Raw genomic sequence first — 55,242 nt, forward strand, 5'->3', positions numbered from 1 at the left:
AATTCCTGATCCGGGCGCTGCGGCAATGGCGCGTCCAGCTGCCGCGACATATTTCCTTACGCATTGCTCTACCGGCGCAACGCGTGTTACAGCAGCGAATGACGCAGCCGGACGCGCGGCTGCGCGAGCCGGAACGCAGCGACTATATCGGTGGCCACGGTTTGAAGCAGTTCCCGCTCGACGGCCAGACGTTGGTGCTCGACTATCGCGCCGCGCCGGCGGATGAGGCGGCGCTGCTGTTGACCGCTGCGCGGCGGCAGGAGCTGCAGCAGTGGCTGCATTGTCTGCGTCAGGCTGGCCTGCATCCGCAAGCGGTCGATATCACCCCCTGTGCGCTGCGCATGATGGCGACGGCGGCAGGCGTGCCGGCCGCTGCGGGGCTGATGCACCGTCTCGAACGAGAATGGCTGTGGGTGGCGCCGGCCGACGGCGCGTTCGCTTTTGGTCTGGCGCCGGGCGACGATGACGCGCAGGCGCTGCGGGCGCTGCAAGCCCAGATGCCGCTGGGCGACGATCGGCCGGTCTATGCCGGCGGCGTGCTGGCGGGAGCCTTGCCCGCCGGTTGCCTTGGTTGGTCGCCGCTCAGCGCCTTCACGCAGCTGCGTCCGCCGTTGCCTGCGCATCCTTCGGCGTTCGCGTTGGCCGGTGGTCTGGCGCTGCGCGAGGAGGATCGCTGATGTATCAGGTCAACTTTCTGCCCTGGCGCCAGCGCCGCGAGCGGCGGCGCGGCTATTTCTGGCTGGGCGTGCTGCTGTTGCAGGTAGCGGCGCTGCTGTTGGCACTGTTCCTGATCGCCGGCCAGATGCGGCATCAACAGGCGCAGCGGCAGGCGCGGCTGGCGATGCTGGGTGAAGATTTGGCGGCATTGACGTTGCTCGTCCGCCAGCAGCAGCAAGAGCGGGCGCAGCGAGCGTTGCACAGTGTCCGCACCGAACGGCAGGCGAGCAACGCCCAACATAACCGGCGTTATTTGCAGCTGCTGCAGCAATTGTCCTCCAGCGTTCCTCCCCCGCTGTGGCTCACGGCGCTGGACAGCGATGCGGCGAACGGCCTGCGGCTGCGTGGATTGAGCCGCTCTCCTGCGGCCATCACGCAGTTCGAACGACGGCTGGCGGGGATGCCTGCGTTGCCACGGCTGCGTTTGGCTGAGGTGGCGCAACGCGAAGACGGCCTGTACTCCTTTCACCTGGCGGCGCGCTGGGGGCGTGATGGATAGCCGTTTGTCATCCGGGCTGCGCTTCTGGCTGAGCTTGCCGGGTTGGCTATTGCTGGTGGCACAAGGGCTGGGCATTGGCGCGTTGGCGCTGTTGGGCGGTGGCTGGATGCTGCAAGACGAATGGCGTCAGCGGGAAAGCGCGGCGGAGCGGCAACAGCGCCTGTTGCAACAGATCGCTATGGTGCAACGCCAACTGGACGAGGTGCCGCAAACCACTATCCCTGCGGCGCCGCTTGCGCCGATCGCCACCGGCGATCTGGCGAGCGTGCTGCAACGAGCGGGGGGCGCCCTGTTGCGCTGGCAGCGGCAGGAAAAACCGCCGCGGCAAACGCTGAGCTTGCGCATTGACTACGCCGGTTTGCTGGTGCTGCTGGAGGCGCTGCCCGCCGATTTGCGCCTCCAGCAGCTGAGCGTGGAGACACCGCCGCAGGGCATGACGGCGCGGTTGGTTTTACAGGATACCGCCGAGGAGCAGGCCGATGAGTAAAAAACCTGGCCGTTGGTGGTGGCTGCTATGGCCGTGGGCCTTATGCGCTGAGCCGCGCGATCCGTTTGCGCCGCCTCCGCTGCCTGCTTGTGCCCAAACGGAGGCATCGCCGGCGGGCTGGCGACTGAAAGGCGTCATCGGGCACCCGGCGCTGCGCTATGGCTGGGTGGTGACGCCGGCGGGGCAATGGCTACGCCTGCGGCCGCAGCAGCGGGTGCTGGCCGAGCGCTGGCAGGTGACGCAGGTGCAGGCGCGCAGCCTGACGTTAACGGCGCTGGTGGCCGAACCGGATTGCCCGGCGAGCCAGGGCGACATCTCGCTCATGATGGACAACAACAAGGATGGCAAACCATGAAAGGACGCGCTGGATTGGGCGTGGCGCTGTGGTGCCTGGCGCTCGGCGCCGCGCAGGCGCAGGATAAACAGCGGGTTTCCCTGGAGTTTCAGGATGCGCCGGTGACGGTCATCCTGCAGGCGCTGGCGGATTATCGGCAGATGAACCTGATCGCCGCGCCCGGCGTGAGCGGCAACCTGACGCTGCGGCTGGAGAATGTGCCCTGGCCTCAGGCGCTGGCGCTGACTCTGCGTATGGGCAAGCTGACGATGACGCGGGAGGGGAGCGTGATGCTGATCGCCCCGGAGCCGGACGCGCAGGAAAAAAAACAGCAGCGAGAAGCGCTGGCGCAGCGGCAACCGCTGCACAGCCTGACCCTGACGTTACAAAACGGCGATGCGGCGGAGATTGCCGAAAGCCTCAATGCCCAACGCGGCACCTTGCTCAGCGAGCGTGGCAGCGTGCTGGCGGATAAGCGCACCAATACGCTGCTGCTGCGCGACACCGCGCCAATCCTGGCGCAGTTGAAAAAACGGGTGACGGAAATGGACGCACCGCTGGCACAGGTGCAGCTGGCGGCGCATATCGTGACCATCAACAGCGAAAGCCTGCGTGAACTCGGCGTGCGTTGGGGATTGGCGCCCGACGACAGGCCGACGCGGCCGCTGCGGCCGGGCAATCTCGGCGTCAACCTGCCGCTGGAGCGCAGCGCGGTGAACGCCGGTTTCCACCTGGCGCGCATCAGCGGGCGTTTGCTGAGCCTCGAGCTGACGGCGCTGGAGCAGGAGAATCAGGTGGAGATCATCGCCAGCCCGCGCCTGCTGACGGCGCATCTGCAAACCGCCAGTATCAAACAGGGAACCGAGATCCCTTACGAAGTGTCGAGCGGCGCCAGCGGTGCGACCGCGATCGAGTTCAAAGAGGCGGTGCTGGGCATGGAGGTGACGCCCAAGGTGTTGCCGGACGGACGCATCACGCTGACGCTGCACATCAGCCAAAATATGCCGGGGCGCGCCATCAGCCGGGGCGCGGGGGAAGCGCTGACCATCGATAAACAGGAGATTAAGACGCAGATCACGGTGAAAAACGGCGAAACCCTGGTGCTCGGCGGTATTTTTCAACGGCATAGTGGCAAGACGGCGGACAGGGTGCCGGGATTGGGCGATGTACCACTGCTGGGGGGCTTGTTCCGGCAAAGCGGCGCGCAACAGAAAAAACGCGAGCTGGTGATCTTCATTACGCCGACCCTGATTAAGGGATAAGCGGCTGCCTGTCGGCCGGGCGGCAAATCTCCTAAAGTTGATGAGCAGATACACTTTTTTATCCCCTTGGGGGGATCTGCGTTTGACGCTGCGGCCGATTTAGCTTACAAGGGTTACCGAATTGAGCACCGAGGTTTTTTGTTAGCGTCAAGACGCCGTTAAAAACATATGGTTTCCCTCCCGCGGCGTGGATTGCGATTTATTCGGTTGCCAAACTACCAAGAGTGTTGAGATAATTTTTCGTCTGATCTCGCACTATCGCTCATGAGGTTTCAGTTTAGGTCCCGCCGCTGATTTGATTGGCGGGGCGGGTTAACATTAACGAATTGTCTTAGTAATACCGAAAAACATGGCAGAGAAACGCAATATCTTTCTGGTTGGGCCTATGGGTGCCGGCAAAAGCACTATTGGCCGTCAGTTAGCTCAGCAACTCAATATGGAGTTCTTCGACTCCGATCAAGAAATTGAGCGACGTACCGGAGCTGACGTGGGCTGGGTATTCGACGTGGAAGGGGAAGAAGGTTTCCGCGATCGTGAAGAAAAAGTCATTAATGAACTGACGGAAAAACAAGGGATTGTGTTGGCGACCGGCGGCGGTTCGGTGAAGTCGCGCGAAACGCGCAACCGTCTGTCCGCGCGCGGCGTGGTGGTCTATCTGGAAACCACGATCGAGAAGCAGCTGGCTCGTACCCAGCGTGATAAAAAACGCCCGCTGCTGCAGGTTGATTCTCCGCCGCGCGAAGTGCTGGAAGCCTTGGCGAAAGAGCGCAATCCGTTGTATGAAGAGATTGCCGATGTCACCATCCGCACCGACGATCAGAGCGCTAAAGTGGTTGCCAACCAGATCATCAACATGCTGGAAAGCAACTGATTGCCGATTTTCGCGTTCGCCGTCGGCCAATGCGGAAAACTGATTTGTGTTCCCCGCTGTTGCGGGGATCAACCACCGCCGCACCATACAGAGAACTGAGCGCGACATGGAGAGAATTACTGTAACGCTTGGGGAGCGCAGCTACCCGATTACCATCGCCGCCGGATTGTTTAACGATCCGGCTTCTTTTATGCCGTTGAAGGCGGGTGAGCAAGCGATGTTGGTCACCAACCAGACCCTGGCGCCGCTTTATCTGGAGCGTGTCCGGCAGGTGCTGGAGCAGGGGGGCGTCGTGGTGGATCAGGTGATCCTTCCCGATGGTGAGCAGTACAAATCTCTGGCGGTGTTGGAGCAGGTGTTTTCGGCGCTGCTTGAAAAACCGCACGGGCGCGATACCACGCTGATCGCCCTCGGCGGGGGCGTGGTCGGCGATCTGACCGGCTTCGCCGCCGCGTGCTACCAACGCGGCGTGCGCTTTATTCAGGTTCCCACCACGCTGTTGTCGCAGGTGGACTCCTCCGTAGGCGGCAAAACCGCCGTCAACCACCCGCTCGGCAAAAATATGATCGGCGCTTTCTATCAACCCGCTTCGGTGGTGGTTGATCTGGATTGCCTGAAAACGTTGCCGACGCGTGAACTCTCTTCCGGCCTGGCTGAAGTCATCAAATACGGGATCATCCTCGATCGCGAGTTCTTCGTCTGGTTGGAAAACAACATCGATGCGCTGATGGCGCTGGATATGCAGGCGTTGGCGTACTGTATCCGCCGCTGCTGCGAGCTGAAGGCCGAGGTCGTGGCCGCCGACGAACGCGAAAGCGGCCTGCGCGCCTTGCTGAATCTGGGCCATACTTACGGCCACGCCATCGAAGCCGAAATGGGCTACGGCGTATGGCTGCACGGCGAAGCGGTGGCTGCGGGCATGGTGATGGCGGCGGAAACCGCGCGCCGTCTCGGCCAGTTCTCGGTTGAAGATATCGAACGCATCAAAGCGCTGCTGCTGCGCGCCGGCTTGCCGGTCTGCGGGCCGCAGGAAATGACGCCGGAATCCTATCTGCCGCACATGCTTCGCGACAAGAAAGTGCTGGCGGGTGAATTGCGTCTGGTGCTGCCGACCGCGATAGGTGCGGCGGAAGTGCGCGGCGGCGTAGGGCATGAGCTGGTGTTGGCGTCGATCGCCGCCTGCCTGCCTGAGCAGCAGCGTAATTAAATCGGACTAAGTAACAGTGGCTTAGCCGCCATTTGCATCTATATTAATACAGTGAGCAGAGCACGACGGGTGTCGCTTTGCCATCATCGGGTTAATCTGCCCGTGCCACGGTAGGTCTACGGTGGTGGGCTTTTGCCTCTAGTTGGAGGGTTTCAGATGGACGAGTTTAAACCGGAAGACGATCTCAGACCTGATAGCAGCGATCGTCGTCCTACGCGTTCGCGCAAGCCGGCCGCCGCGCCGCGCTTCGCCGTTTCGCGCCAGCATTTGATGATCGGCATCGGCATTTTGGTGCTGTTGCTGCTGATTATCGGCATCGGTTCCGCCTTGAAGGCGCCGACCAAGCATGAAGCGGCTCAGGATAGCGGCGCGCAAAACGGCGCGGCCCGCGATATCAACCTGTCCGGTTCTTCGTCGCTGACCACCGCCAATAACGGCGTGCCGGGCGGCACCACGGATACCCATGACAACAACGGCGTGAGCGCGACTCAGCCGCAGCAACCGCAGAACGTCAGCGTTCCGCCGATCTCCGGCACGCCGACCGAAGCGCAAACTCAGCCTCAGCAGGGCGGTGCGCAGCAGCGCGTCGATCTGCCTGGCAACATGGCGGATGCGCTGTCGCAGCAGCAAGGGCAGGTGGATGCCGCGACCCAGGGCATGACCGGCGCAGCCTCGACGCTGCCGACCGCACCGGCGACGGTGATGAGCGGCGCCGCGGCGCGCGAAACGACTCGCCCTGTGCAGGGCACCGCGCAGCAACAGCATAAAACGCCGGCGAAAACCGCCGCCAAGCCGAGCGCGACGCAGCATAAATCACCGACCACGGTGTATACGCCGCCTGCCAAGCCGTCTTCTACCGCGAAAGCGGGAGCGGTCGCCAGCAGCGGCAGTTCGCTGCAGTCTGCGCCAGGCAGCCACTATACCTTGCAGCTGAGCAGCGCTTCGCGTTCCGATACGCTGAACGCCTACGCCAAACAGCAGAAGCTGCAGAACTACCTGGTGTACGCCACCAAGCGTGACGGCAAACCGTGGTACGTGCTGGTAAGCGGCAACTATGCGTCTTCCGCAGAAGCGAAGCGCGCCATTGCTTCGTTGCCGGCGGATGTGCAGGCGAAAAAACCGTGGGTCCGACCTGTACACCAAGTGCAGCAAGATCTTAAAAAATAAATCATTTAAATTTGTGCGCTGATGTGCTGTCTGAAACAGAGTACAATCCGCCGCTCTGAATTGTATAAGTAGCTAATTGACGGCATGAAGAAAAACCGCGCTTTTTTAAAATGGGCTGGTGGAAAATACCCGCTGGTAGATGAGATTCGTCGCCATCTGCCGGCGGGAGACTGCTTAATCGAGCCCTTCGTGGGTGCGGGATCCGTCTTTCTGAATACGGATTACGACGCCTACATTCTCGCCGACATCAATAGCGATCTTATCAACCTGTATAACATCGTTAAGCTGCGCACGGATGACTTCGTGCGCGATGCCCGCACGCTTTTCGCCGATGAATTCAATAACTCGGATCAGTTTTACCTGCTGCGAGAAGAGTTCAATACTAGCACCGAGCCTTACCGCCGGGCGCTGCTGTTCCTGTACCTGAACCGCCACTGCTATAACGGCCTGTGCCGCTATAACCTGCGCGGCGAGTTCAACGTGCCGTTTGGCCGGTACAAGAAACCGTACTTCCCGGAAGAAGAGCTCTACTGGTTTGCCGAAAAATCGCGCAATGCCACTTTTGTCTGCGAGCATTACCGCGATACCATGGCGAAGGCCGTGGCCGGCGCCGTGGTGTATTGCGATCCGCCTTATGCGCCGCTGTCGGCGACGGCGAATTTCACCGCCTACCACACCAACAGCTTCAGCATCGCCGATCAGCAGAGCCTGGCGCATCTGGCGCACCAGCTCTCGGTAGAGAGCCAGGTACCGGTATTGATCTCCAATCACGATACCGAGCTGACGCGCGACTGGTACCAGCATGCCGCGCTGTATGTGGTGAAAGCGCGCCGCACGATCAGCCGCAACATTCTCGGCCGCAGCAAAGTGAACGAGCTTTTGGCGCTGTATCGCTAAGCCGGGGGCACCCCGGCGCATAACAACTCGACCCTACGTTTGGAGAAGCGGATGAAAAAGTTTTTGATTGCCCCGTCCATTCTGTCGGCAGATTTTGCCCGGTTAGGTGAAGATACCGCCAACGTGCTGGCCGCAGGCGGCGACGTGGTGCACTTCGACGTGATGGACAACCACTACGTGCCCAATCTGACCATCGGCCCGATGGTGTGCGAAGCGCTGCGCAACTACGGCATTACCGCACCGATTGACGTGCACCTGATGGTCAAGCCGGTGGATCGCATCGTGCCTGATTTCGCCAAGGCCGGCGCGTCTTATATCTCTTTCCACCCCGAAGCTTCCGAGCATGTCGATCGCACCATTCAGCTGATCAAAGAGCACGGCTGTAAAGCCGGCCTGGTGTTCAACCCGGCCACGCCGCTGAGCTACCTCGATTACGTGATGGATAAAATCGACGTGATCCTGCTGATGTCGGTTAACCCGGGCTTCGGCGGCCAGTCGTTCATTCACGGCACACTGGACAAGCTGCGCCAGGTGCGCAAGCTGATTGACGACAGCGGCCGCGATATCCGCCTGGAAGTCGACGGCGGGGTGAAGGTGGACAACATCGCCGAAATCGCCGCCGCGGGCGCCGATATGTTCGTCGCCGGTTCCGCCATCTTTGGCCAGCCGGACTACCGCAAGGTGATCGACGAGATGCGCAGCGAGCTGGCGAAGGTTACCCATGGCTGATTTCGGCGCGATCCGCGCATTGGCCTTCGATCTGGACGGCACGCTGGTCGACAGCGCGCCGGGTCTGGCAGCCGCCATCGATATGGCGCTGGAAGAGACGGGCCTGCCGCAAGCGGGTGAAGAACGGGTCGGCACCTGGATCGGCAACGGCGCCGACGTGCTGGTGCAACGCGCGCTGCGCTGGGCGGAAGCGGAAGGCACGCCGGAGCAGTGCAGCCGGCTGCGTGAACGCTTCGACCATTTCTACGCGCAGACCGTCGACAGCGGCAGCCGCCTGTTCCCGCAGGTGCAAGAGACGCTGGCCCGGCTGGCCGCGCACGGTTACCCGATGGCATTGGTGACCAACAAGCCGACGCCGTTCGTGGCACCGCTGCTGGCGGCGCTGGGCATTGGCGACTATTTCTCGCTGGTGATCGGCGGCGACGACGTGACGGAAAAGAAACCGCACCCGGCGCCGCTGTACCTGGTGCTCGGCAAGCTTGGGCTGCGGGCGCATGAACTGCTGTTCGTCGGCGACTCCCGCAACGATATTCAAGCCGCGCAGGGTGCCGGTTGTCCGAGCGTCGGCTTTACCTACGGTTATAACTACGGCGAATCGATCGCCCTGAGCCACCCCGATCGGGTGTTGGAGCGCTTCGCCGATTTGTTGCCCGCTCTTGGGCTGTCATCTTTAGAGAATCAGGAAATTTAAACATGAGTAAGCCCATCGTATTTAGCGGCGCGCAGCCGTCCGGCGAACTGACCATCGGCAACTACATGGGTGCGCTGCGTCAGTGGGTGCAGATGCAGGACGACTACGACTGCATCTACTGCATCGTCGATCTGCATGCCATCACCGTGCGCCAGGACGCCGAGAAGCTGCGCAAGGCCACGCTGGATACGCTGGCGCTGTACCTGGCCTGCGGTATCGATCCGGAAAAAAGCACCATCTTCGTGCAGTCGCACGTGCCTGAGCACACGCAGCTGAGCTGGGTGCTGAACTGTTACACCTATTTCGGCGAACTGAGCCGCATGACGCAGTTCAAGGACAAATCCGCGCGCTACGCGGAGAACATCAACGCCGGGCTGTTCAGCTATCCGGTGCTGATGGCGGCCGATATCCTGCTGTATCAAACCAATCAGGTGCCGGTGGGCGAAGACCAGAAACAGCACCTGGAACTGAGCCGCGACGTAGGCCAGCGTTTTAACGCGCTGTACGGCGACGTGTTCAAAGTGCCGGAGCCGTTCATTCCTAAATCCGGCGCGCGCGTCATGTCGCTGCAGGAGCCGACCAAGAAGATGTCCAAGTCGGACGACAACCGCAACAACGTGATCGGCCTGCTGGAAGATCCGAAAGCGGTGACCAAGAAGATCAAACGCGCAATGACCGACTCGGAAGAGCCGCCTGTCGTGCGTTACGACGTGGTCAACAAGGCGGGCGTCTCCAACCTGCTGGATATCCTCGCCGGCGTGACCGGCAAGAGCATCGCGCAGCTGGAAGCCGAGTTCGAGGGCCAGATGTACGGCCACCTGAAAGGCGCGGTGGCGGAAGCCGTCTCCGGCATGCTGGGTGAGCTGCAGGAGCGCTACCATCGCTTCCGCAACGACGAAGCCTATCTGCAGCAGGTGATGCGCGACGGCGCCGCCAAGGCCCGCGCGCGCGCGCAGGAAACCCTGGCGAAGGTCTATCAGGCCGTCGGTTTCGTACCGCCGCAGGCGTAACGCCGGCGCGAATAGAAAAAGCGGCCAAAGGCCGCTTTTTTTACGTCGGTATCACGCCATTTGCGCCAGGCCGGCGGGCGGTTCCTCGCTGGCGAACCAATTGAGCTTGCTGCGCAGGCTGACCACGCTGCCGACGATGATCAGGCTGGGGCTGGCGGCCTGCAGGGACAAGGCGCCCAGTTGGCCGAGCTCGCCTTCGATCACCCGCTGGCGGCAGGACGTGCCGTTTTCCACCAGCGCTACCGGTGTGGCGGCCGGCAAGCCGTGTGCGATCAGCTGGCGCTGGATCTCCGCTGCCTGCGTTAGCCCCATATAGAACACCAGCGTCTGCTGCCCGGCGGCCAGCGTCGCCCAGTCCAATCCGCCGTCGGCCTTGGCGTGGCCGGTCACCAGGCGCACGCTCTGCGCATGGTCGCGGTGGGTGAGCGGGATGCCGCTGTAGGCGGAACAGCCGGAGGCGGCGGTAATGCCGGGCACCACCGAGAACGGCACGTTGGCGTCCGCCAGCGTCTCCAGCTCTTCGCCGCCGCGGCCGAAGATAAAGGGATCGCCGCCCTTCAGGCGCACCACGCGTTTGCCTTGCAGCGCCTGCTGCAGCAGGATTTGGTTGATTTGCTCTTGCGGCACGCAGTGGTGGCCGGCGCGTTTGCCGACGAAGATGCGTTCGGCGTCGCGGCGCACCAGCGTCATGATCTCTTCGGAGACCAGCCGGTCATAAACCACCACGTCGGCCTGCTGGATCTGCTGCAGCCCTTTCAGCGTCAGCAAGCCGGCATCGCCCGGCCCGGCGCCCACCAGCACCACTTCACCGCGATCTTCCGGCCGTTCGCTGAACAGCTGCTCGAGCTGGCGTTCGGCCAGCGCGGCGTCGTCGTTGGCCAGCGACTGCGCCAGCCGATCGTGGGCGAATAACCGTTCCCAGAAGCGACGGCGAGCGCCGAGGCTGCTGAAGCGTTGTTTTACCCGCTGCCGCAGCGAGCCGCCCAGCTGGGCCAGCTTGCCGAGGTGCTGCGGCAGCATCGCTTCCAGCTTCTCGCGCAGCAGCCGCGCCAGCACCGGCGCTTTGCCGCCGGAGGACACCGCCACCATGATCGGCGAACGATCGATGATTGACGGCATAATAAAGCTGGCGCGTTTCGGATCGTCCACCACGTTGCAGAACACCCGCTGCTGGTTGGCGCACTGATACACCAGTGCGTTGACCTCCAGCCGGTCGGTGGCGGCGATCACCAGCCATTTTTCCGCCAGCAGGGCCGGGCTGAATTCGCCCTCGGCCAGCGTCAGCAAGCCTTCTCCAGCCCAGTGGTGGAACTGTGGGCTGAATGCCAGGGCGTTGACGGTCAGCGCCGCGCCGGCGTCCAGCAGCAGGCGCGCCTTGCGTTCGGCGATCTCGCCGCCGCCCACCAGCAGGCAGGCTTTGTGTTGCAGTTGGCAGAAAATCGGCAGGTAGTCCATCGGCACTCCTCGGGAGAATCAGTATGGGGGCAAAATGCGCCCCCGAAAACTCAGGCGGTCTGACGTGCGGCGGCTTTCGCCGCCTGCGGGCGTTCGGTGCGCGGCGTAGCGTACCAATACCCCAGGCCCATCAGCACCGAGCCGGACAGGATGTTGCCCAGCGTCACCCACAGCAGGTTGTGGCCAATGCCGGCGAGGGTGTAGGCCTCGCTGTGGTTGCCGAACCAGGAGAGGGCGAACAGCGTCATGTTGGCGACGGAGTGTTCGTAACCCGAGGCGATAAAGGCCAGCAGACACCACCAGATGGCGATGAATTTGGCGGCGCCTTCGACGCGGATCGCCATCCAAATCGCCAGGCAGACCAGCCAGTTGCACAATACGCCCTTGAAGAACAGCACTTCGGCCGGCGCGGTGGTTTTCGCCAGCGCGGCGCTGTGCACCAGGCTGGTATCCACCGGCAGCAGGCTGCCGCCGCCGTAGTAATACATCAGCGCCACCAGCACCGAGCCGAGCAGGTTGCCGAGCCAGGTTTGCGGCAGCACCGCCCACATTTGGCTTTGGCGGATGGTGCCGGCCTTGACGCCGAGCGTCAGGAACATCGTATGGCCGGTGAACAGCTCGGAACCGGCGATGATCACCAGCGTCAGCGCGATGCCGAAGGTGGCGCCCATCACCAGCGGCCGCACGCTTGGGTCGACCAGGTTGCCGAGGGTGAAGATCAGGATGATGCCGAGGCCGACGTAGGCGCCCGCCATCGCCGAACTGATCCAAAAGCCGAGCGGGCTCTCCTTCGCCAGGCGGACGATGCGCGCCGCGTTGGCGGCGCATTTGTTGATCGTGTCGGTAAACATGTTGCCTCCCGAAAGGTTATGCCGCGACTTGCACGATGCCGTCGACCACCCGGCTGGCGAAGCTGGCGACGGAACGGCTGTCGTCTTCCAGACAGTGGCCGTCGTACAGGCGGAAATGCTGTTTCTTCAGCGGGCTGGCGACCCACAGCTCGCCCTGATGCTCGGCGATCAGGCCGCGCGACAGCACGCTGGCCTGGGCGAACGGGTCGATATTGCTGATGGCAAAAACCTGCTCGTCGGCATAGGGGCGGAACACCGCCACCTGCCGATCGCCGATCAGGGCGCACACGCCGGTGCCGGGCAGAATGTCGGCGACGGGACAAACGGTAATCCACTGGCTCATGCGTGGCTCTCCTCGGTATCGATCAGGGTGACGGGAATGCGCTCGTCAGGGCGCGCCGGGCGGTGCTGGTCGCGTTCGGCCACCACCTGCACGTTCGGATCGCGCAGCGGGCTGTTGACGAAGTGGGCGAAGCGCAGCTGCGTTTCCGGGTGCTCGACGGTCTCTTTCCACTCGCAGATCACCGCATCGCGCAGGCGGGCGATCTCCGCTTCCAGCTGGTCGTTGATGCCGAGCTTGTCGTCGATGATCACCTTGCGCAGGTAATCGATGCCGCCTTCCAGGCTCTCCAGCCACACCGAGGTGCGCTGCAGCTTATCGGCGGTGCGGATATAGAACATCATGAAGCGGTCGAGGTAGCGCACCAGGGTATCGCGATCGAGGTCGGCGGCCAGCAGATCGGCGTGGCGCGGTTTCATGCCGCCGTTGCCGCAGACATACAGGTTCCAGCCGTTCTCGGTGGCGATGATGCCGACGTCCTTGCCCTGCGCTTCGGCGCATTCACGGGTGCAGCCCGAGACGCCGAACTTCATTTTGTGCGGGGTGCGGATGCCTTTGTAGCGATGCTCCAGCGTGACGCCGAAGCCGACGCTGTCGCCGACGCCGTAGCGGCACCAGGTGCTGCCGACGCAGGTTTTCGCCATGCGCAGCGCCTTGGCATACGCGTGGCCGGTTTCAAAGCCGGCGGCGAGCAGCTTGCGCCAGATGGCCGGCAGGTCGTCTTTCTGCGCGCCGAACATGCCGATGCGCTGCGAGCCGGTCATTTTGGTGTAGAGGTTGTACTCCTTGGCGATCTGGCCGATGGCCAGCAGGCCGTCCGGGGTGATTTCGCCGCCGGCGGAGCGCGGGATCACCGAGTAGGTGCCGTCTTTCTGGATATTGCCGAGGAAGTTGTCGTTGGTATCCTGCAGCGGCGTATGCTGCGGCTTGAGGATGTATTCGTTCCAGCAAGAAGCCAGCAGCGAGCCGACGGTCGGCTTACACACTTCGCAGCCGTAGCCTTTGCCGTATTTGGCCAGCAGCGCCTCGAACGACTTGATGCCTTCGACGCGGATCAGGTGGAACAGCTCCTGGCGCGAGTAGGCGAAGTGTTCGCACAGGTGATGGTTGACCTCGATGCCTTGCTTGCTCAGCTCGGCGTTCAACACCTGGGTGAGCAGCGGGATGCAGCCGCCGCAGCCGGTGCCGGCCTTGGTTTCGGCCTTCAGCGCCGCCACGGTGTGGCAGCCTTTGTTGACCGCCTGGATGATGTCGCCTTTGCTGACGTCGAAGCAGGAGCAGATCTGCGCGCTTTCCGGCAGCGAATCCACGCCGATGGCCGGTTTGCTGCCCGCATGAGCCGGCAGGATCAGGCCGTCCGGGTTTTCCGGCAGCTCGATGCCGTTCAACGCCAGCTGCAGCAGATTGCCGTAATCGCTGGTGTCGCCCACCAGCACCGCGCCGAGCAGGGTTTTGTTGTCGGCGCTGACCACGATGCGTTTGTAGACTTCTTTGCTTTCATCCAGATAAACGTAGCTGCGGGCGCCCTCGGTGCGGCCGTGAGCATCGCCGATGCCGCCGACGTCCACGCCCAGCAGCTTCAGCTTGGCGCTCATGTCGGCGCCCTGGAAGCCGTTTTCGCGGCCCAGCAGGTGATCGACGGCCACCTGCGCCATTTTGTAACCCGGCGCCACCAGGCCGAAGGTGCGATCGCGCCAGGCGGCGCACTCACCGATGGCGTAGACGTCCGGATCCGACGTCTGGCAGCTGTCGTTGATGGCGATGCCGCCGCGGCGGCCAATCTCCAGCCCGCACTGGCGCGCCAGCTTGTCCTGGGCGCGGATGCCGGTGGAGAACACGATGAAATCCACTTCCAGCAGGCTGCCGTCGGCGAAATGCATGGTTTTGCGCGCGGTGCCGCCGCCGTTGACGATCTCCTGGGTATTTTTGCCGGTGTGTACTTTGACGCCCATGCGCTCGATCTTGCGGCGCAGCTGGTCACCGCCCATCGGGTCGAGCTGTTCGGCCATCAGCATCGGGGCGAACTCGATCACGTGCGTTTCCACCCCCAGGCTTTTCAGCGCGCCTGCGGCTTCCAGCCCCAACAGCCCGCCGCCGACCACCGCACCGCGTTTGCTGCGGCGCGCGCAGGCTTCGATGGCGTTCAGGTCTTCGATGGTGCGGTAAACGAAGCAGTCTTGGCTATCCGAACCTTTAATCGGCGGGATCCACGGATAGGAACCGGTGGCCATGATCAGCTTGTCGTAATAGACGGTGCGGCCGGTGTTGGAGTGGATGACCTTCTCGTCGCGATTGATGGTGATGGCGCGCTCGCCGACCAGCACCTTCACGCCGTGTTTTTCGTAAAAGCCTTCGCGTACCAGCGACAGCTCTTCGGCGGTGTGGTGCGAGAAGTAGGAAGAGAGGTGCACGCGATCGTAAGCGATGCGCGGCTCTTCGCAAAATACGGTGATTTCGAACTGGTCTTTGTCTGCTTTATCCAACAGATCTTCGATGAACCGGTGGCCGACCATGCCATTGCCGACGACGGCAAGTTTGACTCTGCTCATTATTGCCTCAAAATTCTGGTTTCCTAGGCTTACCTTATCTCTCCCAATGGGCAATTTATTGATGCAAATCAATCACACCCTCATATACCTCTAACGTGGTATATGGATGATTTTTCACGTTTTTTGATAAGTTGCGGATTTTATTCACCTTTAGCTGAAGCGAGTCAGTTTGCATGCAAACTACCCCGCAGGGAGTAAACACAGGGGGTAGGCAGGCAACGGTGACTTTGTCAGCGCGATCCGCTGCCAGTATGATGAAGAAAACCAGCGCAACGGCAGAGGTGAAGGGTGGCGAAACGTCCATTGAAGTTTATCGATAACCTGCGTTTAAGCGGGCATGAAGGGTTGTGGCAACTGGCGATCGAACAGGGGCGCATCGCGCATCTGGTGCCGCAGCCGGAAGGGCAGGAGTGGCGCAGCGACGTGTTGGATGCGCAGGGCGGGCTGGCGCTGCCAGCGTTCGTCGAACCGCATATTCACCTGGATACCACGCAAACCGCCGGTCAGCCGGCCTGGAACCAGTCCGGCACGCTGTTCGAGGGCATTGAGCGCTGGGCCGAACGCAAAGCGTTGCTGACCCATGAAGACGTCAAGCAGCGCGCCTGGCAAACGCTCAAGTGGCAGATCGCCAACGGCGTGCAGTATGTGCGCACCCACGTCGACGTTTCCGATCCCACGCTGACCGCGCTGCGCGCCATGCTGGAGGTGAAACAGGAGGTGGCGCCCTGGGTGACGCTGCAGATCGTCGCCTTCCCGCAGGAGGGGATCCTTTCCTACCCCAACGGCGAAGCGCTGCTTGAAGAGGCGCTGCGGCTGGGGGCCGACGTGGTGGGCGCCATTCCGCATTTCGAATTCACCCGCGAGTACGGCGTGGAGTCGCTGCATAAGGCGTTTGCGCTGGCGCAAAAATACGATCGGCTGGTGGATGTGCACTGCGATGAGATCGACGACGAGCAATCGCGCTTCGTCGAGACCGTGGCGGCGCTGGCGTTGAAGCTGGAGATGGGGGCGAAAGTCACCGCCAGCCACACCACGGCGATGCACTCTTACAACGGCGCTTACGCCTCGCGGCTGTTCCGCCTGCTGAAAATGTCCGGCATCAACTTCGTCGCCAATCCGCTGGTGAACATTCACCTGCAGGGCCGTTTCGACAGCTATCCGAAACGGCGCGGCGTAACGCGGGTGAAGGAGATGCTGGAGGCGCAGATCAACGTCTGCTTCGGCCACGACGACGTGTTCGATCCCTGGTATCCGCTCGGCACCGCCAACATGCTGCAGGTGCTGCATATGGGGCTGCACGTGTGCCAGCTGATGGGCTATTGCCAGATCGACGACGGGCTGAAGCTGATCACCAGCCACAGCGCGCGCACCCTTAACCTGAGCGACTACGGCCTGGCGGCCGGCAACTGCGCCAACCTGGTGATCCTGCCGGCGGAAAGCGGCTTCGACGCGGTGCGCCGCCAGACGCCGGTGCGCTACTCGATTCGCCTGGGGGCGGTGATCGCCGAAACGCGGCCGGCGGAAACCACGCTGCATCTGCAGCAGGATGAAACGGTGGATTTTCGGCGTTAGCCAGTTCTTTTGCCCGCGACAATAATGGTGAACATTATATGTTGTGGGCCGTTCTCTCACGATAATTCCGGCAACGCGGTGTACATTATTGATCGGTCGATTAAGAACTCTCTTTATAATTTGAATATCTAACAATCATTCATTGAAATAATTCTATATGCATTGTTCTTTATCACGAAATGCCACGCTTCGGCTATTTATAGCCTATATCTTCACATTGTTGGATAATAAAGTGTTGATATTGATCTTAATCAATTATTTTTATTGTTTCACTTTAATTTGTGGATATTTATAAGGTTTTAATCTAGTTGTTTGTGATTGATTGTTAACTTTATTGGTGTCTGATATGCAAGGTTTAATGTTATCTTTCCGCCGAATAGCATTGTTTGGTTTTCTGGTTTATGGCGGGGCATGCTATGCGGCGTTGGCCGGTGAAGGTAGCGTTACGGATCCGACCAATGAATTTGATGATATAAATATTCAGGATCCCAATTGCGATGAACGTGCCACGGAGAAGTATTCGGCTAACAGAGATAGGTATGCCATGTTCACGATGTGCGAAAAGTATGTCGATGGGAAGATGGTTTTAATTCTATGGGTGAACAAGTATCAGGATTATAGTTCGGGCTTTTGGTATGACTGGGAAGAGCCTTATAAACTGAGCATGCTGGTCGGGATAAAACATGATGAAACAGGGAGAGAAAGTCAGCAGCTCTTTCAGTTATATGGATTTGGCAGAGATAAGCGCTTCGTCAAGGTGATACCAACACCAAGGTCTGGGAGATATACGTTTACGCTCAACGCGACCGTACATGCTGATAAAATAGGCAGCGCTAATGATATCTATGTTCGTTTAAGTAAGGAAGTAAACATCGACCCTGATGGTGCTGAAACCTTAATGAAGCTAAATGATGAAATAGAGAAGCATAAAGATGAACCGTTTGCTTATATTTTTGATAAAGACCATCAAATACCCATGCGCTCAAACGTTGATAGATATTATGCCAATAATCAAAATGGCGTGTTGTTGGTGATTCCTGATGTGAGAAAACGAGTGCCGTCATTGCTTCTGGATATGAAAAAAAGGACGTCGTTGCGCTGTGAGATGAATAACAATGCGGTAACGGATGACGGGAGGCGGCAATCATCTGAAATTTATTATCCGGTTGGCGCATGGGGGCGGTTAGCTTTCCCTGACATTGTGCTAAACGTTAATTATTTTGATATCAGGGCGCAAAGAAACGGTACTACCTGGCTGAGTAATGGCTGTGCAACGCCGCTTGGTATGTATTATGACAATATTAGCGGTGGTTCAACACAGCCTGAGCAAGAAACCAGTGATTATTTCCCTGGGCTGCGCCATTTTGTTGATGAGCATAATAAAGCCGCGCCGGTTGACACATTTTTTTGGGAAATGAATCAACCTGGAGTTCCGTTGCATATTGTAATAAATACCGATCGTTTCAGCAGAGAGGCTACGAATTACGCTAATAAGCTAACTAATATGAGAGGCCAATTTGTGGCCTTTTCCGGTACCTCGTTGATTCCACGGCGTGATGATGGTCCGGAAGGGCAGCCGGATAATGGGCCAGCCCAAACGACCCGGATTGCCCTGGGTTACCATAACCAGCAGGATCGTCTTTATATTTTTCACGGCGGTGCTTACCGTGACGGCATTGACCGTGGGGATCTGACCGCGTTGTTCCGGGCATTGGAGGCCAAGGTAGCGATAGAACTGGACGGCGGCGGCTCCGCCGCCTTAGTGATTAAGGACGGCGCGGCGAAATGGGGGGGCGGCGAGTTACCCAAGAGCAGTTGTTCTAACTCTGGCGCCTGGTGTTCGCCGATAAAACAACCTGACGGCAATGCCCGCCCTGTACCTTCCTGGTTGGGAATTGAGCTGAGCCAGCCCTGAGCAGTGAATCGAATCCCGGATGGCGCCGTCCATCCGGGAGCACGCTATCAGTTTAGCGAGAATTCAGGTGCGGCAGAAATCATATACAATCCATAGGCGCGCAGCGCATCACGATAGATACCCAGTTTGCGTTTCCCTTCGAATTTCATTTCTTCTTCGGAGGCGTCAGGGGCTGCGACGGTAGTGATGTCATAATGTTCCCCTTTGGCCAGAGCGAGGGATTGTAAAATGACATGGCATCTGCGCACATGGGTTGCGGAACTGACGATGACAATGTTATTTCGTTTTTCTTGTTTGATGATGTAACGCGAATAAATAAAATTTTCTACGGTATCTGTCGCGTAGTTTTCGGCAATTATCCGGTTTTCATCTATGCCTTGGTGAATCAGCCATTGCTTCATTTCGATGCCTTCGCTTTTATCATGTTTCGGCACGCCGCCTGTTACGACAATTTTAGCCTCAGGCAGCATTTTAGCCATGGCTAAGGTTTTTTCCAGCCGGTCGATCAAGATGCTATCCATGGTACCATCTTCTTTTAATGCATAACCCAAGGTGATAATTAGTGCTGGGTTGTTTTTGTTATAGCCGGCGGGAAGTTTTTCCGCTATTGGCATGGCTAATTGCTCGTTGATATTACCGATTATTGTCGCCACATCTTTTGCTCGTTGCTCACTGATTTTCTTTAGGGCTGACATTTCATTGGTAAATGGTTGCCCCAGATAGTGTTTGTACATCACCAGATAGGTCAGCGCATCAATATCACCACCGGTTTGGGTATTTATTCTGGCATAGACGTCTAGTGCCTTATGAATATCTCCTTGCAGTATGTAGGTATTTCCCAGGCTAAATAGGACATCCAAGCGTTGTGGCGCACTCTGGTGAGCCGAGGATAATGCATTTTCCAGTTTTTCCAGGTTATAAATCTCATAGGCGTTTTTCGCACTTAAGAGGAATTGATGTGTTGTGTTACGCGCATTAATGGCCGACGCTGTTGTGAATGACGTATTTTTACCATAGACGGGGGCGTTGCTTATCAACATTAAGAATAAGGCATAAACTATCTTTTTCATTTATGATATTCCTTTATATATATTTGATGGTGATGCTTGAGCGCTGAGTGAGTGAAAATGATAAGTGAACAGCCGCCGATAGGGCTGCGCTGTTTCTCATTAATCGGAGTTTTCAAATATAAGGAGTGTTGGCATTTTATACAATGCCCATTTAATTATGTTCCGTCACAGCGCGGATTGGAAATGAAACTCGGTTATGCCACCGGCCCAGGGCGCGTTGGCCCAGCTTATGGAAAAGAGGAGAGAATAAAAAATGCCGGCCAGGTAGAAGCGGCCGGCATTTATCTAAGGAGAGGGGCATTATCAGTCAACGACGATGAATTCAGCCCTGTGTGCGGATCAGTGCGTCACGTGGCCGTGGCTGCGGTGCTTGGTCACGAAGCCCAGCAGCAGGCACATCACGAACACCGCCAAATACAGGCCGTTGGCGGTGGTCAGCGCCGCGTGCGCGCCGCCTTTCGCCACGATCGGGCCGGTAACCACGAAGGTCAACATGGTGCCGATGGTGCCGCAGGTCAGGATAAAGTTGACCAGCTTCGGCGAGGAGACCTTGGTCTGCAGCGAGCCGAGGGTGATCAGCGTGGTGTAGATGGCGCTGGAAACGAAGCCCAGGGCCATGATGTAGTAGCCCAGGTGCTCCGGGTTGTCGGTGCTGACGAACAGGTACATCGCGCCGGTAGCCAGTGCGGCCAGCACGGTCACGATGCGCTGCAGATCGAAGAAGCGCAGGATGAAGCTGAACACCCACATGCCGACCATGTAAGAGGTCCAGAAGTCGCTCACCAGCTTACCGGCCTGGCCGATGTCCATGTTGAACGACTTGGTGGCGTACTCAGGCACCCACTGAATGAAGCCCAGCTGGCCGAGAATGTAGCACAGCGCGGCGATCGACAGGAACAGCACGCCGATGCCCCATTTTTCTTTCTCGACCGGCTGGCCGGCGTCGGCGCCTTTCTTGCCCAGCACCGGGAATTCGGAGCACAGGGTCAGCACGAAGATCCCCACGTACAGCAGGCCGATGCAGGCATAAACCCAGTACCAGCCGATATGGCGGGCCAGCAGCATCGCGGCGACGATCGGGAAGATCATCCCGGCCATGCTGAAGAAGGAGTCGGTGAACAACAGGCGCGAACCGCGCTGGCGGCCGGCATACATGTGGGTGATCAGGAAGGTGCCGATCGACATGGTGATACCGCTAACCACGCCGAGGATAAACATGCACAGCGAGAACATGGTCAGGCTCTTGCCGAGCATCAGCCCGGCGACCGCCAGCACCATCAGGACAAAGCCGAAGATCAGTTGACGCTTCAGCGGGATGATTTCCATCAGCCAGGCATTGAGGAAGATCGAAATCAAAATACCGGCGTTGAGGAAAGTAAAGGTGTTGCTCATGCTGGAAACCGGCAGGTTAAAGTACTCTGCAATGTTTCCCATCACCATCCCTGTGACGATCACTAAAGCACCGGTCAGCGCGTACGAAAAGAAGCTGATCCAGGTAAGCCGTATGCGGTTACTGTCATTCATTGTATAGGCCTGAATATGTCTGTTAGAGGTTTTAACGCTGGCATAAGGCCGCTGGCTTTTCCTGGCAAACGCAGAAAAAAGTCCCGATCAGGCCACCAGGGGGCGGATCCTAGCACAGACAACGGGATTTTTTGTGATGGCTGTCGATTTTTTGATGTAACCCATGAAGGGCCGGTGTGCATTATTGTGATCTATTTGCGTACCGTCACAACGGAATCACGGTTGACGATCGTCGGCTCAAACCGGTGCGCCGGGGTGGCGGGGTCGATCAACCTGCGCGCCGCGTATTGGGCCATCTCGCTGATGGGAAAATGTACGCTGCTCAACGCCGGGCGCACGAAAGGCGCGCGTTCGCCGCTGTCGTAGCAGATCAAGGAGATATCCTGCGGCACCCGCAGGCGGTGTTCGTTGATCGCCAGCAGCGCGCCGATCGCCATCTCTTCGTTGCAGCAGTAGATGGCGCTGGGCCGCGCGGCTTGCCGCAGCAGCCGATCGGCGCAGCGGTAACCGCTTTCCAGATCGTAGACGCCCTCCAGGCAGGCCACCGGATCGATATTCGCCGCCTGCATCGCCTCTTCAAATCCCTGCAGCCGCAGGCGGCTCGACGGGCGTTCACGCGGGCCGCTGATACAGGCGATGCGCCGGTGCCCGGCATCGAGCAGCTGCTGCGTCGCCATGCGGCTGGCGAGCGGGTGATCGAAGGTGACGCAGCGGTCTTCCAGCCCCGGCACCAGACGATCGAGCAACACGAAATCACGTTGCTCCGCCGCCAATTGGCGCAGCCGATCGTCGCTGAGAAAACGCACGTGCAGGATCACGCCGTCGCAGCGCAGGCTAAATAGCCGCTGCACCGCCTGCCATTCGTTTTCGGCGCTGTTGCGGCCCTGGGTCACCAGCAGCTGTTTGCCGTGGGATTCGGCCTCGGTCTGCACGAAGTCCATCAGCGCGCCGAAAAAGCCGCCGCGGTACGAGGTGGTGACCAGCCCAAGGGTATTGCTGTGGCTGGAGGCGAGCGCGCGGGCCGCCGGGTTGGGGGTGTAACCGAGCTGGGCAACGGCGCGTTCAACCTTCTCGCGGGTCGGCGCCTTGACGTTGCTGTCGCCGTTCACCACGCGCGATACGGTGGCGCGCGAAACGCCCGCCAGCGCTGCGACATCTTCCAGTGTCACCATCGTCCCACTCCTGAATTACGGCTAAAAAAATGGGTTCGGCGCGCCGAACCCCTGTCTGGCTGCGTATAGCCGCTTACCTGAACTGCGGCAAATACGGCGCGTTTATCGTCAACACCTCTTCCAGCAGCGGCTGCGCCAGGTTGGCGTTGCCCACCAACGGGTTGGCGATCAGCGCCAGCAACCCGCTGCGGCGATCGCCGTGCACCGCCGCCTCGATGGTCAGGCGTTCGTAGGCTTTCACCTGCTGCGTCAGGGCCTGCATCGGCTCTGGCAGCGGGCCGAAGGTCAGCGGGTGCGCGCCCTGAGCATCAACGATACAGTTGATTTCTATCACAGCATCGTCCGGCAGGCCATGGATAGCGCCGCGGTTTGCGGTGTTGACCACTAATTGCGTGCCGAGATTATTATGGATAGCACGAATCAGCTCCAGCGCAACTTCGGAATAGAAAGAACCGCCGCGGAAGCTGAGCTGCTCCGGTTTCGTGTTCAGCTGCGGATCGGCATACAGCTCGAACAGCTCTTTCTCCACCTGCATCACCTGCTCGGCGCGGGTGCCGCGCTCGCCGGCGGCGGCCATCTCTTCCGCCAGCATCTCGCGGGTCTGGTAAAAATAGCGGTGGTAGGGGCAGGGGATGGCGCCGAGTGCGCGCAGGAAGTCCGGCTGCCAGGGCTCTTCCTTGATGTTGTTCATGGTCAGCGCCGCGCCGTCGCACAGCATGTCGATCACCTTGGCGGTGACGTCGCGCCCCTGCTGCGTGACCTGATGCACCCAGACCATGTGGTTCAGGCCGGCGAAGCGCAGCTGCACGTCGGCGTAAGGCGCCTGCAGCATGTTGGCGATCATGTGATGCATGCTGATCGGCACGTTGCACAGGCCGATGATCTTCGCTTTGGTAAAGCGGGACACCGCCTCGGTGACGATGCCGGCCGGGTTGGTGAAGTTGATGATCCAGGCGTCCGGCGCCAGTTTTTCCACCCGGCGAGCGATGTCCAGCATCACCGGGATGGTGCGCAGCGCCTTGGCGAAGCCGCCGACGCCGGTGGTCTCCTGGCCGAGCAGCTGGTATTTCAGGCCCAGCCGTTCGTCGGCGGCGCGCGCCGGCAGTTGCCCGACGCGGAACTGGGTCAGCACGAAGGCGGCGCCGCGAATGGCGTCGTCCAGCGCAAAGTGCACGCTGACCTTCACCTGCTCCAGCCCGTGGCGCGCCAGCATGCGGCGGGTCAGGGCGGCGATGGTTTCCACTTTTTGCCGGCCCGGTTCGACGTCCACCAGCGCCAGCTCGGTGACCGGCAGCTCCTCGATGCGCTGGATCAGCCCGTCCACCAGCTCGGGAGTGTAGCTGCTGCCGCCGCCGATCACGGCGATTTTGAGTGCGCTCATGGGCGGCCCTCCGTCTGCGACTGACGGCGATAGAGCTCGATCATGTCGTCGGCCAGATCCTGGATCACCATGGCGTTCATCAGATGATCCTGCGCATGCACGGTGATCAGGTTGATCGCCAGTTTGCCGCAGCCTTCGTCCAGGCCGATCAGCTCGGTCTGGATCAGGTGTGCTTTCTTCACCCACTCTTTGGACTCGGCCATGTGCTTGGCCGCGGCGGCGAAATCGCCGGCGCGCGCTTGCCGCAGCGCCGTCAACGCATTGCTGCGCGCGCTGCCGGAGAACACCAGCAGTTCCATGATGGTGCTTTCAAACTCGGGGCTGACTTCAGTCATCAGTTCACTCACGTCATTTCTCCAGGGGTTGCGCGGCGACGCCGCCGTGGGATGCTTCAGTATCCGCTCTTTTTATAATGAGAGCGCTCTCATTTATATAGAGTAACGGCAATGCGTGTGCAAACTGGGAGGCAGATCGCAAAAATCAACCCAGGGCGGCGCGGGGCAAAAAATGCGTGATGCGGTTGGCAAAAAAGCCTTCTGCGCCCATACTTTCCGCAGCAAAATTCAGGGCCGCCTAGGATATGTCCCGTAATTGGGTAAATATAGGTAAATGGCTGGTACTTGCCGATACAGCTCTTTAGAATCAAAGCGCTTTTCCGTTGTTTGTCTCTCAGAGAAAGGACCCGTTAATGTTCAAACGTACTTTAGTGACCTTCGTCGCGCTGTGTTCCCTCACAGCGATGGCGCCAGCCGCACTCGCCGCCGGTGAGACCCACGTCATGCTGACGACCTCGGCGGGGAATATCGAGTTGGCGCTCGACAGCCAGAAGGCACCGGTTTCCACCCAGAACTTCGTCGATTACGTGAACAGCGGGTACTACAACAACACCATTTTCCATCGCGTGATCCCGGGCTTTATGATCCAGGGCGGCGGTTTCACCGCTGACATGCAGCAAAAATCCACCAAGGCGCCGATCAAGAACGAAGCCGACAACGGCTTGCGCAACCTGCGCGGCACCATCTCGATGGCGCGCACCGCCGACAAGGACAGCGCCACCAGCCAGTTCTTCCTGAACGTGGCGGATAACGCCTTCCTGGATCACGGCCAGCGTGACTTCGGCTACGCGGTGTTCGGCAAAGTGGTGAAAGGCATGGACGTGGTGGACAAAATTGCCCAGGTGCCGACCGGCAACGTCGGCCCTTACCAGAATGTGCCGACCAAACCGGTGGTGATTCTGTCGGCCAAGGTGCTGCCGTAAGTTTTTTGGCCGATCCCGTTGGGGTCGGCCGCTCCTTCCTCCCGAAGCCTTGCCTTCATCACTGTTTTCTCCCGCGCCTCATGCTCTAATCGGCAGACAATAATCAGACCGGAAATCCGGCGTTCGCCCTTTGTTGTCTCTGGATGAGTTGCTGCCATGTATGAATTTAACCAGGTGCTGTTGCTGTTGCAGCAGATGTGCGTCTATCTCGTTATCGCCTATCTGCTGAGCAAAACCCCGCTGTTCATCCCGCTGATGCAGGTGACCATCCGCCTGCCGCACAAGCTGCTGTGCTACGTGATCTTCTCGGTGTTCTGCATCATGGGCACCTATTTCGGGCTGCACATTCAGGATTCGATCGCCAACACCCGCGCGATAGGCGCGGTCCTGGGCGGTCTGCTGGGCGGGCCGTCGGTGGGCTTTCTGGTCGGGCTGACCGGCGGCCTGCACCGGTATACGCTCGGCGGCATGACCGACGTGGCCTGCGCGATTTCCACGGTGTCGGAAGGCCTGGTCGGCGGCATCGTACACAGCATCGCCATGCGCCGCGGGCGCATCGAGCTGCTGTTCAATCCGCTGTTTGTCGGTGGCGTGGCGCTGGTGGCGGAAGTGCTGCAGATGGCGATCATCCTGGCGGTGGCGCGCCCCTACGACGAAGCGTTGCAGCTGGTGGAGCACATCGCGCTGCCGATGATGATCGCCAATACCGTCGGTGCGGCGATGTTCATGCAAATCCTGCTGGATAGGCGTGCGATGTTCGAAAAATACACCAGCGCCTTCTCTTCCAAGGCGCTGAAGATCGCCGAGCGCACCGAGGGCATCCTGCGGCAGGGCTTCGATCAGGAGAACAGCATGAAGGTCGCCCGGGTGATCTATCAGGAGCTGGGCATCGGCGCGGTGGCGATCACCGATCGCGACAAGCTGCTGGCGTTTATCGGCATCGGCGACGACCACCACCTGCCGGGCACGCCGATCGCCTCGGTGCATTCGCATCGCGCCATCGACAACAACGAGGTGGTGTACGCCGACGGCAATCAGCTCTCTTACTGCTGCTCGATCAATCCGGCCTGCAAGCTGGGATCGACGCTGGTGATCCCGCTGCGCGGCGAAAACCAGCGGGTGATCGGCACCATCAAACTGTACGAACCGAAAAGCCAGCTGTTCAGCACCATCAACCGTACGCTGGGCGAAGGCATCGCCAGCCTGCTGTCGGCGCAGATCATGGCCGGACAGTACGAGCGTCACAAGCAGCTGCTGGCGCAGTCGGAGATCAAGCTGCTGCATGCGCAGGTCAATCCGCATTTCCTGTTCAATGCCTTGAATACTCTGGTGGCGGTGATCCGCCGCGATGGCGAACGCGCCTGCGATCTGGTGCAGTCCCTCTCGACCTTCTTTCGTAAAAACCTCAAACGTTCCGATGACGAAGTCAGCCTGGCGGACGAGATTGAACACGTGAACGCCTACCTGCAGATCGAGAAAGCGCGCTTCGCCGATCGGCTGGAGATCGCGGTATCGCTGCCGGAGGCGCTGTTGGCGGTGCGGCTGCCGGCGTTCTCGCTGCAGCCGATCGTCGAGAACGCCATCAAGCATGGCACCTCGCATCTGCTGGGCGTGGGCCGCATCGAAATCGGCGCCTGCTGCGAAGGGGAGCATCTGCTGCTGCAGGTGACGGACAACGCCGGGCTGTTCCAGCCGAAGCCGAACTGCAGCGGGCTGGGGATGAATCTGGTGGATAAACGCATTCGCGTGCGCTACGGCGAAGGCTATGGCGTGCAGGTGGATTGCCAGCCGGACGCCTACACCCGCATTACGCTCAATGTCCCCATGAAGAGGGCCGCCTGATGTTAAACGCACTGATTGTTGACGATGAACCTTCCGCGCGCGACAACCTGCGCCACCTGCTGGAAGCTGAAGCGGGGATCGCGATTATCGGCGAGTGCGCCAACGCCATTGAAGCCATCAGCCAGATCCACCGGCTGCAGCCGGACGTGGTGTTTCTCGATATCCAGATGCCGCGCATCAGCGGGCTGGAAATGGTCGGCATGCTGGATCCCAACCGCATGCCGCACATCGTGTTTCTGACCGCCTACGACGAATACGCGGTGCAGGCATTCGAGGAGCACGCCTTCGACTATCTGCTGAAGCCGGCGGAGCCGAAGCGGCTGAGCAAGACGCTGCAACGCCTGCGGCAGCGCAGTGCGCCGCAGGACGTGACGGCGCTGGAAGAGAGCGCCGGTTACCTGAAATACATTCCCTGCACCGGCCACAGCCGCATCTATCTGCTGCGCTTCGACGAAGTGCTGGCGATCCGCTCCAAACTGAGCGGGGTCTTCGTGGTGCGCAGCGACGGCATGGAGTGTTTCACCGAGCTGACGCTGCGCACGCTGGAAAGCCGCACGCCGCTGGTGCGCTGCCATCGGCAGTATCTGGTCAATCTGGAGCAGGTGCGCGAGATCCGCTTCGAAGAGGGCGGCGCGGCGGAGATGATCATGTCGGCCGGCGATCCGGTGCCGGTCAGCCGGCGCTATTTGAAGACGCTGAAGGAGCAACTGGGGCTGCGGGGGTGACTATGCCGGCGGCCACCGACGGCGAGTATGCACGATGGCCAATACGATGACGCGTTGAGTCGCCCATTCATAGACCAGCAAATAGGACGGGGAGATGACCAGCTCGCGCGTACCGGCTATCCGCCCTGTTTTCCCGCTGGCGGGATGATGCACGAGGCGTGCCGCCGCGTCAGCGATTTTTGCATCATTTTCTGCGGCGGCGGCCGGATTTTTAAGTTCCACCATTCATAAATCGCCAGACGATCGGCGATGGCGGGTTCCGTCCATGTCAGTTTCACAAAAGTCCTTTTGTGTTTTATCGCGTTGATTTGGCTCTGCGTTCGGCGAAATAAGCGGCCACCTCTTCATCGTCGGCGAATTTGCCTTCACGCAACGCCTTGCGGCTTACCTCGACCTTTTCCTTTAACCACTGGTTGTACTCTTCCTGTTGCGCCTGGCGGCTGACAAACTCGCGCATGAAATCACGCAGCAGTTGCGAAGCCGTGCGATCGGCGGCCTTTGCCGCGCTGGCGAAAGCGGTTTTTAACTCTTCATCCACGCGGATTACCACGGTAGATTCAGACATGGTATTTACCTCGTATATACAGCGTAATGCTCACTATAGCACTGGTGCTTTATTGTTCAAGCAAAGGCGCTTTGACGCTAAGCGCAATCTGAATTCATCAGGCCCCGACGGCACCCATTTTGTTTGTCCTTGACGGGGTTACGCGGCGCTTATAGCTTTATTGCATCCACAGGCGCGTTTCGCGCCGCGTCAGCGTCAAAGGAACAGAAAATGAGTGAACCACGGATTATCGCCAAAGCGATGAAAGACGGAAAACCGGAGCAGGATCTGGTGATTTTGCCGGCGTTGGCCAACCGCCACGGGCTGATCACCGGGGCAACCGGCACCGGCAAGACGGTGACGCTGCAGAAAATGGCCGAACAGTTCTCGCGCATCGGCGTGCCGGTGTTCCTGGCGGACGTGAAGGGCGATCTGTCCGGCATCGGCGCCGAGGGCGTGCCTTCCGAGAAACTGCAGGCGCGCCTGGCGGCGATCGGCGTCAGCGACTGGCAGCCGCAGGCCTGCACCATTATCCCGTGGGATATTTACGGTGAAAAGGGGCACCCGATCCGCGCCACGATTTCCGATCTCGGGCCGCTGCTGCTGGGGCGCCTGTTGGATCTGAACGAGGTGCAAAGCGGCGTGCTGCAGCTGGTGTTCAAGATCGCCGATGACAACGCGCTGCTGTTGCTGGACATGAAGGATCTGCGCACCATGATGCAGTTCGTCGGCGACAACGCCAAACAATTCCAGACCCAGTACGGCAATATCTCTGCCGCGTCGATCGGCGCCATTCAGCGCGGGTTGCTGACGCTGGAAGAGCAGGGCGCTGACCAGTTCTTCGGCGAGCCGATGCTCGACATCAACGATCTGATGAAAACCGACGCCAACGGCCACGGCGTGATCAACCTGCTGGCGGCGGACAAGCTGATCAATCAGCCGAAGCTGTATTCGGTGTTCCTGCTGTGGCTGCTGGCTGAGCTGTTCGAGCACCTGCCGGAAGTGGGCGACCCTGAACAGCCGAAGCTGGTGTTCTTCTTCGATGAGGCGCACCTGCTGTTCAACGACGCGCCAGCGGCGCTGCTGACCAAGATCGAACAGGTGGTGCGCCTGATCCGCTCCAAAGGCGTCGGCATTTACTTTGTCACCCAGAATCCGCTGGACATCCCGGACAGCGTGCTGGGCCAGCTGGGTAACCGCGTGCAGCATGCGCTGCGCGCCTTCACGCCGCGCGATCAGAAGGCGGTGAAGACGGCGGCGCAAACCCTGCGCGCCAATCCGGCCTTCGATGCCGAAACGGCGATCACCGAGCTGGGCGTGGGTGAAGCGCTGGTGTCATTCCTCGACGAGAAGGGCCGGCCGAATGTGGTGGAGCGGGCGATGGTGATCGCGCCGGAATCCAAAATGGGCATGCTCGGCGCGGAAGGGCTGAACAGTGCGATCAACAAGTCGCCGCTGTATGGCCGCTATGAGGATATGATCGACCGCGAGTCCGCCTACGAGAAGCTGTCGTCGGGCGGTTTTGCCACCGTCGGCACCCCGCAGCAGGGGCAGCAACCGCAGGCGCAACAGCAACAACAGCAGGCGGGCGGCGGCCTGATGGACGGCCTGAACGAGCTGTTGTTCGGTTCCACCGGCCCGCGCGGCGGCAAGCGCGACGGCATTGTCCAGACCGCCGCCAAGAGCATGGCGCGCGATCTCGGCCGCCAGATCCTGCGCGGCGTGCTGGGCTCGATCACCGGCGGCCGTAAAAAGTAAGCGGAAATTATCGTCGGCAGCGGCGGGTTAAATCAGTACACTGTGGCGGCATTTTTCTCTGCCGGACCTAACATGCTGCTGCTGATCGATAACTACGACTCCTTTACCTATAACCTTTACCAGTACTTCTGCGAATTGGGCGCCGAGGTGCTGGTGAAGCGCAACGATGAGCTGCAGCTGGCCGATATCGAGCGGCTGGCGCCGCAGCATCTGGTGATTTCCCCTGGCCCCTGCACCCCGAACGAAGCGGGTATCTCGCTGGCCGCCATTCGTCATTTCGCCGGCAAACTGCCGATCCTCGGCGTGTGCCTGGGGCACCAGGCGCTGGGGCAGGCGTTCGGCGCCGAGGTGGTGCGCGCCCGCGCGGTGATGCACGGCAAAACCTCGGCGATTCGTCACCTGGGCGTCGGCGTGTTTCGCGGCCTGAGCGATCCGCTGACCGTGACCCGCTACCACTCGCTGGTGCTGAAGGCCGATACGCTGCCGGACTGTTTTGAAGTGACCGCCTGGAGCGAACGCGACGGCGTGCGCGACGAGATCATGGGCATCCGCCACCGCACTTTGGCGCTGGAAGGCGTGCAGTTCCATCCGGAAAGCGTGCTCAGCGAGCAGGGCCATCAGCTGCTGGATAATTTCCTCCAGCGTTAATCCCGATGCGTTTTTTTGCCCGCCAGGCGTTTTGCGTTTGCGCTCGATTGGTTTTTTATGCATATTTCGTGATTATGTTTTCAATCTGACATTACGATAGCGCTGAAAAACCTTCAGGGTGGAGCCGAAAATGACTGAAAAATCCGCAGTGAGCCGCAGCACCTTTGACCAAGTGATCCTGCCTGTTTATGCACCTGCCCAGTTTGTGCCGGTGCGCGGCCAAGGCAGCCGGGTCTGGGATCAACAGGGAAAAGAGTACATCGATTTTTCCGGCGGCATCGCGGTGACGGCGCTGGGGCACTGCCATCCGGCGCTGGTCGAGGCGCTCAAACGCCAGGGCGAAACCCTGTGGCATACCAGCAACGTTTTCACCAATGAACCGGCGCTGCGCCTGGCGAGCAAACTGATCGACGCCACCTTCGCCGATCGGGTGTTCTTCGCCAACTCCGGCGCAGAGGCCAACGAGGCGGCGTTCAAACTGGCGCGTCATTACGCCATCACCCGCCACAGCCCTTACAAAACCAAAATCATCGCCTTCTATAACGCGTTCCACGGCCGCACGCTGTTCACCGTGTCGGTGGGCGGGCAGGCCAAATATTCCGACGGGTTCGGGCCGAAGCCGGCCGACATCGTGCACGTGCCGTTCAACGACTTGGCGGCGGTGAAGGCGGTGATGGACGACCACACCTGCGCGGTGGTGATGGAACCGATTCAGGGCGAGGGCGGCATTACGCCGGTCGATGCCGGCTTCCTCAAAGGCGTGCGCGAGCTGTGCGACCAACATCAGGCGCTGCTGGTGTTCGACGAAGTGCAAAGCGGCATGGGGCGCAGCGGCAAACTGTTCGCCTATATGCATTATGGCGTGACGCCGGATATTCTCACCACCGCCAAGGCGCTGGGCGGCGGTTTCCCGGTCAGCGCCATGCTGACTACCGAAGAGATCGCGTCGGTGATGCAGGTGGGCACCCACGGCACCACCTATGGCGGCAACCCGCTGGCCTGCGCGGTGGCGGAGGCGGCGCTGGACGTGATCAATACGCCGGAGGTGCTGAGCGGCATCGAGCAGCGTCATGCGCTGTATGTGCAGGCTTTGCAGCATATCGGCGATAAATACGGTATTTTCACCGCGATTCGCGGCATGGGGTTGCTGATTGGCGCCGAGCTGACGCCGCATTATCACGGCAGAGCGCGCGACTTCCTCACCGCCGCCGCCGCGCGCGGGTTGATGATCCTCAACGCCGGGCCGAACGTGATTCGTTTCGCGCCGTCACTGGTGGTGGAGCTGCAGGATATCGAGGCCGGCATGGCGCTGTTCGAGCTGGCGGTGCAGGATGTGATCAACGCCTGACGCCCGCGCGGCATATAACGGGGCGCGGCATGCCGCGCCCTTATTGATCGCGCAGTTTGCGCTTGAGCCAAATACCGTGGTGCGGGCGCTGGCGCCAGGCCAGCGAAGAAATGGTGTGCATCACGCTCAGGTGCGACAGAATGCGCCGCAGATGGCGCTCCATCTCGGTAACGGGCATCTCCGGATGCAGATCCGGCGGCTGCATGATGCCGCTGTTGCCGCTGCTCGGGCCGTCGTATTCCAACCGCTGTTGGCAGCTTTGCAGCGCGATTTCACAGGCCTGCAGATACGCTTCCGCCAGTTTTGGCGTCAGCATGTAGTGTTCGCGCGCCAGAATGGTCATGGCGTTCAGGTGCTCGACGATGAACTGGCTATGCGTGACCCACAGCCGCATGTCCGCCAGATAGTCCGACGCGAACCCCGGCTCCTGCATCGCCTGATTGAGCGAGGTGAATAGCGCATTGTGCGCCTGGTTGACCTGCATGCGGGTATAGGCCAACGCGGTGGCGTCCGGTTCCGGCTGTTCCAGCATCAACCGCAGCGCGGTTTGATCTTGCTCCAGCGCCTGATGGGCATTCTTGCGCAGCAGCCCGCTTTGCCACTGCGGCCACAGCCAAATGGTGCCGCCGAACGCCAACACGCAGCCGATCAGCGTATCGATCAGGCGCGGCACCAGAAAATGCGAGCCGTTCAGCGCCAGCAGCTGCAGGGTGTAAACCGCCGTGACCGTAAAGCCAATCACCGACAGCCCGTAGTTCTTGCGCGAAACCAGGTAGGCCAGCAGCGTGATCACCAACATGATGCTCAGCGTTTCGCCTTCCGGCAACTGCAGCTGCAGCAGCCCGGCCGCCAGCAAAAGCCCGGCAATCGTGCCCAGCGCACGGTGCTGAATACGCACCCGGGTGGCGTTATACCCGTTTTGGCTCACCAGCATGATGGTGAGCAGGATCCAGTAAGGCTTCGGCAGATTGAACACCGCACCCAGGCTGCTGCCGACCGCCAGCGTCACGCCCAGCCGCGCGGCGTTGCGCAGGGCGGTGGACTTGAACGACAGATAGCTGGCCAGCGCCGGCCAAAACGGCAGGCGGTGCTGGCCGGGCATCAGGTCGCGGCGGTATAGCGGATGCTGGGTGCGCAGCAGGCGGGCGATGCGGCTGAAGTGGTAATAACAAAACTGGCCGACCGGGTTATCGGGATGCTGCGCCGCCATTTTTTCCAGCGCCGCCAGCTCGTGGGCCATGGAGAAGCGCTTCGAATGTTGATGATAGAGAATATCGTGCGCCACTACGCGCAGCCGGCCGGCGATCACCTGAGCGTTGCGGCGAATGATCGCTTCGGCCTGGCTCTGCTCCACCAGTTTTTGCACCTCCTCCGGCAGATGCAGGCTGACGGTGATGTGCTCCTGCAGATCCATCGCCACCTGAAAGGCGCGCTGCAGGCGCTTTTGCTCGAGGTTGTTGGCGTGCGGCAGGAAATTAAGCTGTTGGTACAACAGGCTGATCAGATCCATCACCTTTTGCTGGCGCACCAGCAGCGGCGGCAGCGCGGTTTGCGGATCGGTGTGCTGGGTCAGCAGCGAGTATTTGGCTTCGAAATAGTCGGCCAGTTCCAGGTAGAGCTGGCTCAGCGTCTCGCGCATCGGCTGCTCTTTCCACAGCTTAAACCAGAACCAGGTGAATAAGCCGTACCAGACGGTGCCGATGGCGTATAGCAGCGGCGCCTGCCAGATGGGTACTGTGCCGGCCGTGCTGAGGGCGAAGATGGCGGCCACCAGCGCCGCCGGCAACAGCCGGGCGTGCAGCGGGCTGATTTCACCGGTGACGCCGAGCAGCAGCGCCAGGCCCAGCATCAGCGCCGGCAGCGGCACGTGCCACAGCAGTGCCTGTTGCAGCAGCACGCTGCTGAAGGCGAACAGCGAGCCGCCAACCACCAGCCGTTTAAAGAAGCGCTTATGCGGCGTGTCCAGACCGGCGATATTGCAGCAGGCGGGCACCAGAGAGAACATCAGGCCGAGCTGCAGCTGGCCTATCAGCAGGCCGAACAGCACCGGCAGGCACAACACCAGCGTTTGTCGCAGTGCGTAGTTGATTTCCGGGTGGTAGATCAGGCGGCGCCACATGGCAGAGAGCAGATAAAAAAACGGCGCAGATTGCGCCGTTTCTTCAGGGATTAACGGGTGCCGTAGACGACAATGGTTTTGCCGTGGGCGGAAATCAGGTTTTGATCTTCCAGCATTTTCAGAATACGGCCAACGGTTTCGCGCGAGCAGCCGACGATCTGGCCGATCTCCTGGCGGGTGATCTTGATCTGCATGCCGTCCGGGTGAGTCATGGCGTCGGGTTGCTTCGCCAGATTCAGCAGGGTTTGCGCGATGCGGCCGGTAACGTCCAGGAAGGCGAGGTTGCCCACTTTTTCGGAGGTGACCTGCAGGCGGCTCGCCATTTGGGCGGACAGACGCATCAGGATGTCCGGGTTCACCTGGATCAGCTGGCGGAATTTCTTGTAGGAAATTTCGGCCACTTCACAGGCGGTTTTCGCGCGAACCCAGGCGCTGCGCTCCTGGCCTTCTTCGAACAATCCGAGCTCGCCGATGAAATCCCCCTGGTTGAGGTAGGACAGGATCATCTCTTTACCTTCTTCATCCTTGATCAGCACCGCGACGGAGCCTTTCACGATGTAGTAAAGCGTTTCGGCCTTTTCACCTTGGTGAATCAGCGTACTCTTCGATGGATATTTGTGGATATGGCAATGAGACAGGAACCATTCGAGAGTAGGGTCTGTTTGCGGTTTGCCGAGAACCATTCGCTGTTATCCTCTGTTGTTATCGCTGCCTTGTGTCACAGGGGTCAGAGTTCCCTGTAAAACCCGCCTGTAGCCGCAGTCATGAGCGAGGGCTACCGGCAAGTTTTGAGGCGTGTCATAAAAATACGCTGTCGCTCTAGCATATTAACTTGCCGTAAGCGCTGCAAGCTACATTCTGTTAACATACCGGTAAAGGAGCCTTTCTCTGGGCGTTTCCCTGAAATTCAGTGTCCCGGAAAGATTTATTGCGGCTCTGTTTGTAGCACAGAGTAAGGCGGGTGTCTCGTGTTGTCTCGCTTCAGCATGATTAGCATCAGGTTACGTTGCCTGTTTCTATGCGAAAGCGTACTCTGATTTTAAGAAATCAACCGGAGTGACCAGAATGCAGGCAAGAGTTAAATGGGTGGAAGGGTTAACGTTTTTGGGGGAATCGGCCTCCGGCCACCAGGTGCTGATGGACGGCAACGCCGGCGATAAAGCACCCAGCCCGATGGAGATGGTGCTGATGTCGGTGGGCGGCTGCAGCGCGATCGACGTGGTGTCCATCCTGCAAAAAGGGCGCAACGACGTGCGCGACTGCGAGGTGAAGCTGACCTCCGAGCGCCGCGAAGAAGCTCCGCGGTTGTTCACCCATATCAACCTGCATTTCATCGTTACCGGCCAGGACCTGACCGACAAGATCGTCGAGCGTGCGGTGAACCTGTCGGCGGAGAAATATTGCTCGGTGGCGCTGATGCTCAACAAGGCCGCCACGGTGACCCACAGCTTCGAGATCCGCCAAGCGGCGTAATCGAGGCGGAGCGCGGCCCGGCGCCGCGCTCAACGCGTTTATTCGATCTTCTTGCCTTCCAGCAACCGCTGCACCAGCGGCGCCATGATCAGTTCCATCGCCAGCCCCATCTTGCCGCCCGGCACCACTAACGTATTGATGTGCGAGATAAACGAGCCCTGCAGCATCGCCAGCAAATAGGGGAAGTCAATTTGATCCAGCCCGCGGAAGTGGATCACCACGAAGCTTTCGTCCAGTGAGGGAATCGCCTTGGCGGCGAACGGGTTGGAGGTGTCCACCGTCGGCACGCGCTGGAAGTTGATGTGGGTGCGCGAGAACTGCGGCGTGATGTAGTTGATGTAGTCTTCCATCGAACGCACCACCGAATCCATTACCGCTTCGCGGGAGTGGCCGCGCTCGCCGGTATCGCGGATCAGTTTCTGGATCCACTCCAGGTTGACGATCGGCACCACGCCGACCAGCAGGTCGACGTGCTTGGCCACGTCATGGTGCTCGGTGACCACGCCGCCGTGCAGCCCCTCGTAAAACAGCACGTCGGTCGGCGCCGGCAGCGGTTCCCACGGGGTGAAGGTGCCCGGCACCTGATTGTAGGGCACCGCTTCGTCGTAGGTGTGCAGATACTTGCGCGAGCGCCCGGTGCCGTTCTTGCCGTAGTCGATGAAGCTCTGCTGCAGCAGGCCGAAGTCGTTGGCCTCGGGGCCGAAATAGCTGATGTGTCTGCCCAGATCGCGCGCCTTGCGGATCGCCGCGTCCATTTCCGGCCGGGTGTAGCGGTGGAAGCTGTCGCCCTCCAGCTCGGCGGCGCGGATGTTGAGCTGTTGGAATATTTTGCGGAACGCCACGCTGGTGGTGGTGGTGCCGGCGCCGCTGGAACCGGTCACCGCGATAACGGGATGTTTGGCAGACATGGTGGTTGTCACTCCGTGTTGAATGCGCCGGCGTCAGGGGATTATTGTGGCTCTTGTTGACGCTCTCTATCTCGGGAAAAAATGGCGCGCGCTGGTTTGCAATGCCCCATTGTTACCTGATTTTTTCCGTCAGTCATAGAACCGAGCGCCACTAAATTTCTTCCTGCCCGGCGCGGAACTGGCCGCGCGGCATGATGTTGACGCTCTCGTGCAGTTCCGACCACACCAGCACCACTTCGCCGTTTTTCAGCTGGCGGCGCACGTCCTCCACCTTCTGTTCCAGCGAGCGTTCGTGCTCGCCGTAATCGGTGCCTTCGCGCAGTACAAAAGATTCGATCAGGCTGTTGAGGGTGTCGGTTGCCAGTTCTTGCCAGGGAATGATCACGTCGGGATGTCCAGATAAGGGGAAAGCCAGGCCGGAATGCGATGCTCCAGCCACATGTATGGTTTTTTCAGCGTGCCGCCGACGAAGCCGACGTGGCCGCCGAACTCGGTCAGCTGATATTCGATATTGCGCGGCAGGCCGGCGACGTCGGGGATCACCTCAGGGGTCATGAAGGGATCGTCCTTCGCATGGATGATCAGCAGCGGCGTTTGGACAGCCGGCAACAGCGGCAGGGCGCTGCAGCGGCGATAATAGTCGGTGGCGTCACTGAAGCCGTGAATGCGCGAGGTGATGGCGTCGTCGAATTCGCGGATGCGCCGCAGACCGTTCAGTTGGGACAGCTTGAGCGGCAGGGTGTCCGGGTAGTGCAACAGCTTGCGGGTGGCGTTTTGTTTCAGCTGCCCCAGCAGGTAGCGCTGATAAACGCGGGAAAAGCCTTGCTCCATGCGGTAGGCGCAGGGCTCCAGCATCAGCGGCGCCGAGACCACCACCGCCGCCTGCAGCAGGCTGTCGGCGCCTTGCTGCGCCAGGTAGCAGGCCAGCATGTTGCCGCCGAGCGAAACGCCGACCGCCGCGGTCGGCACCTCGCCGTAGCGGTCGCGCAGCCAGCGCAGGAAGAAGCGCGCGTCTTCGGTTTCACCGGAGTGGTAGATGCGCTGCTTGCGATTGGGCACGCCGCTGCAGCCGCGAAAGTGCATCACCACGCCGAGCCAGCCGCGCTCGCGCCAGGCGTTGAGCAGGCCATGCGCGTAGGGGCTGTAGAAGCTGCCCTCCAGGCCGTGGAACAGCACCGCGCGCGGTTTGTCGCGCGCCTGCGCCGGATCCTCGCTCCAGGCGAGATCGACGAAATCGCCGTCGGGCAATTCCAGCCGCTGCCAATGCGGTTTCAATAATACGCGGCGGCGCACCAGCCGCGGCAACAGCGTTTGCAGGTGCGGGTTACTGGCCCCGGTCAGAGGGCGAAAGGTGTTAGGCATAGGCTGAGTAAAATGTTGTGGGCGGCTATTGTGAGATCCCTAGCGCACTGTTAGCTTCAATACCAAGAATTAACAATGATACTGCAAAAAAGCGCCTTGGGTGAGGAGCACCCGTGCCATGGAACCGAGTTTATTCCTTTCGATGCTGGGCTTCCTGTGGGTCGCCGCCATCACGCCCGGCCCCAATAACCTGCTGCTGACCACTTCCGGCGCCAACTTCGGCTTTATGCGTTCGCTGTGGCTGATGATCGGCATCATGCTCGGCATGCAAAGCATTTTGCTGCTGGTGGCCTTCGGCGTCGGCAGCCTGATCTTGGTCTACCCGTCACTGCACCTGATCATGAAAATCCTCGGCAGTTTGTACCTGCTGTGGCTGGCATGGAAAGTCGCCACCGCCGCCTATGAAAAACTGGAAACCGACGTGGCGCCGCCGCAGCCGGTGCGGCTGTATCAGGGCTGGCTGCTGCAGTTCCTCAATCCGAAAGCCTGGCTGATGGCGCTGGGGGCGGTGGCCAGCTTCAGCCTGGCGGGCGATAAGTACAACGGGTCCATTGCGGCGATCGCGTTGGGCATTTTGGTGGTCAACATCGTCGCCGGCATTATCTGGCTGGCGTTCGGCACCCTGATCGGCCGCCTGCTACGCAGCAAAAAGGCCTGGGTTATCTTCAACGTTTCCATGGGGTTGTTGACCGCAGCCTGTGTGTTACTGATCTGGCATTAAGGAGCGAACGATGGCGGAAAATTATTATCACGTGGTTGCCTTTACCGGCGAAGGGCTGCGCGGCAACCCGGCCGGGGTGTGCCTGCTGACGCAGCCGCTGCCGGCGGCGCGCCTGCAGGCGATCGCCAACGAGATCGGCCTGCCGGAAACCAGCTTTGTCTGGGATGACGGCGACATGACCGCCATCCGCTGGTTTACCCCGCAGCGCGAGGTCGATCTCTGCGGCCACGGCACCCTGGCGGCGGCGCATGTGATGTTCAGCGTGGTTAACCCGGCGCTGCAGGATATTCGCTTCCGCTCGGCCGGCGGCGAGCTGTTCGTCAAGCGCGATGCGCAGGACGGGGAACGGCTGGTGCTCGACTTCCCCGCTCGGCCGCCGCAGAAGGTGGCTGAGCCGGCGGGCCTCGCGGCGCTGCTGGGCGTGCAGCCGCAGGAGGTGTGGCAGGCGAAAGCGCTGATGGTGGTGCTGGAAAACGAGGCGCAGGTGCGCGCGCTGCGGCCGGACATTCCGGCGCTGATCGCGCTGGCCGGGCGTGCGGTGATCGTCACCGCGCCCGGTGACACCGTGGACTTCGTTTCGCGCTATTTCACGCTCGACGGCGGTGAAGATCCGGTTACCGGCTCCGCGCACTGCACGCTGATGCCTTACTGGACGGCGCGTCTCGGCCGCCATCGGCTGCAGGCGCAGCAGGTCTCGGCACGCGGCGGCGAACTGTTCTGCGAACTGCAAGGGGATCGTACGCTGCTCGGCGGCTATGCTCACGTGTTCCTGCACGGGACGATCGCGCTGTAATCCGCGTTTATATTACGCAGGGTAATAAAGAAGACTTTTTTATTCTTTTATCGCCCGTCACCGCTCAGATAAAACTGTCAGCAACTGAACAGATTTTTATCAACGGAGCGGAACATGGCGGGCAAACTCTTTTCCTTACGCAACGCGGCGCTGTTGGCGCTGGCGCTCAGCGCAGCCAGCGCCTACGCGGTGGACGTGACCGTGGCGTACCAGACGTCGGCGGAGCCGGCCAAGGTGGCGCAGGCGGAAAACAGCTTCGCCAAACGATCCGGCGCGACCGTCGACTGGCGTAAGTTCGACAGCGGCTCCAGCGTGCTGCGTGCGCTGGCCTCCGGCGACGTGCAGATCGGCAATATCGGCTCCAGCCCGCTGGCGGTGGCCGCCAGCCAGAAACTCCCTATCGAAGTGTTCCTCATCGCCTCGCAGCTCGGTAGCTCCGAAGCGCTGGTGGTGAAGAATGACATCAAAAGCCCGCAGGATCTGATCGGCAAGCGCATTGCGGTGCCGTTTATCTCCACCACCCATTACAGCCTGCTGGCCTCGCTCAAACATTGGGGCATCAAGCCTGAGCAGGTGAAGATCCTCAATCTGCAGCCGCCGGCCATCGCCGCCGCCTGGCAGCGCGGCGACATCGACGGTGCTTACGTCTGGGCGCCGGTGGTCAACGAACTGGCCAAACAGGGCAAGGTATTGACCGACTCCGCGCAGGTGGGCGAATGGGGCTCGCCGACGCTGGACGTGTGGGTGGTGCGCAAAGACTTTGCCGAGAAACATCCCGACGTGGTGACCGCCTTTGCCGCCAGCGCCCTGCAGGCGCAAAAGGCCTACCTGGCGGCGCCGGAGCAGTGGCTGAAAGATCCGAGCAACCTCAGCACGCTGGCGCGCCTAAGCGGGGTGCCGGAAGCGCAGGTGCCGGAGCTGGTGAAGGGAAACCGTTATCTGCCGGTGGCGGATCAGGTTGCCCAGCTCGGCCAGCCGGTGGACAAGGCGATCCGCGATACCGCCGAATTCCTCAAGCAGCAGGGCAAGATCCCGCAGGTCGACAGCGACTACAGCGCTTACGTGACCGACCGTTTTGTGAAACAGGTGCAGGCTGCGCCGCAGTCGTAAGGAAGCAGGATGCTAAACGTCAATCATCTTTCAGCAGAGTATCAGGGGCGGCCCGCGCTGCGTGACGTGTCGTTCCAGATCGCCGCCGGGCAACTGGTGGTGGTGCTCGGCCCGTCGGGCTGCGGCAAGACCACGCTGCTGAATTTGATCGCCGGGTTTATCGAGCCTTCAGCTGGCAGCATCACGCTGGATGGAACGCCCGTTCGCGGCCCGAGCGCAGAACGGGGCGTGGTGTTCCAGCATGAGGGTTTACTGCCGTGGCGCAACGTGGTGGACAACGTCGAGTTCGGCCTGCAGCTGGCCGGCGTCGGCAAGGCGCAGCGCCGCCAGGTGGCGGAGCAGATGCTGCAGCGCGTGGGGTTGGCGGGCTATGAACAGCACTTTATCTGGCAGCTTTCCGGCGGCATGCGCCAACGCGTCGGCATCGCCCGCGCCCTGGCCGCCGATCCGCGACTGCTGTTGTTGGACGAGCCGTTCGGCGCCCTGGACGCGTTCACCCGCGAGCAGATGCAGGAGCTGTTGCTGACCATTTGGCGTGATACCGGCAAACAGGTGCTGCTGATCACCCACGATATCGAAGAGGCGGTGTTCCTCGCCAGCGAGCTGTTGCTGCTGTCGCCGGGGCCGGGGCAGGTGGTGGAGCGGCTGTCGCTGAACTTCGGCCAACGCTATGCCGACGGCGAAGCCTGCCGCGCCATCAAGTCCGATCCTGAATTTATCGCGCAGCGCGAATACGTGCTGGGCAAAGTTTTCCAACAGCGCGAGGCCATGCTATGAGCCTGCATTCCACTCTGAAGGCCGCGGCGCAGCCGCAGGGCAAAGCGGCGCGCCGTTTCAGCGTGCCGCGCAACGTTTGGCTGAGCGGCGCCACGCTGTTGACGGTGTTGATCGTCTGGTGGGGCGTGACGGCGCTGCAGCTGATCAGCCCGCTGTTTTTGCCGGCGCCGCAGCAGGTGCTGCACCAGCTGATCACCATCGCCAGCCCGCAAGGCTTTATGGACGCCACGCTGTGGCAACACCTGGCGGCCAGCCTGGGGCGCATTCTGGTAGCGCTGTTGGCGGCGGTGATCGTCGGCATCCCGGTGGGCATCGCCATGGGGCTGAACGACACGGTGCGCGGCATTCTCGATCCGCTGATTGAAATCTATCGCCCGGTGCCGCCGCTGGCCTATCTGCCGCTGATGGTGATTTGGTTCGGCATCGGCGAAACCTCAAAGATCTTACTGATTTATCTGGCGATCTTCGCGCCGGTGACGCTGTCTGCCGTGGCCGGCGTGCGCAGCGTGGCGCAGGTGAGGGTGCGTGCCGCCCGGGCGTTGGGCGCCACGCGTTGGCAGGTGCTGCGTTTCGTGGTGCTGCCGAGCGCGCTGCCGGAGATCCTGACCGGTATTCGCATCGGGCTGGGCGTCGGCTGGTCGACGCTGGTGGCCGCCGAACTGATCGCCGCCACGCGCGGCCTGGGATTTATGGTGCAATCCGCCGGTGAGTTTCTGGCGACCGACGTGGTGTTGGCCGGCATCGGCGTGATTGCGGTGATTGCATTTGGGCTGGAGCTGGGGCTGCGTGCCCTGCAGCGCCGATTGACCCCGTGGCATGGAGTACAGCAATGAACGAACGTCTGAATATCACCCCGCTGGGGCCTTACATCGGGGCGCTGGTGGAAAACGTCGAGTTGGCCCGGCCACTGGGCGACGGCCAGTTTGAGCAGCTTTATCACGCCTTGCTGAAGCATCAGGTGCTGTTCTTCCGCAATCAGCCGATCACCCCGCTGCAGCAGCGCGATCTGGCCGGCCGCTTCGGCGATCTGCATATCCATCCGGTCTATCCGCACGCCACCGACGTGGAAGAGATCATCGTGCTCGATACCCACGACGACAACCCGCCGGACAACGATAACTGGCACACCGACGTGACCTTTATCGACAACCCGCCGCTGGGGGCGATCCTGGCGGCCAAGACCTTGCCTTCCACCGGCGGCGATACGCTGTGGGCCAGTGGCATCGCGGCCTACGAGGCGCTGTCGGCACCGTTCAGAACGCTGTTGGCGGGGCTGCGTGCGGAGCATGACTTCACCAAGTCGTTCCCGGAACACAAACATCGCGGCAGTGTAGAGGAGCATCAGCGCTGGCAACAGGCGGTGCAGAAAAACCCGCCGCTGCTGCATCCGGTGGTGCGCACCCACCCGGTCAGCGGCCGGCAGGCGCTGTTCGTCAATGAAGGGTTTACCACGCGGATCGTCGATCTGGCGCCGAAAGAGAGCGACGCTTTGCTGAACTTCCTGTTTGCTCACATCACCAAACCGGAATTTCAGGTGCGCTGGCGCTGGCAGGAAAATGACGTGGCGATCTGGGATAACCGCGTGACGCAGCACTACGCCAACGCGGATTATCTGCCGCAGCGGCGCATCATGCACCGCGCGACCATTCTGGGGGATAGGCCTTTTTACAAGGCCTGAGGCTTAGGCTTCGAACGCCTGCGTTAACTGTTCCAGCTGTTCCTGCGCATCCAGCCAGGTCATTTCCGTCTCTTCCAGCGCGGATTTGGCCTGGCTTTGCTTTTGCAGGCAGTCGGTCAACTCGGCCTTGCGGCTGATGTCGTACAGCGCGGGATCCGCCAGCTGTTCCTCCACCGCCGCCAGTTCGGCGCCCAGTTTTTCCATCTGCTGTTCCAGCTTGGCGATCTGCTTGCGCAGCGGCTGGGTCTGCGTACGGAACTCCGCCTCGCGGCGTTTTTGATCCTTGCGCGCCTGCGCGCTGTTGCCGCCGCTCTCTTTTTCCGGCGCGTCCTGCTGGCTTTCCTGGCGCTGCAGGTCGACAAGCCACTGCTGGTAGTCGTCGAGATCGCCCTCGAAAGGCTCGACCTGGCCGTCGTGCACCAGGTACAGATCGTCGGTGGTGGAGCGTAGCAGGTGACGGTCGTGCGAGACCACCACCAACGCGCCTTCGAAATCGATCAGCGCCTCGGTCAGCGCCTGGCGCATGTCGAGATCCAGGTGGTTGGTTGGTTCATCGAGCAGCAGCAGGTTAGGGCGCTGCCAGACGATCAGCGCCAGCACCAGCCGCGCCTTCTCGCCGCCGGAGAAGCGTTCGGTCACTTCGCTGACCTTGTCGCCCTGGAAACCGAAGCCGCCCAGATAGTCGCGCAGCTGCTGTTCCAGCACCCGTGGTGCGATGCGGCTCAGGTGCTGCAGCGGCGATTCGTCGGCGCGCAGGAATTCCAGCTGGTGCTGGGCGAAGTAACCCAGCTTGATGCCTTTCGCCAGGCCAATCTCGCCGCTCAGCGGCTCCAGGGTGCCGGCCAGCAGTTTGATCAGCGTGGATTTACCGGCGCCGTTGCGGCCGAGCAGGCCAATGCGCGAGCCGGGCACCAGGTTCAGCTTGATTGACTTCAGGATCACTTTATCGCCATACCCGGCGCTGACTTTGTCCATGCGCAGCAGCGGGTTCGGCAGGCTTTCCGGCGGACGGAAGCTGAAGGTGAACGGGTTGTCGACGTGCGCGGGGGCGATCAGCTCCATGCGCTCCAGCATCTTGATGCGGCTCTGCGCCTGCTTGGCCTTGGTGGCCTGCGCGCGGAAACGGTCGATATAGCTTTGCAGGTGCGCCACTTTCTCTTGCTGATGCTGATACAGCGACTGTTGCTGCGCCAGCTTGGTGGCGCGCTGGCGTTCGAACGACGAATAGTTGCCGGTGTACTCATTGATCGTCTGCTGTTCGATATGCAGGATCTTGTCGACGATCGGATCGAGGAAGTCGCGGTCGTGCGAGATCAGTACCAGCGTGCCGGGATAGCTTTTCAGCCAGCGCTCCAGCCAGATCACCGCATCGAGATCCAGGTGGTTGGTCGGTTCGTCGAGCAGCAGCAGATCGGAACGGCACACCAGCGCCTGCGCCAGGTTGAGGCGCATGCGCCAGCCGCCGGAGAAGTCGCGCACCGGGCTTTGCAGCTGTTCGTTGGAAAAGCCGAGGCCGTGCAGCAGGCTGGCGGCGCGGGAACGGATGGTCCAGGCGTCGATGGCGTCCAGCTTGCCGTGCAGGGTGGCGATGGCGTGGCCGTCGTTGCGGTCGTTGGCCGCCTGCAATTCGGCTTCGAGCTGGCGAAACTCGCGGTCGCCGTCGATAACATACTCGATCGCCGGCACGTCCAGCGCCGGCGTCTCCTGGTTGACCCAGGCCAGCGCCCAGTTGCCGGGGAAGGTAAAGCTGCCGCCATCCGCCGCGATCTCGCCCTTCAGCAGCGACAGCAGCGTGGATTTGCCGCAGCCGTTTTTGCCCACCAGGCCGACCTTCTGACCTGGATTAACCGTCGCCGTGGCGTTGTCCAGCAGGACGCGGATGCCGCGTCGGATTTGTAGTGAGGAGAATACAATCATAAAGCGCCGTATGTTCAGAGTATGTTAAATTATCATTAAGGTAACAGAACGCGCACCGCGCGCTGTTTTTGTCTTTGCGATGCATGGTAACGGAAAACCGCTACCCTGACGACGCTTTGGAGGGGAATGATGTCGCAGCCGCCCAAGGTCTTGCTGCTGTATGCCCATCCGGAATCTCATGACTCGGTGGCGAACCGGGTTTTGCTTCGACCGGCGCAGCAGTTGGAACATGTCACCGTGCACGATCTCTACGCGCACTACCCTGATTTTTTTATCGATATCCATCACGAACAACAGCTGCTGCGTGAGCATCAGGTCATCGTGTTTCAGCACCCGCTGTATACCTACAGCTGCCCGGCGTTGCTGAAGGAGTGGCTGGATCGCGTGCTGTCGCGCGGCTTCGCCAGCGGGGTGGGCGGCAATGCGCTGGCGGGTAAATACTGGCGCTCGGTGATCACCACCGGTGAGCCGGAAGGCGCCTACCGCACCGGCGGTTATAACCACTATCCGATGGAAGATATCCTGCGGCCGTTCGAGTTGACCGCCGGGATGTGCCATATGCATTGGCTGACGCCGTTCGTGGTCTATTGGGCGCGGCGGCAGAAGCCGGAGGTGCTGCGCAGCCATGCGGACGCCTACGGCGAGTGGCTGAGCCACCCGCTGCCGCACGGAGGGCGGTGACGATGGAAGGATCGACCTTACTGACCGCCATTTTGCTGTTCCTGTTCGCCGCGGTGGTGACGGTGCCGATCGCCCGTCGCCTGGGGATCGGCGCGGTGCTGGGCTATCTGATCGCCGGCATCGCCATCGGCCCCTGGGGATTGGGCTTCATTCGCGACGTCGACGAGATCCTGCACTTCTCCGAGCTGGGCGTGGTGTTCCTGATGTTCATCATCGGCCTGGAACTGAACCCCAGCAAGCTGTGGGAGCTGCGGCGCTCGATCTTCGGCGCCGGCGCCGGCCAGGTGTTGATCACCGCTGCGGTGCTGGGCGCGTTGCTGTATCTGACGCACTTCGCCTGGCAGGCGGCGGTGATCGGCGGTATCGGCCTGGCGATGTCTTCCACCGCCATGGCGCTGCAGCTGATGCGCGAGAAGGGCATGAACCGCAACGAAGGGGGGCAGCTCGGCTTCTCGGTGCTGCTGTTCCAGGATATGGCGGTGATCCCGGCGTTGGCGCTGATCCCCATTCTGGCCGGCGCCGGTGGAACCAGCGACGACTGGGCGAAGATCGCGCTCAAGGTGGCGGCGTTCGGCGGCATGCTGATCGGCGGCCGCTTCCTGCTGCGGCCGCTGTTCCGCTATATCGCCGCTTCCGGCGTGCGCGAGATCTTCACCGCCGCTGCGCTGTTGCTGGTGCTCGGCTCGGCGCTGTTTATGGAGACGCTTGGCCTGTCGATGGCGCTCGGCACCTTCATCGCCGGCGTGCTGCTGGCGGAGAGCGAATACCGCCACGAACTGGAGATTTCCATCGAGCCGTTTAAAGGGCTGCTGCTGGGGCTGTTCTTTATCTCGGTAGGCATGGTGTTGAATATCGGCGTGCTCTACACCCATCTGGCCGAGGTGTTGATCGGCGTGCTGGCGCTGGTGGCGATCAAATCCGGCGTGCTCTACGGGGTGTCGCGTCTGTTCGGCCTGCGCAGTTCGGTGCGCCTGCAGTTCGCCGGGGTGCTCAGCCAGGGCGGTGAGTTCGCCTTCGTGCTGTTTTCTGCGGCGGGCGCGCAAAAGGTGCTGCAGCCGGATCAACTCTCCTTGCTGCTGGTGGTGGTGACGCTGTCGATGATGACCACGCCGCTGCTGATGCAGGCCATCGACCGCATTTTGGCGCGTCGCTATAACGCCAAGGGCGAAGAAGAGGAAACGCCGTACGTAGAGGACGACGATCCGCAGGTGATCATCGTCGGCTTCGGGCGTTTCGGCCAGGTGATCGGCCGACTGTTGATGGCCAACAAAATGCGCATTACCGTACTGGAGCGCGATGTCAGCGCCGTCGGCGTGCTGCGGCGTTACGGTTACCAGGTTTATTACGGCGACGCCACCGAGCTGGAGCTGCTGCGCGCGGCGGGCGCCGAGAAGGCCAAGTCGATCGTGATCACCTGCAATGAGCCGGAAGACACCATGGAGATCGTGCGGCTGTGCCAGCAGCACTTCCCGAATCTGAGCATTCTGGCGCGGGCGCGCGGCCGCGTGGAGGCGCATGAGTTGCTGCAGGCGGGCGTGAAGCAGTTCAGCCGCGAGACCTTCTCCAGCGCGCTGGAACTGGGGCGCAAAGCGCTGATGGAGTTGGGCATGCACCCGCATCAGGCCTTCCGCGCCCAGCAGCATTTCCGCCGCCTGGATATGCGCATGCTGCGTGAACTGATGCCGCCGCATCAGGGCGACGTGGCGCAAATTTCCCGCGTGAAAGAGGCGCGGCGCGAGCTGGAAGAGCTGTTCCATCGCGAAATGCAAAAAGAAAGTCGCCAGTTCGACGGCTGGGACGAATACGAATAAGCGGGAGCATAACGATGTCTGCAACACGTAAGAGATTTATCGCCGGGGCGGTGTGCCCGAGCTGCAGCGCCATGGATACGCTGGCGGTATGGCGGGAGGATCAGGTGGAGGTGGTGGAGTGCGTCAAGTGCGGCCACCATCAGCGCCAGACCGAACAACAGGTGGAAAAACACGTTCGCCCGCAAGAGCAGGTGATCGGCATTTTCCAGCCGAAGTAGCGTTTTTTTATCCCGGAGGGTACAGCGAGGCAGATTTCCGTTACAATCTGTCCGGAAAAGGCGCGCATCCCGATAACGGTGCGCGTCCTAGTAGCCAACGGTAGGAGATATCATGAAAGTAGCAAAAGACTTGGTGGTCAGCCTGGCTTACCAAGTACGTACAGAAGACGGTGTTTTGGTTGATGAGTCTCCGGTGAGCGCACCGCTGGACTATCTGCACGGGCATGGTTCTCTGATCGCAGGTCTGGAAAAAGCACTCGAAGGCCACGACGTTGGCGATCGTTTTGACGTTCACGTCGGCGCGAACGACGCGTACGGCAACTACGACGAAAACCTGGTGCAGCGCGTACCGAAAGACGTCTTCATGGGCGTTGATGAACTGCAGGTCGGCATGCGTTTCCTGGCTGACACCGATCAGGGCCCGGTACCGGTTGAAATCACCGAAGTTGACGGCGACCACGTGGTGGTTGACGGCAACCACATGCTGGCCGGCCAAAACCTGAACTTCAACGTGGAAGTTGTCGCGATCCGCGAAGCGACCGCAGAAGAACTGGCGCACGGTCACGTACACGGCGAGCACGACCATCACCACGAACACGGTGACGGCTGCTGCGGCGGTCACGGCCACAGCCACGATCACGACCATGGCCACGACCACGGTAAAGGCGGTTGCGGTAACGGCGGCTGCGGCTGCCACTAAGCAGATCGCAGTGACGAGACAAGAGGGCGGCCATCGGCTGCCCTTTTTTATGCGCGGCGCACCGGGCGCCGAACGGCACAACAGGACATGCCATGGCCACCATGAAAGACGTGGCGCGGCGCGCCGGCGTTTCCACGGCCACCGTCAGCCGGGTGATCAATAATACCGCCTACGTTGAACCGGTGACCCGCGAACGCGTCGAGAAAGCGATGCGCGAGTTTAACTACCACCGCAACGCCGCAGCGCTGGCGCTGGCGAAAAGAAGCGGCAATATGCTGGGATTGCTGACCGGCAATCTCGACGATCCGTTTTTCTCGCGTCTGGCGCGGGGCGTGGAAGACATCACGCGGCAGGCCGGCGTGCGGTTGATGTTATGCAGCGGCGGGCATCAGGCCGAGCTGGAAAAAAGCGGCCTCGATTTTCTCATCAATCAGGGATGTGAAGCCATCGTGGCGCACGTCACGCGCATGGGGGAGGAGGCGCTGCTGCGCTACGCCGCCCATACGCCCGCGCTGGTGCTGATCAATCGTTATCTGCCCGCCATCGCCAACCGTTGCATCTGGCTCGACAACGCCAATGCGGCGCAGACGGCGACCGAGCTGCTCATACGCCAGGGGCATCGAAGAATTGCCTGCGTGACGGCGGATCTGCCGATCGACGATCGCGCGCAGCGGCTAGCGGGTTACCGCCAGGCCATGGCCGCCGCCGGAATTGAGGTGCCCGGCAGCTGGATCATCAGCGTGCCCTTCAACGAGCGAGGGGGCGAACTGGCGGCCGAGCGCGTTCTGGCCAGCGACCAACGCTTCACCGCTGCAGTGACGTTCAACGACGTGATGGCCGCCGGCATGATGCGCACCTGCCATCAACGGCAAGTTCAACTGCCCCAGGCGCTGTCGATCGTCGGCTTTGACGACATTGCCCTGGCGAAATATCTCCATCCTTCGTTGACCACCGTGCATTACCCGATCGAGAAAATGGCCCGACGCGCCGCGCGCCTGGCGCTGCAGATCCACAGCGGCAGCGACGTTGCGCCGCAGAACAACCGCTTTTCGGCCGAACTTATCCTGCGAGACTCCGTAACCGACGGTGAGGCGCATGCGCAAAGCAAGCGCGGCGAATGAGAGACGGCTCACACAACGCTACCTCATGAAACCGATTACATGGCCGATTGCCTGCGCTCACATCCTCCGATTATCGAAGCCATTACGCTGTTGCAGTACCCCATCTTCAACAGGAGCCGTATATGGATAATAAGAAAACGCTCAACCTTGGGTTGGCGACGCTGCCGATTGTGGCCATGCTGTTGCTGCTCATCATCGGCTATGGTCAGTTTGGCCTGCGCATTGAACCGCTGCTGCTGGTTTCCGCCGCCATCGCCGCCGCGTTGGCCTGGTGGCAAGGCTACCGCTGGGACGACATCATCGAGGCCATCGTGGCCAAACTGGCGAAGGCGATGCCGGTTATCCTGATCCTGATCTGCGTGGGCGGCCTGATCGGCACCTGGATGATCAGCGGCACAATCCCTTACATGGTGTACTGGGGGCTGAAGCTGATCAGCCCGCAATACATTCTGATCGCCGCATTCTTCATCACCAGCGTGATCTCGGTGTGCACCGGCACTTCCTGGGGAGCGGCCGGCACCGTGGGCGTGGCGCTGATGGGCGTGGCCGCCGGTCTGGACGTGCCGCTGGCCGCCGCGGCCGGGGCGGTGGTGTCCGGCGCTTACTTCGGCGACAAAATTTCGCCGTTGTCCGATTCGACCAACTTCGCGGCCATCGTCGCGGATACCGATCTCTACAGCCATATCCAGCATCTGATGTACACGACGCTGCCGAGCTTCATCCTGGCCGCCGTGGTGTACCTGATCGCCGGCCACACCGGTGCGGTGGGCAGCGTGGCAACGCCGGAAAAAGTGACCGAAATCGTCGGCGCGCTCGAGGGGCTGTACCACTTCAATCTGCTGCTGATCCTGCCGCCGGTGCTGGTGCTGTGGGGCGCGGTGACCAAACGGCCGGTGATCCCCGTCATGCTGGCCGCCTGCGCGCTGGCGATCGCCATCGGCGTCGCGCTGCAGGGCTTTAGCCTGCAGCAGGGGCTGAATGCGTTGATGGACGGTTTCAATCTGTCGATGTTCGCCGCTCAGGGCCATAACGTCGAAGGGATCGTCGCCGATGTGCCGCGCCTGCTGAACCGCGGCGGCATGTTCTCGATGATGAGTACGATCCTGCTGGTGTTCTGCGCCTTTTCCTTCGCCGGCGCTCTGACGCTGACCGGCGCGCTGACGGTGATCATCAGCCGGCTGCTGAAAGTGGTGCACACCACCGGCCAGCTGATCGCCGCCACCGTTGCCACCACTATCCTGGTGACCGGCGCGACCAGCGACGGCAAGCTGGCGCTGCTGATCCCGGCGGAGCTGTTCAAAGGGGCCTATCGACGCATGGGGCTGGACAACAAAAATCTGTCGCGCACCGTCGAAGATGCGGGCACCGTCATCGAACCGCTGATCCCGTGGACGGCCGCCGGCATTTACATGGCCACCACGCTGGGGGTCAGCACCCTCGATCTGCTGCCGTGGGCGATCCAATGTTATGCCGCGGTGGTGTTCGCCCTGATTTATGGGTTCACCGGCTTCGGTATCGCCAAACTCCAACCTCAGAACGACTTGCAGCGTAAGGAAGCCTGACATGACGAGTCATTTCAACGCCATCATCGATCGCCACAACACCGGCTCCGTGAAGTGGGACTTCATCGACCGCTATCTGCAACTGGACGGCAGCGAACTGTTGCCGATGTGGGTGTCCGATTTCGATTTTCCGTGCCCGCCAGAGGTGCAGCAGGCGCTGCATCAGCGGGTGGACCACGGCGTCTTTGGCTACAGCGAACGCGACGACGCTTACTATGAGGCGGCGATCGACTGGTTTGCCAAGCGGCACGGCTTGCCGCTGCGGCGCGAGTGGTTCACGTCGATTGAAGGGGTGGTGCCGGGGCTGGCGATGCTGATCCAACTGCTCAGCAAGCCGGGGGACGGGGTGGTGGTGCAGGGGCCGTATTATGGCTCGTTCGCCAAGATAGTCACCATGAACGGCAGAGAGGTGATTGAAAACCCGCTGCGGGAAACCCCGCAGGGATACCGGATCGATTTCGACCAGCTGGCCGCCTGTCTGGCGCTGCGTAAACCGCCGCTGTTGTTGCTGTGCAATCCGCACAACCCGACCGGCCGTTGCTGGCGCCGTGATGAACTGGAGCGGCTCATGGCGCTCTGCCACGCCCACGACGTCACGGTGATCTCCGATGAAATTTGGGCCGATCTGCTGCTGCCCGGCGAGACGTTTACGTCGGTGTTGCATCTGGGCGAGGAATATCGCGATCGGGTGATTGCGGCGACGTCCGCCAGCAAAACGTTCGGCCTCTCCTCGCTGCGCATTTCGAATTTCCTGATCCCCAACGCCCGGCTTCGGCAGGCGTTTGTCGATCGGCTGAACGCCCACGGGCTGGATGTATTCAACGCGCTGTCGATGACGGCGGCGACCGCGGCCTATCAACGGGGCGCTGCCTGGCTTGATGAGCTGCTCGACTACCTGGCGGAGAATCGGCGTTGGTTTGAGCAGGCGCTGGCGGCCGCCGCGCCCTGGTGCGCGATGACCCAGGCTGAAGGGACCTATCTCGCCTGGCTGGATTGCCGCTCGCTGGGTTTGAGCGATACAGACTTGCAGCAGGCGCTGGTGGCGGTGGCGAAGCTGGCGCCGTCGATGGGCAGCGGTTTCGGCCCGCAGGGGCGCGGTTTTATCCGCATCAACCTGGGGTGCCCGCGCCGGTATCTCGAGCGTGCCGTCGAAGGGTTGGCACGCCTGAAATAACCGCATGGCGAGCCCTCAATAGTGCGGCGGAGGGGTTTCTTCCGATTGCGAGGCGATCATTGATGTTTGGGTCGAGCGCAGCTTGTCGGTCAACATGCGCAGGTGTTCGCGCATCTTCAGCATTTCCATTTGATGCTGAATGACGGTCTGGTTGAGCTCTTCGATGGTGAGCTCTTGGAAGGCCTGACGGCTCTCCAGTTCTTCAAGCCGCTGTAGCAGGCGTTGAATGTCGGCGTTGTGCATGAGGCTACCTCTGACGCGATAAAATCCTGATTCGGCGCTATGGTAACAGCTGGCGCCGGGTTTGCTCGCGCTATTTCTCCAGACGGCGCGCAACGTTGCGATCGACAATGTAAAGTGCTGAAAAGTTGCACGCTCGATCTGCCGTTTTTTGCGAGCCTGGCCGAATATTCCGCAAGAAAAATCTGATTTATCATGGGAGTAGCACTCAGGGGGAAACTTCTTGGCAAAGCGGGAGTCACACTTTGACTCGATTGGTTACCTGTGCGACTGTTTTGTTTTGTTTCAGGCAGCTATAGTAGCCCGGTTATCTTACCTAATGATTGTTTGGGGCATTGCTTCAGACACTGGAGAAATGGATGAAATCTTTGTTTAAAGTCACGCTTCTGGCAACCACCATGGCTTTTGCTCTGAATGCGACCCAGGTCATGGCAGCCGATGCCGCCAAACCGGCAGAAGCCGCTAAACCAGCGGACGCGGCAGCAGCACCGAGCACCGGCAAGTTCAAAAACGACGACGAGCAAGCGGCCTACGCACTGGGCGCCTCTCTCGGCCGTTACATGGACAACTCTCTGAAAGAGCAAGAGAAGCTGGGCATCAAGCTGGACAAAGATCAGCTGATTGCCGGCGTTCAGGACGCGTTCGCCAACAAGAGCAAACTGAACGACGCCGACATCGAGAAGACCCTGCAGGGCTTCGAAGCGCGCGTGAAGGCTTCCGCTCAGGCGAAGATGGAGCAGGACGCCAAGGACAACGAAACCAAAGGCGCCAAGTACCGCGATAGCTTCGCTAAAGAAAAAGGCGTGAAGAAAACCGAATCCGGCCTGCTGTACCAGGTAGAGAAGCCGGGCGCGGGTGAAGCGCCAAAAGACAGCGACACCGTGGTGGTGAACTACAAAGGCACCCTGACCGACGGTACCGAGTTCGATAACTCCTACACCCGCGGCGAGCCGCTGTCGTTCCGTCTGGACGGCGTGATCCCAGGCTGGACCGAAGGCCTGAAGCACATCAAGAAAGGCGGCAAAATCAAGCTGGTGATCCCACCGGCGCTGGCCTACGGCAAAACCGGCGTTCCGGGCATCCCGGCTAACTCCACGCTGGTCTTCGACGTTGAGCTGCTGGACGTGAAAGCGGCGCCGAAAGCCGACGCTAAAGCCGAAAAACCGGCGGACGCGAAAGCCGACGCCAAAGCGAAATAACATCGCCGCTTTGTTTGCCACCGCCGCGGATGCCCTCCGCGGCGGTTTTCATTTCGGCCCCCGCCGCCTCTCTCTCCATTGAACGCTTGACGCCTGCCGGGCATCGGGCTTAACGTCAATACCACGCGCAAACGCAAGGACTTTGCTCCGGCCGCTTTGCTAGACTAATAATTCTGACTTATCAGTCATGCGTCTGCCCCTTAGGGCGTGTACCTAAAATTGTTCCCGGCCGCCTCGCCCGCGGATGTCATCGTGCCGTTTGATGGCGCTCTCAGCCGGCCGCGCTGCGGCGTGCCGACGACGGCAGCGATCCGGTTCGAGCGGTTTTAGCTGCGCCCCCTGGCACAGGCGATCTATGAGGGTGGTATCTTCGATGTCGAATTCGCTTTTATCCAGCGAAGCCAGCGAACTTGATTTGCTGAATGAACGTCCGTTTACTCAAACGGATCATGAAATCCTGAAATCCTATGAAGCGGTGGTCGACGGGCTGGCGATGTTGATCGGCGGCCACTGCGAGATCGTACTGCACGCGCTGGAAGACCTGAACAGCTCAGCGGTACGCATCGCCAACGGTGAACATACCGGGCGTAAAATCGGCTCGCCGATCACCGATCTGGCGCTGCGCATGCTGCACGACATGGCCGGCGACGACAGCAGCGTGTCGAAAGCCTACTTTACCCGCGCCAAGAGCGGCGTGTTGATGAAGTCGGTGACCATCGCCATTCGCAATCGCGAGCAGCGGGTGATCGGCTTGCTGTGCATCAACATGAACCTCGACGTACCGTTTTCGCAGATCATGCAGACCTTTATGCCGCCGGCCACGCAGGACGTGCCGTCGTCGGTGAATTTTGCGTCTTCCGTTGACGATCTGGTGGCGCAGACGCTGGAGTTCACCATCGAAGAGGTGAACGCCGACCGCTCGGTGTCCAATAACGCCAAGAACCGCCAGGTGGTGCTCAACCTCTATGAGAAAGGCATCTTCGACATCAAGGATGCGATCAACCAGGTGGCGGATCGCCTGAACATCTCCAAACACACCGTGTATCTGTACATCCGCCAGTTCAAGAGCGGCGATCTGTTGGGAAGCGACCGTTGATGCTCGATTATTGCCTGTTGGTCACCGGCCCGGCTTACGGCACGCAGCAGGCCAGCAGCGCCTATCAGTTCGCTCAGGCTTTGTTGGCGAAAGGGCACCGGCTTTCCAGCGTCTTTTTCTACCGTGAGGGCGTGCTGAACGCCAACCAGCTGACCGCGCCCGCCAGCGACGAGTTCGACCTGGTGCGCGGTTGGACGCAACTGGCGCAGCAACACGGCGTAGCGCTCAACGTCTGCGTAGCCGCCGCGTTGCGCCGTGGGGTCACCGACGAGCAGGAGGCGGCGCAACAGGGGCTGGCAAGCGCCAACCTGCAGCCTGGCTTTACCCTGAGCGGGCTGGGTTCCCTGGCCGAAGCGTCGCTGAGTTGCGACCGTCTGGTGCAGTTCTGAGGATATGATGAAACGAGTCGCTTTTGTTTTCACCCACGGGCCGCACGGCGGTGCCGGCGGCAGGGAAGGGCTGGATGCGCTGCTCGCCACGTCGGCGCTCAGTGAAGATTTGGGGGTGTTTTTTGTCGGCGACGGCGTATTGCAGCTGTTGCCGGGCCAGCAACCGGAAAAGATTTTGGCGCGCAATTACATCGCCACCTTCGGCGTGCTGCCGCTGTATGACGTGGAGCGGTGCTATCTGTGCCAGGCTTCGCTGCAGGAGCGTGGGCTGAGCCAGGTGACCGATTGGGTGCTGGATGCCGAGGTGCTGGCGCCGGACGAACTGCGCCGCGAACTGGCCGGCTACGACGCCGTGATGACGTTTTAGGAT

The 55,242-nt window shown here is 60.8% G+C and carries 56 protein-coding genes (1 of these 56 running past the window's edge); 38 read left to right on the forward strand and 18 right to left on the reverse strand.

Features of this window, described 5'->3' with window-relative positions:
- The 12 genes from pilM to trpS all read left to right on the forward strand — a co-directional run.
- Positions 1-677 carry the 3' portion of a type IV pilus biogenesis protein PilM gene (gene pilM / locus ACJ8IM_RS19115; RefSeq protein WP_033654852.1) on the forward strand. Its footprint begins 157 nt before the window's first position, so 677 of the gene's 834 nt are visible here — the last part of the coding sequence; its start codon lies beyond the left edge, outside the window; its stop codon occupies positions 675-677.
- A complete protein-coding gene (locus tag ACJ8IM_RS19120; protein ID WP_033654853.1) occupies positions 677-1,216 on the forward strand; it encodes a PilN domain-containing protein in 540 nt (179 codons plus the stop codon). The genes pilM and ACJ8IM_RS19120 overlap by 1 nt, the downstream gene beginning before the upstream one ends.
- Entirely contained in the window at positions 1,209-1,703 is a 495-nt protein-coding gene (locus ACJ8IM_RS19125; protein WP_033654854.1) for a hypothetical protein, read from the forward strand. The genes ACJ8IM_RS19120 and ACJ8IM_RS19125 overlap by 8 nt, the downstream gene beginning before the upstream one ends.
- Positions 1,696-2,058: a HofP DNA utilization family protein gene (locus ACJ8IM_RS19130; RefSeq protein WP_033654855.1), complete on the forward strand. Its 363-nt coding sequence runs from the start codon at positions 1,696-1,698 to the stop codon at positions 2,056-2,058. Before ACJ8IM_RS19125 ends, ACJ8IM_RS19130 begins: the two co-directional genes overlap by 8 nt.
- Positions 2,055-3,299 (forward strand): DNA uptake porin HofQ, encoded by a 1,245-nt coding sequence (gene hofQ, locus ACJ8IM_RS19135; RefSeq protein WP_080289923.1) that lies wholly within the window; start codon positions 2,055-2,057, stop codon positions 3,297-3,299. The genes ACJ8IM_RS19130 and hofQ overlap by 4 nt, the downstream gene beginning before the upstream one ends.
- 349 nt (positions 3,300-3,648) lie before the next feature.
- Positions 3,649-4,170 carry a shikimate kinase AroK gene (aroK, locus tag ACJ8IM_RS19140; RefSeq protein ID WP_004391482.1) on the forward strand — a complete coding sequence of 174 codons (522 nt, stop codon included), beginning with the start codon at positions 3,649-3,651 and terminating at the stop codon, positions 4,168-4,170.
- 106 nt (positions 4,171-4,276) lie between these two features.
- Positions 4,277-5,377 (forward strand): 3-dehydroquinate synthase, encoded by a 1,101-nt coding sequence (gene aroB / locus ACJ8IM_RS19145; protein WP_033636299.1) that lies wholly within the window; start codon positions 4,277-4,279, stop codon positions 5,375-5,377.
- Positions 5,378-5,533: 156 nt separating this feature from the next.
- Positions 5,534-6,544 carry an SPOR domain-containing protein gene (locus tag ACJ8IM_RS19150; RefSeq protein ID WP_033636298.1) on the forward strand — a complete coding sequence of 337 codons (1,011 nt, stop codon included), beginning with the start codon at positions 5,534-5,536 and terminating at the stop codon, positions 6,542-6,544.
- Positions 6,545-6,628: 84 nt separating this feature from the next.
- Entirely contained in the window at positions 6,629-7,441 is an 813-nt protein-coding gene (gene dam / locus ACJ8IM_RS19155) for an adenine-specific DNA-methyltransferase (protein ID WP_004930319.1), read from the forward strand.
- 51 nt (positions 7,442-7,492) lie between these two features.
- Positions 7,493-8,170 carry a ribulose-phosphate 3-epimerase gene (gene rpe, locus ACJ8IM_RS19160; RefSeq protein ID WP_004930320.1) on the forward strand — a complete coding sequence of 226 codons (678 nt, stop codon included), beginning with the start codon at positions 7,493-7,495 and terminating at the stop codon, positions 8,168-8,170.
- A complete protein-coding gene (locus ACJ8IM_RS19165) occupies positions 8,163-8,861 on the forward strand; it encodes a phosphoglycolate phosphatase (RefSeq protein ID WP_015379295.1) in 699 nt (232 codons plus the stop codon). The genes rpe and ACJ8IM_RS19165 overlap by 8 nt, the downstream gene beginning before the upstream one ends.
- Positions 8,862-8,863: 2 nt before the next feature.
- Positions 8,864-9,871, forward strand: a complete 1,008-nt coding sequence (trpS, locus tag ACJ8IM_RS19170; protein WP_025304534.1) for a tryptophan--tRNA ligase — start codon at positions 8,864-8,866, stop codon at positions 9,869-9,871.
- Positions 9,872-9,922: 51 nt separating this feature from the next.
- On the opposite strand, the gene cysG is transcribed toward trpS, so the two are convergent.
- Genes cysG through nirB form a run of 4 tightly spaced genes read right to left on the reverse strand, consistent with a single transcriptional unit; the run spans position 9,923 to position 15,066 of the window.
- A complete protein-coding gene (cysG, locus tag ACJ8IM_RS19175; protein ID WP_049213867.1) occupies positions 9,923-11,326 on the reverse strand; it encodes a siroheme synthase CysG in 1,404 nt (467 codons plus the stop codon).
- 50 nt (positions 11,327-11,376) lie between these two features.
- The gene (gene nirC, locus ACJ8IM_RS19180) at positions 11,377-12,177 is read right to left on the reverse strand and encodes a nitrite transporter NirC (RefSeq protein WP_033649319.1); all 801 of its coding nucleotides are present in this window, start codon (positions 12,175-12,177) and stop codon (positions 11,377-11,379) included.
- Between the two features lie 16 nt (positions 12,178-12,193).
- The gene (gene nirD / locus ACJ8IM_RS19185) at positions 12,194-12,520 is read right to left on the reverse strand and encodes a nitrite reductase small subunit NirD (protein WP_019456155.1); all 327 of its coding nucleotides are present in this window, start codon (positions 12,518-12,520) and stop codon (positions 12,194-12,196) included.
- Positions 12,517-15,066, reverse strand: a complete 2,550-nt coding sequence (gene nirB / locus ACJ8IM_RS19190) for a nitrite reductase large subunit NirB (RefSeq protein ID WP_041036997.1) — start codon at positions 15,064-15,066, stop codon at positions 12,517-12,519. The genes nirD and nirB overlap by 4 nt, the downstream gene beginning before the upstream one ends.
- Before the next feature lie 303 nt (positions 15,067-15,369).
- On the opposite strand from nirB, the gene ACJ8IM_RS19195 reads away from it, so the two are divergent.
- Together ACJ8IM_RS19195 and ACJ8IM_RS19200 are read left to right on the forward strand one after the other, a co-directional pair.
- On the forward strand, positions 15,370-16,638 hold the full coding sequence (locus ACJ8IM_RS19195) for a cytosine deaminase (RefSeq protein ID WP_277949678.1): 1,269 nt from the start codon (positions 15,370-15,372) through the stop codon (positions 16,636-16,638).
- Positions 16,639-16,984: 346 nt separating this feature from the next.
- Positions 16,985-18,553: a phosphodiester glycosidase family protein gene (locus ACJ8IM_RS19200; protein ID WP_101455699.1), complete on the forward strand. Its 1,569-nt coding sequence runs from the start codon at positions 16,985-16,987 to the stop codon at positions 18,551-18,553.
- 47 nt (positions 18,554-18,600) lie between these two features.
- Here ACJ8IM_RS19200 and ACJ8IM_RS19205 read toward each other — a convergent pair whose 3' ends face one another.
- From ACJ8IM_RS19205 to ACJ8IM_RS19225, 5 genes are all read right to left on the reverse strand, one after another.
- Positions 18,601-19,623: a YdcF family protein gene (locus ACJ8IM_RS19205; RefSeq protein ID WP_051917647.1), complete on the reverse strand. Its 1,023-nt coding sequence runs from the start codon at positions 19,621-19,623 to the stop codon at positions 18,601-18,603.
- Between the two features lie 339 nt (positions 19,624-19,962).
- The gene (gene tsgA, locus ACJ8IM_RS19210) at positions 19,963-21,147 is read right to left on the reverse strand and encodes an MFS transporter TsgA (RefSeq protein WP_033636290.1); all 1,185 of its coding nucleotides are present in this window, start codon (positions 21,145-21,147) and stop codon (positions 19,963-19,965) included.
- Between the two features lie 191 nt (positions 21,148-21,338).
- Complete coding sequence (locus ACJ8IM_RS19215) at positions 21,339-22,319, reverse strand: LacI family DNA-binding transcriptional regulator (protein ID WP_033654859.1); 981 nt, start codon at positions 22,317-22,319, stop codon at positions 21,339-21,341.
- A 73-nt stretch (positions 22,320-22,392) separates the two neighbouring features.
- Complete coding sequence (locus tag ACJ8IM_RS19220; RefSeq protein WP_033649315.1) at positions 22,393-23,700, reverse strand: 6-phospho-beta-glucosidase; 1,308 nt, start codon at positions 23,698-23,700, stop codon at positions 22,393-22,395.
- On the reverse strand, positions 23,697-24,035 hold the full coding sequence (locus ACJ8IM_RS19225) for a PTS lactose/cellobiose transporter subunit IIA (protein ID WP_033638609.1): 339 nt from the start codon (positions 24,033-24,035) through the stop codon (positions 23,697-23,699). Before ACJ8IM_RS19225 ends, ACJ8IM_RS19220 begins: the two co-directional genes overlap by 4 nt.
- 353 nt (positions 24,036-24,388) lie before the next feature.
- Here ACJ8IM_RS19225 and ppiA point away from each other — a divergent pair, with 353 nt between their 5' ends.
- From ppiA to btsR, 3 genes are all read left to right on the forward strand, one after another.
- A complete protein-coding gene (gene ppiA / locus ACJ8IM_RS19230; RefSeq protein WP_033636286.1) occupies positions 24,389-24,958 on the forward strand; it encodes a peptidylprolyl isomerase A in 570 nt (189 codons plus the stop codon).
- Between the two features lie 156 nt (positions 24,959-25,114).
- Positions 25,115-26,800: a sensor histidine kinase gene (locus tag ACJ8IM_RS19235; protein WP_033654860.1), complete on the forward strand. Its 1,686-nt coding sequence runs from the start codon at positions 25,115-25,117 to the stop codon at positions 26,798-26,800.
- The gene (gene btsR, locus ACJ8IM_RS19240) at positions 26,800-27,525 is read left to right on the forward strand and encodes a two-component system response regulator BtsR (RefSeq protein WP_033654861.1); all 726 of its coding nucleotides are present in this window, start codon (positions 26,800-26,802) and stop codon (positions 27,523-27,525) included. Before ACJ8IM_RS19235 ends, btsR begins: the two co-directional genes overlap by 1 nt.
- On the opposite strand, the gene ACJ8IM_RS19245 is transcribed toward btsR, so the two are convergent.
- Both ACJ8IM_RS19245 and ACJ8IM_RS19250 read right to left on the reverse strand, forming a co-directional pair.
- On the reverse strand, positions 27,526-27,750 hold the full coding sequence (locus tag ACJ8IM_RS19245) for a type II toxin-antitoxin system RelE/ParE family toxin (RefSeq protein WP_229601722.1): 225 nt from the start codon (positions 27,748-27,750) through the stop codon (positions 27,526-27,528).
- 70 nt (positions 27,751-27,820) lie between these two features.
- Positions 27,821-28,090, reverse strand: coding sequence for a hypothetical protein (locus ACJ8IM_RS19250; protein ID WP_033654862.1), 270 nt, complete (start codon positions 28,088-28,090; stop codon positions 27,821-27,823).
- A gap of 210 nt (positions 28,091-28,300) precedes the next feature.
- On the opposite strand from ACJ8IM_RS19250, the gene ACJ8IM_RS19255 reads away from it, so the two are divergent.
- The 3 genes from ACJ8IM_RS19255 (at position 28,301) to argD (ending at position 31,823) form a co-directional block, all read left to right on the forward strand.
- On the forward strand, positions 28,301-29,827 hold the full coding sequence (locus ACJ8IM_RS19255) for a helicase HerA-like domain-containing protein (RefSeq protein WP_033654863.1): 1,527 nt from the start codon (positions 28,301-28,303) through the stop codon (positions 29,825-29,827).
- A gap of 72 nt (positions 29,828-29,899) precedes the next feature.
- On the forward strand, positions 29,900-30,475 hold the full coding sequence (locus ACJ8IM_RS19260; RefSeq protein ID WP_033654864.1) for an aminodeoxychorismate synthase component II: 576 nt from the start codon (positions 29,900-29,902) through the stop codon (positions 30,473-30,475).
- A gap of 130 nt (positions 30,476-30,605) precedes the next feature.
- Positions 30,606-31,823: a bifunctional acetylornithine/succinyldiaminopimelate transaminase gene (argD, locus tag ACJ8IM_RS19265; RefSeq protein WP_033654865.1), complete on the forward strand. Its 1,218-nt coding sequence runs from the start codon at positions 30,606-30,608 to the stop codon at positions 31,821-31,823.
- A 40-nt stretch (positions 31,824-31,863) separates the two neighbouring features.
- Here argD and ACJ8IM_RS19270 read toward each other — a convergent pair whose 3' ends face one another.
- Positions 31,864-33,942 carry a YccS/YhfK family putative transporter gene (locus ACJ8IM_RS19270; RefSeq protein ID WP_033654866.1) on the reverse strand — a complete coding sequence of 693 codons (2,079 nt, stop codon included), beginning with the start codon at positions 33,940-33,942 and terminating at the stop codon, positions 31,864-31,866.
- 50 nt (positions 33,943-33,992) lie between these two features.
- Positions 33,993-34,625: a cAMP-activated global transcriptional regulator CRP gene (gene crp / locus ACJ8IM_RS19275; protein WP_004090925.1), complete on the reverse strand. Its 633-nt coding sequence runs from the start codon at positions 34,623-34,625 to the stop codon at positions 33,993-33,995.
- Positions 34,626-35,007: 382 nt separating this feature from the next.
- Here crp and ACJ8IM_RS19280 point away from each other — a divergent pair, with 382 nt between their 5' ends.
- Positions 35,008-35,415: an OsmC family protein gene (locus tag ACJ8IM_RS19280; RefSeq protein ID WP_033654867.1), complete on the forward strand. Its 408-nt coding sequence runs from the start codon at positions 35,008-35,010 to the stop codon at positions 35,413-35,415.
- 38 nt (positions 35,416-35,453) lie between these two features.
- On the opposite strand, the gene ACJ8IM_RS19285 is transcribed toward ACJ8IM_RS19280, so the two are convergent.
- The 3 genes from ACJ8IM_RS19285 to ACJ8IM_RS19295 form a co-directional block, all read right to left on the reverse strand.
- A complete protein-coding gene (locus ACJ8IM_RS19285) occupies positions 35,454-36,323 on the reverse strand; it encodes a phosphoribulokinase (RefSeq protein ID WP_004930374.1) in 870 nt (289 codons plus the stop codon).
- 151 nt (positions 36,324-36,474) lie between these two features.
- Positions 36,475-36,708: a YheU family protein gene (locus ACJ8IM_RS19290; protein ID WP_004930376.1), complete on the reverse strand. Its 234-nt coding sequence runs from the start codon at positions 36,706-36,708 to the stop codon at positions 36,475-36,477.
- Positions 36,705-37,685, reverse strand: coding sequence for a hydrolase (locus ACJ8IM_RS19295; RefSeq protein ID WP_033649307.1), 981 nt, complete (start codon positions 37,683-37,685; stop codon positions 36,705-36,707). The genes ACJ8IM_RS19290 and ACJ8IM_RS19295 overlap by 4 nt, the downstream gene beginning before the upstream one ends.
- Positions 37,686-37,803: 118 nt before the next feature.
- Between ACJ8IM_RS19295 and ACJ8IM_RS19300 the strand changes: the two genes are divergently transcribed.
- From ACJ8IM_RS19300 to tauD, 6 genes are all read left to right on the forward strand, one after another.
- On the forward strand, positions 37,804-38,406 hold the full coding sequence (locus ACJ8IM_RS19300) for a LysE family translocator (protein WP_033654868.1): 603 nt from the start codon (positions 37,804-37,806) through the stop codon (positions 38,404-38,406).
- Between the two features lie 10 nt (positions 38,407-38,416).
- Positions 38,417-39,199 (forward strand): PhzF family phenazine biosynthesis protein, encoded by a 783-nt coding sequence (locus ACJ8IM_RS19305; protein WP_033654869.1) that lies wholly within the window; start codon positions 38,417-38,419, stop codon positions 39,197-39,199.
- A gap of 114 nt (positions 39,200-39,313) precedes the next feature.
- Positions 39,314-40,309, forward strand: a complete 996-nt coding sequence (gene tauA, locus ACJ8IM_RS19310) for a taurine ABC transporter substrate-binding protein (protein ID WP_033654870.1) — start codon at positions 39,314-39,316, stop codon at positions 40,307-40,309.
- A gap of 9 nt (positions 40,310-40,318) precedes the next feature.
- Positions 40,319-41,086 carry a taurine ABC transporter ATP-binding subunit gene (gene tauB, locus ACJ8IM_RS19315; RefSeq protein WP_033654871.1) on the forward strand — a complete coding sequence of 256 codons (768 nt, stop codon included), beginning with the start codon at positions 40,319-40,321 and terminating at the stop codon, positions 41,084-41,086.
- The gene (tauC, locus tag ACJ8IM_RS19320; protein ID WP_033631937.1) at positions 41,083-41,919 is read left to right on the forward strand and encodes a taurine ABC transporter permease TauC; all 837 of its coding nucleotides are present in this window, start codon (positions 41,083-41,085) and stop codon (positions 41,917-41,919) included. Before tauB ends, tauC begins: the two co-directional genes overlap by 4 nt.
- Positions 41,916-42,764 (forward strand): taurine dioxygenase, encoded by an 849-nt coding sequence (gene tauD / locus ACJ8IM_RS19325; RefSeq protein WP_033654872.1) that lies wholly within the window; start codon positions 41,916-41,918, stop codon positions 42,762-42,764. Before tauC ends, tauD begins: the two co-directional genes overlap by 4 nt.
- Positions 42,765-42,767: 3 nt before the next feature.
- On the opposite strand, the gene ACJ8IM_RS19330 is transcribed toward tauD, so the two are convergent.
- Entirely contained in the window at positions 42,768-44,681 is a 1,914-nt protein-coding gene (locus ACJ8IM_RS19330) for an ABC transporter ATP-binding protein (protein ID WP_033636266.1), read from the reverse strand.
- A 129-nt stretch (positions 44,682-44,810) separates the two neighbouring features.
- Between ACJ8IM_RS19330 and kefG the strand changes: the two genes are divergently transcribed.
- The 7 genes from kefG to ACJ8IM_RS19365 all read left to right on the forward strand — a co-directional run bounded on the left by kefG (position 44,811) and on the right by ACJ8IM_RS19365 (position 51,948).
- A complete protein-coding gene (gene kefG / locus ACJ8IM_RS19335) occupies positions 44,811-45,362 on the forward strand; it encodes a glutathione-regulated potassium-efflux system ancillary protein KefG (protein WP_025159909.1) in 552 nt (183 codons plus the stop codon).
- Positions 45,363-45,364: 2 nt separating this feature from the next.
- A complete protein-coding gene (kefB, locus tag ACJ8IM_RS19340; RefSeq protein ID WP_033636264.1) occupies positions 45,365-47,173 on the forward strand; it encodes a glutathione-regulated potassium-efflux system protein KefB in 1,809 nt (602 codons plus the stop codon).
- A gap of 14 nt (positions 47,174-47,187) precedes the next feature.
- Complete coding sequence (locus ACJ8IM_RS19345; protein WP_015379274.1) at positions 47,188-47,391, forward strand: YheV family putative zinc ribbon protein; 204 nt, start codon at positions 47,188-47,190, stop codon at positions 47,389-47,391.
- Between the two features lie 112 nt (positions 47,392-47,503).
- The gene (slyD, locus tag ACJ8IM_RS19350) at positions 47,504-48,091 is read left to right on the forward strand and encodes a peptidylprolyl isomerase (protein WP_033654873.1); all 588 of its coding nucleotides are present in this window, start codon (positions 47,504-47,506) and stop codon (positions 48,089-48,091) included.
- Between the two features lie 92 nt (positions 48,092-48,183).
- Entirely contained in the window at positions 48,184-49,212 is a 1,029-nt protein-coding gene (locus tag ACJ8IM_RS19355; protein WP_033654874.1) for a LacI family DNA-binding transcriptional regulator, read from the forward strand.
- Between the two features lie 122 nt (positions 49,213-49,334).
- Entirely contained in the window at positions 49,335-50,774 is a 1,440-nt protein-coding gene (nhaC, locus tag ACJ8IM_RS19360; RefSeq protein WP_033636262.1) for a Na+/H+ antiporter NhaC, read from the forward strand.
- Between the two features lies 1 nt (position 50,775).
- Complete coding sequence (locus tag ACJ8IM_RS19365) at positions 50,776-51,948, forward strand: MalY/PatB family protein (protein WP_033654875.1); 1,173 nt, start codon at positions 50,776-50,778, stop codon at positions 51,946-51,948.
- Positions 51,949-51,963: 15 nt separating this feature from the next.
- Here ACJ8IM_RS19365 and ACJ8IM_RS19370 read toward each other — a convergent pair whose 3' ends face one another.
- Entirely contained in the window at positions 51,964-52,191 is a 228-nt protein-coding gene (locus ACJ8IM_RS19370; RefSeq protein ID WP_004930414.1) for a SlyX family protein, read from the reverse strand.
- A gap of 356 nt (positions 52,192-52,547) precedes the next feature.
- Between ACJ8IM_RS19370 and fkpA the strand changes: the two genes are divergently transcribed.
- The 4 genes from fkpA to tusC all read left to right on the forward strand — a co-directional run bounded on the left by fkpA (position 52,548) and on the right by tusC (position 55,239).
- Positions 52,548-53,387, forward strand: a complete 840-nt coding sequence (gene fkpA, locus ACJ8IM_RS19375; RefSeq protein WP_016930330.1) for an FKBP-type peptidyl-prolyl cis-trans isomerase — start codon at positions 52,548-52,550, stop codon at positions 53,385-53,387.
- Positions 53,388-53,760: 373 nt separating this feature from the next.
- Positions 53,761-54,483, forward strand: a complete 723-nt coding sequence (locus ACJ8IM_RS19380; protein WP_004930418.1) for a helix-turn-helix transcriptional regulator — start codon at positions 53,761-53,763, stop codon at positions 54,481-54,483.
- Positions 54,483-54,872, forward strand: a complete 390-nt coding sequence (gene tusD, locus ACJ8IM_RS19385) for a sulfurtransferase complex subunit TusD (protein ID WP_033636259.1) — start codon at positions 54,483-54,485, stop codon at positions 54,870-54,872. Before ACJ8IM_RS19380 ends, tusD begins: the two co-directional genes overlap by 1 nt.
- Before the next feature lie 7 nt (positions 54,873-54,879).
- On the forward strand, positions 54,880-55,239 hold the full coding sequence (tusC, locus tag ACJ8IM_RS19390; protein ID WP_033636258.1) for a sulfurtransferase complex subunit TusC: 360 nt from the start codon (positions 54,880-54,882) through the stop codon (positions 55,237-55,239).
- The last annotated feature ends 3 nt before the right edge of the window (positions 55,240-55,242 follow it).

Source organism: Serratia sp. CY33525, from assembly GCF_052169115.1.
GTDB lineage: Bacteria > Pseudomonadota > Gammaproteobacteria > Enterobacterales > Enterobacteriaceae > Serratia > Serratia sarumanii.

Coding starts and splice junctions, on each gene's coding strand:
- ACJ8IM_RS19120 (WP_033654853.1), top strand. CDS start 677: ATGTATCAGGTCAACTTTCTGCCCTGGCGCCAGCGCCGCGAGCGGCGG.
- ACJ8IM_RS19125 (WP_033654854.1), top strand. CDS start 1,209: ATGGATAGCCGTTTGTCATCCGGGCTGCGCTTCTGGCTGAGCTTGCCG.
- ACJ8IM_RS19130 (WP_033654855.1), top strand. CDS start 1,696: ATGAGTAAAAAACCTGGCCGTTGGTGGTGGCTGCTATGGCCGTGGGCC.
- hofQ (WP_080289923.1), top strand. CDS start 2,055: ATGAAAGGACGCGCTGGATTGGGCGTGGCGCTGTGGTGCCTGGCGCTC.
- aroK (WP_004391482.1), top strand. CDS start 3,649: ATGGCAGAGAAACGCAATATCTTTCTGGTTGGGCCTATGGGTGCCGGC.
- aroB (WP_033636299.1), top strand. CDS start 4,277: ATGGAGAGAATTACTGTAACGCTTGGGGAGCGCAGCTACCCGATTACC.
- ACJ8IM_RS19150 (WP_033636298.1), top strand. CDS start 5,534: ATGGACGAGTTTAAACCGGAAGACGATCTCAGACCTGATAGCAGCGAT.
- dam (WP_004930319.1), top strand. CDS start 6,629: ATGAAGAAAAACCGCGCTTTTTTAAAATGGGCTGGTGGAAAATACCCG.
- rpe (WP_004930320.1), top strand. CDS start 7,493: ATGAAAAAGTTTTTGATTGCCCCGTCCATTCTGTCGGCAGATTTTGCC.
- ACJ8IM_RS19165 (WP_015379295.1), top strand. CDS start 8,163: ATGGCTGATTTCGGCGCGATCCGCGCATTGGCCTTCGATCTGGACGGC.
- trpS (WP_025304534.1), top strand. CDS start 8,864: ATGAGTAAGCCCATCGTATTTAGCGGCGCGCAGCCGTCCGGCGAACTG.
- cysG (WP_049213867.1), bottom strand. CDS start 11,326: ATGGACTACCTGCCGATTTTCTGCCAACTGCAACACAAAGCCTGCCTG.
- nirC (WP_033649319.1), bottom strand. CDS start 12,177: ATGTTTACCGACACGATCAACAAATGCGCCGCCAACGCGGCGCGCATC.
- nirD (WP_019456155.1), bottom strand. CDS start 12,520: ATGAGCCAGTGGATTACCGTTTGTCCCGTCGCCGACATTCTGCCCGGC.
- nirB (WP_041036997.1), bottom strand. CDS start 15,066: ATGAGCAGAGTCAAACTTGCCGTCGTCGGCAATGGCATGGTCGGCCAC.
- ACJ8IM_RS19200 (WP_101455699.1), top strand. CDS start 16,985: ATGCAAGGTTTAATGTTATCTTTCCGCCGAATAGCATTGTTTGGTTTT.
- ACJ8IM_RS19205 (WP_051917647.1), bottom strand. CDS start 19,623: ATGAAAAAGATAGTTTATGCCTTATTCTTAATGTTGATAAGCAACGCC.
- tsgA (WP_033636290.1), bottom strand. CDS start 21,147: ATGAATGACAGTAACCGCATACGGCTTACCTGGATCAGCTTCTTTTCG.
- ACJ8IM_RS19215 (WP_033654859.1), bottom strand. CDS start 22,319: ATGGTGACACTGGAAGATGTCGCAGCGCTGGCGGGCGTTTCGCGCGCC.
- ACJ8IM_RS19220 (WP_033649315.1), bottom strand. CDS start 23,700: ATGAGCGCACTCAAAATCGCCGTGATCGGCGGCGGCAGCAGCTACACT.
- ACJ8IM_RS19225 (WP_033638609.1), bottom strand. CDS start 24,035: ATGACTGAAGTCAGCCCCGAGTTTGAAAGCACCATCATGGAACTGCTG.
- ppiA (WP_033636286.1), top strand. CDS start 24,389: ATGTTCAAACGTACTTTAGTGACCTTCGTCGCGCTGTGTTCCCTCACA.
- ACJ8IM_RS19235 (WP_033654860.1), top strand. CDS start 25,115: ATGTATGAATTTAACCAGGTGCTGTTGCTGTTGCAGCAGATGTGCGTC.
- btsR (WP_033654861.1), top strand. CDS start 26,800: ATGTTAAACGCACTGATTGTTGACGATGAACCTTCCGCGCGCGACAAC.
- ACJ8IM_RS19245 (WP_229601722.1), bottom strand. CDS start 27,750: ATGGTGGAACTTAAAAATCCGGCCGCCGCCGCAGAAAATGATGCAAAA.
- ACJ8IM_RS19250 (WP_033654862.1), bottom strand. CDS start 28,090: ATGTCTGAATCTACCGTGGTAATCCGCGTGGATGAAGAGTTAAAAACC.
- ACJ8IM_RS19255 (WP_033654863.1), top strand. CDS start 28,301: ATGAGTGAACCACGGATTATCGCCAAAGCGATGAAAGACGGAAAACCG.
- ACJ8IM_RS19260 (WP_033654864.1), top strand. CDS start 29,900: ATGCTGCTGCTGATCGATAACTACGACTCCTTTACCTATAACCTTTAC.
- argD (WP_033654865.1), top strand. CDS start 30,606: ATGACTGAAAAATCCGCAGTGAGCCGCAGCACCTTTGACCAAGTGATC.
- ACJ8IM_RS19270 (WP_033654866.1), bottom strand. CDS start 33,942: ATGTGGCGCCGCCTGATCTACCACCCGGAAATCAACTACGCACTGCGA.
- crp (WP_004090925.1), bottom strand. CDS start 34,625: ATGGTTCTCGGCAAACCGCAAACAGACCCTACTCTCGAATGGTTCCTG.
- ACJ8IM_RS19280 (WP_033654867.1), top strand. CDS start 35,008: ATGCAGGCAAGAGTTAAATGGGTGGAAGGGTTAACGTTTTTGGGGGAA.
- ACJ8IM_RS19285 (WP_004930374.1), bottom strand. CDS start 36,323: ATGTCTGCCAAACATCCCGTTATCGCGGTGACCGGTTCCAGCGGCGCC.
- ACJ8IM_RS19295 (WP_033649307.1), bottom strand. CDS start 37,685: ATGCCTAACACCTTTCGCCCTCTGACCGGGGCCAGTAACCCGCACCTG.
- ACJ8IM_RS19300 (WP_033654868.1), top strand. CDS start 37,804: ATGGAACCGAGTTTATTCCTTTCGATGCTGGGCTTCCTGTGGGTCGCC.
- ACJ8IM_RS19305 (WP_033654869.1), top strand. CDS start 38,417: ATGGCGGAAAATTATTATCACGTGGTTGCCTTTACCGGCGAAGGGCTG.
- tauA (WP_033654870.1), top strand. CDS start 39,314: ATGGCGGGCAAACTCTTTTCCTTACGCAACGCGGCGCTGTTGGCGCTG.
- tauB (WP_033654871.1), top strand. CDS start 40,319: ATGCTAAACGTCAATCATCTTTCAGCAGAGTATCAGGGGCGGCCCGCG.
- tauC (WP_033631937.1), top strand. CDS start 41,083: ATGAGCCTGCATTCCACTCTGAAGGCCGCGGCGCAGCCGCAGGGCAAA.
- tauD (WP_033654872.1), top strand. CDS start 41,916: ATGAACGAACGTCTGAATATCACCCCGCTGGGGCCTTACATCGGGGCG.
- ACJ8IM_RS19330 (WP_033636266.1), bottom strand. CDS start 44,681: ATGATTGTATTCTCCTCACTACAAATCCGACGCGGCATCCGCGTCCTG.
- kefG (WP_025159909.1), top strand. CDS start 44,811: ATGTCGCAGCCGCCCAAGGTCTTGCTGCTGTATGCCCATCCGGAATCT.
- kefB (WP_033636264.1), top strand. CDS start 45,365: ATGGAAGGATCGACCTTACTGACCGCCATTTTGCTGTTCCTGTTCGCC.
- ACJ8IM_RS19345 (WP_015379274.1), top strand. CDS start 47,188: ATGTCTGCAACACGTAAGAGATTTATCGCCGGGGCGGTGTGCCCGAGC.
- slyD (WP_033654873.1), top strand. CDS start 47,504: ATGAAAGTAGCAAAAGACTTGGTGGTCAGCCTGGCTTACCAAGTACGT.
- ACJ8IM_RS19355 (WP_033654874.1), top strand. CDS start 48,184: ATGGCCACCATGAAAGACGTGGCGCGGCGCGCCGGCGTTTCCACGGCC.
- nhaC (WP_033636262.1), top strand. CDS start 49,335: ATGGATAATAAGAAAACGCTCAACCTTGGGTTGGCGACGCTGCCGATT.
- ACJ8IM_RS19365 (WP_033654875.1), top strand. CDS start 50,776: ATGACGAGTCATTTCAACGCCATCATCGATCGCCACAACACCGGCTCC.
- ACJ8IM_RS19370 (WP_004930414.1), bottom strand. CDS start 52,191: ATGCACAACGCCGACATTCAACGCCTGCTACAGCGGCTTGAAGAACTG.
- fkpA (WP_016930330.1), top strand. CDS start 52,548: ATGAAATCTTTGTTTAAAGTCACGCTTCTGGCAACCACCATGGCTTTT.
- ACJ8IM_RS19380 (WP_004930418.1), top strand. CDS start 53,761: ATGTCGAATTCGCTTTTATCCAGCGAAGCCAGCGAACTTGATTTGCTG.
- tusD (WP_033636259.1), top strand. CDS start 54,483: ATGCTCGATTATTGCCTGTTGGTCACCGGCCCGGCTTACGGCACGCAG.
- tusC (WP_033636258.1), top strand. CDS start 54,880: ATGAAACGAGTCGCTTTTGTTTTCACCCACGGGCCGCACGGCGGTGCC.